The following is a 57,671-nucleotide window of genomic DNA, read 5'->3' on the forward strand; positions in this document are numbered from 1 at the left end:
AGGATCTATATCCTTAAGGAAGAGAATGGCGAGATCGTTGATGATTGCATTGGAGCTGTACTTGGTGGCAGGGATGCATATCTTGAACAACTTAAGAGTTTCAAGGGTGTAGGTACGTTCTTCCTTACTCCTATGTGGGCAGCCAATTGGGGAGATATGCTCGTTGCCGGAGGTTTTGGTAAAGACCCTACTGATGTTAAAACCTCAAAGTGGGTTTTCGATTCTATTGGCTACAAAAAAGTTGCGAAATTGAATACCGGTCTGCATTACGAAAAGGAGTTCGATAATATCGTCAAGGAATTTGCTGATATATTCGAGTTCGATATTCTGAACATTGAAGGTACCCTTGACCTTGTGGAGAGATGTTATCGTGATTTCAGGGATGAAATTCTTGAAGGCCATCATGAAAAGCTCGATTGAGCATTCTTCTTTTGCATACTGTTATTAAGGATATTGTCAATGATTAAAGCAAAATTAAGCTATGTATAACTATGGTGATATTTCTTGACACGAGTACTTGCTACGGGAACTTTTGATCTTCTGCATCCGGGACATGTTTTTTTCTTGACACAGGCACGTAGTTTAGGCGATGAGCTTTATGTCCTTGTTGCAAGGGATTCCATGATAAAGCACAAGGCACGACCTATTGTTCCTGAAGGACAGCGACTTGAGATGATAAGTGCTTTCGGGGTCGTGGACAAAGCACTTCTTGGAAGTGAGAGTGATATCTTTGAGCCTTTAAAAGAGATAGACCCTGATATCATCGTTCTGGGACATGACCAGTTCTTCGATACCGGTGAGCTTCAAAAAAGTCTGGGTGAGAGGGGCTTTAAAGCAAAGGTAGTACGTGTCGATGATGCGATGAAATGTGAACTTTGTAGTAGTGGAAGAATTATTAAAAGAGTACTTGAAAGGTACGGACAGAATGAGGAATGAAAGCTCTCTCAAAAACCGTCTGAAAAAAAGTAGAAAAGAACAAGATGTGAGATTTAGAGGAGTGTTTCCTCTATCCTCTGAAGTGCCTGTTTTATCCTTTCCTGTGATGTTGCGTAGGATATTCTTACGAAATCCTTTCCACTGACTCCGAATGCTGAGCCAGGTGTTACGGCTACGCGTGCTTCCTGAAGCAGTTTTTCAGCTACTGTATCGCCGTTGCCAAATTCACTTACATCGGCAAATGCATAGAAAGCTCCGTCCGGTCTTTTGCATTTGATGCCAATGGAGTTCAGTCCATCGATGAGGATATCACGTCTTGCTTTGAACTCTTTGAGCATGTCATTGACAGGTTCTTGTGGACCTTCAAGGGCAGCAACACCACCGAATTGTGCGAAAGTGGCCGCACTGCTTACGGAGTGTGAGTGTATCTTCCTGAACCCTTTCATGAGCTCAGGTATTGCTGTTAAGTAACCTAGTCTCCAACCTGTCATTGCGTATGCTTTTGAGAATCCGTTGACCGTTATGGTACGTTCATGCATGCCGTCAAGTGAACCCATGCTGATATGCTTTTTGTCGTAGATGATCTTCTCATATATCTCATCCGATAACACCAGAAGATCGTGGTCTATGGCAAGGTCTGCAATGGTCTTGAGCTTTTCCTTGTCAAATACTCCACCTGTGGGGTTGCATGGTGAGTTCACTACGATGAGCTTTGTCTTGTTCGTGATGAGCTCCTCGATTCCGTATGGCATGAAACCGTTCTTGGGGTCAGTTGGTGCCCATACGGGGTTTGCACCTGCGAGTTTGATGCAGGGGCTGTAGGATACCCATGACGGGTCCGAAAGGATAGCTTCATCGTTATCATCGAGAACTGACATCATGATCTCGAAGATAGCCTGTTTTGCACCGGGTGTGACGAGCACGTCATCGGAGGTTACTTCCAGTTTGTTCTCTGTCTGCAACTTGTTTGCGATGGCTTCCCTCAGTTCAGGTATCCCTGTGGAAGGTGCGTAATGAGTTTCACCGCGGTACATGGCATCTGCTGCTGCTTTACATATGTGGTCAGGTGTGTTGAAATCAGGCTCGCCGAGGCTGAAGCTGATGACGTCGATACCTTCGCTTTTCATCTTGTTCGCAGCATTGGCGATTTTAATCGTTGCCGATTCTTCAACACGTTCAAGTCTGGAGGATGGCATTTCAGATCACTCTTTAAAGATTCGTCTTTAACTCAAGTATAGCTCAAATATCACAGACGCTGGACCAGTTTCACCGCAGCTTCAACGGCACGTTTTGCATAATCTACACGCTGATGTGCTTCCATACGTGTCATTCCCGGTCCTGCTATTCCAAGTGTCACCGGCTTGTCGTATTCAAGTGAAAGGTCTATTATCTTCCTTGCTGCTTGCTGTACGACTATCTCATCATGTTTGGTGGCACCTTCGATAACGATCCCAATGGTTATCACAGCATCAATATCATCCTTCAAACAAAGCTTCTTGATAGCAAGAGGCATATCATAAACGCCAGGAACAAGGATAGTTTCTGTAACTTCTGCACCAAGGAACTTTGCATGTTCAATTCCCATAAGTTCCATCTGGTAAGTCAGGTCTCTGTTAAATTCAGCTACTACAAATCCCAATCTAATAGTTTCACTATCACTCAAAGCATTTAACTCCTTTATAATGACTAAATTCTCTCATTTATTAAACATCAATCTTGCATATAAATATACGTATAGGCTATTATAACATCAAAATCTTATTATTTAAGATTATCATACACAACGATAAATAGGAATAATTTTAAGTAACAGTTGATGCTATCAAATGTTGTTATCCTGCTCATAGGTCTGATACTGCTGGTCAAGGGCTCGGATATTTTTGTCAGTTCAGCATCTTCCATTGCAAAAAAGCTCGGAGTTTCAGAGTTCATCATTGGCTTGACACTTGTTGCTATTGGAACTTCTATACCTGAACTTGCTTCTTCTATGGCTGCGTCACTTTCACATTCAAGTGGTATCGTGATAGGCAATGTTGTAGGTTCAAATATTGCAAACATAGCTCTTATAGTTGGATGTGCTGCGATCATCTCGGAGGTGAAGACCCATTCACAGATGATACAAAGGGATGGTTACATCATGCTTTTTGCATTCATTCTCTTCTTAGTTCTTGCATTTGATCTGCAACTATCAAGAACTGAAGCATCCATTCTTATCCTTCTCTATGTAGCTTATATTTTCTTTTTGTTCGAAGAGACATCAAAATACGAAGGTAAATCCTACTTTAAGGAGTTTATAACTTATTTCGTCAAATTCAAATATGTAAAGACCATGAACCAGCGTATACGAACAGGGATCAATAACCACAACTCCGGTGAAGAACAAGAAAATAAAAAGGAACATAGTGATCTCTACAAAGATCTCTTTATCATTGCCTTTAGTGGAATTGCAGTGATGTTGGGTGCGAAATACTTTGTTGAGCAAGCAATATTCTTTGCGCAGCTCTTTCAGGTCCCTGACACTTTCATCGGTATCACACTGGTTGCAGTCGGTACCTCCCTTCCCGAACTAATGGTGACAATATCTGCTTCACGTAAAGGCTATGGGAGCATTGCAATTGGGAATGTCATCGGTTCCAACATAACGAATATCCTTCTGGTACTGGGGATCTCTGCATTCGTGTTCCCTCTTGAAATAACAGGATTAAGCATCATGTTCACGATACCGTTCATGATCATGATCAGTGTTGTTCTGTTATGGTTCATCCACACTCACTGGGAGATCAGGAAAATAGAAGGAATGGCATTGCTCTTGCTGTATTTGATCTTCCTGATATTGTTGTTCAGTTTCGGGCTAGCTATCTGAGCATTCCTCCTCAATTAACTTTTCAATTATTGGTCGATCGGTCAAATTACAGTATATATTGACCTGCTCACCATTTCAGGAAAGTCTTTGCAAGCAATGACCCCTTTCTGATGTAATATTTCCTTATCTCATCCTGCACGAACAGCAATATTGCAAAAGGCATTGCAAGTACAAGATATTCCATTGAGAACGGTGCTGTTCCAAATATCTTGTTCGCAAATGGATGGAACATTATCATGGAAAGTATCACTAATTCGCTCACTACCGCCAGTAGTATCATTTTATTCGTGAACATATTCCTGGATAGTGCAGACTCAATTCTTGTACGGGATACGAGCAAATTTGCTATCTGGCAGACTATGACCGCAGCAAAAAACGCCATAATGGCCTGTCTGTAGAGAAGATCATTGCTTAGCAAGGCCTGTCCCCAGGTCCAGCCCCCATCCAGAAGTACTGCAAAATAACAGGTAAAGCCTGCCAGGGCTTCGATGGGTCCTTTCATTCCATAGGATGTCAAAAGTACCTGTGGTGTCAGGAGCCTTTCATATTTTGAGCGGGGAGGACGCTTCATTATGTCCCCTTCCCCCTTCTCAACAGCCAGTGCCAGTGCCGGAAGTATATCTGTACCAAGGTCGATGGCAAGGATCAACTGCACGTTCATGGGCAGGGGTATCGAAAGGAGGACAAATGCAATGAATGGCAGTATTTCCGGAATGTTGCTTGTAAGGATGTAGGCAATGAACTTCTTGATGTTATCGAAGACTGTCCTTCCTTCTTCCACCGCATTGACGATAGTGGCGAAATTATCATCAAGAAGTATCATGTCAGCAGATTCTCTTGCAACATCCGTACCGCTTCCCATGGCGACACCCATGTCTGCGTTCTTTATTGCAGGAGCATCATTTACACCATCCCCGGTCATGGTCACTATCTCTCCTCTTGACTGAAACGCCTGTACTATCTTCAATTTCTGGACCGGGGATGTTCGTGCGAATATAATATACGGAGCCTTCAGTTTTTTTGAAAGTTCATCAATTGATAATTTGTCCAGCTCAGCACCTGTGATCATCACCGGCTCATGGCCATTGCTACTAAAACCAACGTTCTTTGCAATGGAAAGGGCAGTTACCGGATGATCTCCTGTTATCATCACTACTTTAATTCCCGCCTGATGACATTTGTGAATAGCATCTTTGACCTCAGGTCTGTGAGGATCTACCGCACCGGCAAAACCGATAAATGTAAAACCTGTGTCGTATTCGATCTCCTCATCTGCCCTGCGATATGCAAGAGCAAGCACACGTTCACCTCTTCCAGCGATCTTCAAATGCATATCAAGGAGCTTGTTCCGGTCATCTTCGGTAATAGGTACTTCGTCCCCGTCCATCAGGATATGGTCGCACATTTTAATAACAACTTCAGTTGCGCCTTTCAGGTAGGATTCCTGTTCACCCGGATAAGTATGGTAAATTACCTGCATTCTTTCTTTCAGGGAGTCGAACGAATACTCCTTCAAGCGAGTATTATTTTCCCGCATCAGATCAATATCAGCAAATTTGGATGCGTACATCAACAACGCACCTTCAGTGGGGTCTCCCTTATATCTCGAAGGTCCTTCAACGAGCCTTGAATTATTGCAAAGTACTGCTACTTTCATTAGAATGTCTGGTGGAACTTCCCCGTTGCTCACATCAATTTGCTCAAAGCCCAGGGTCATTGAATGTATGGCCATCTTATTCTGGGTCAGTGTTCCGGTCTTATCCGTACAAATGACCGTGGTCGATCCAAGGGTTTCCACAGATTCGAGCCGTTTGATAAGTGCATTCCGCTTTGCCATTCTTTTTGAAGCCAGACTTAAGGACAGGGTCACAGTCGGAAGCAATCCTTCAGGGACATTGGCAACTATGATACCTATTGCAAAAATGAGATTTAACAGGAACAGATCCTGTGTCACAAAGCCGATTGTAAAGAATGATATTCCGAGAAATATTGCAATTATTGAGATGATCCTGATGAAATTATTGAGCTCTTTGCGAAGGGGTGTTTCAACTGATGTTGTCTGTTCCGTCAGGGTTGCAAGCTTTCCCATCTGTGTATTGTGCCCAGTTCCATAAACAACGGCTTTTCCGTTCCCTGTCAATACAAGCGTTCCTGAGAAGACCATATTCCTGCATTCGAGTATATTTGGATGGGTGCATTCAAGGGAGCGTAACTGTGGCTCAGCCTCCCCCGTCAATGACGAATTGTCCACTTTCAAAGTGTTCTCTTCAATGAGCCGGCCATCGGCAGGGACCTTGTCTCCTTCTTCAATGAATATGACATCCCCGACAACTAGTTCGGGTGCCAATATTTCCTTTATCTCTCCATCTCTCAGGACCTTGGCAACAGGGGGTATAAGTTGGCGAAAACTCGCCATTATCTGTTCTGCCTGATATTCCTGTATAAAGGTGAACGTGGCATTGAGAATGACAACTCCAAAAAGCGCAATGGCGATGTACAAGTTGCCTTTTCCAGGGTCAAGCAGTTCTGCTGCATAGGAAAGCGAAGCCCCTGCAATAAGCAGGACCGAGAAAAAATTGTTGAATTGCTTAAAGTACTTTTTGAGAACTGATTCGCTCCCTATATTCTCAAAAATATTCCTTCCACAGATCTCCAGCCTTTTTAAGGCTCCACGTGTTGTTAATCCCTCGATGCCAGCATCGAACCTTTTGAGAAAATCTTCAAGAGAAATGCTATGCTCATCGCCTTTTGTCTCGCAATCAGGACCTTTATTGTTGAGTATAATGTTACCCCCGTACTCTCAACATATTTGTAGATATAACTGTAATAATAGGATATAGATTGTTCTATCTGAGCAAATTACAGGGTTAAAATATTCGGGGTATTTTTTAGAAAGAGGTAAGCTTCCAGCAGATCAGCTTTTCAATTTAAAACCGTAGTTGTTTTTATCATGAGCAATAAAACGAGTTCGGGCACAGCTCATGAATCATATTTATGGTATAGAAAAAGTGCAAGCCCATGAAACATATTTGAATATTTTCGGGTGGAATTGGTATCAGTTACTTGTGATCATAAATTTGTAAAGTAGAGGCTAATAAAAAGGCGATGAAGTAAAGAAGTTTCCGGTCTTACGGAAGGCTCCTTTACTTAGAAGAGGCTAGCATAAGATGAAAGTCTGAGGAAGGCCATCAGAGCAATTGATACTGTAAGGGTGGCAATGAATGCTCCGTTTCCATCAATTTTAAGTCCTCTATTTGTCCATTCAAGGATACTGTCTTCGTCATCCATTGTAGAACCTGCGTAGTATGTGTCCATTTCTTCTTTTCTCCTGGTTTTATGGGCAATGCGTATCTATCACGGTTAATCATTGCACACATCTATAACGATTAATCATTTATTAATGTTTCGGAGTAGAGCATTATTTGCAAGATTAAATGAGAGCCATTAAGCATATTGGAATGATCAACTACTCTGATCGGCCCACAGTCATTTCTGGTTCCCGGGATACTTAGCTATATAGTTCCTCATTCCCATCTTATAATTGGACCAAATTATTCTAACAACTGGGGGTTCCCTGGTATGAAGGTAAATATTATCTTGTTGCTCTCAAAGACCATTTGAACATGGTTTTTTCAATTGATGGTCTGTCAGAAAAAGAGAAATAACTTTTTGACGGCACAGGAAAAACAATGAAGCATATAAAGGTATTTCCCTGAAAGAGATAGATGAAGAAGAGATCGTTAGGTTGCTTAAAGTAGTAAAGAAATAATGGACCAATATACTACTGATAATATCCCCTGATAAGCCCAATACCAGTATCTGTGATATCAGGCTCCTGCCTGACCTTAGGACAGCATCCTGTTGGCAAGCCAGGGGGATGTCGCTGTTACAATAAAGCACAAGTAACCAGATACGTCCTTCGAAGATATTGTAATCATATAGCAATTTATCCTAGGAGTGGCCTATGACAAAGTGTCCAAAGAGGAATTCAAAGCATATTGTCAGGCACAACCACATCAGTCCAACATAGATGAACTGTACAGATTTCCCCGAAATACCTGAATATTTCAGGAAAATATAGGTAACTGTAAATATGACCGCGCTGAAGATCACCGAACTTATCGGGTGGGCAAGAAGTTCACCAGTATATGGTGCATAAAGCCCTCTTGATATGCCATTTAATATAGCAGGTATTATGAAAAGCAACCAGAGCCCAAAGGAATACAAATAAAGTTTGGGAACCATATTAGTAATTTTGACCTTTACAGATAAAAAATTATTCTTCTATTTAAAATTAATATTGTAAGTTTCAAGCTTTAATTTAGGTTTTTTAGCCAGATCGTGTGTATATTTTGGTTTAGACTCTCCACAGAGCCAATATCTTTACAAAACCTAATATAGTGTTCCTGCTAATTCTATAGACGATTAATAAGTTCGGGGGTTAATGGTTGATCGAACGTAAGTGTATTATTATCGCTGGTGAAGAAGCTGGTCCGAAGTCCAATAAGATGGGCGGTATATGGAATGTTATTGATGCGGAAGTAAAGAATCTTGCTCAAATGCTTGAAGACGGTACCATCGAAGAGGAATCGGTTCCAAGGATCTTCGTTGTGGGTTCTTATTATGGGCATAGTGGTTCGGATTGGAACAAAGGTCTGAATCGTATCACAGACATGACTGAATTTGATGATTTTGTTCCCGATGAAGAACTTTCAATGATCATTGAAGAACTCAAGGTAAAAGGTATTGAACTTGTTGTTGGAGCCATACAGATCAAAGGGATAGAAATTGTTTACTTGATGTTCAAGACCAATGATTTTTGTAGAGTGGTCGTTGAATATAAAGGCGAACATATTTGTCTGGAAAATAAGATCAAGGCTGAAGCTTATGACCTCATTGGTCTCGATTCCCTATCTTTTGAGGATCTGGGGAACAGGACCGAATATACACATTATCTTAATCTTTCATATGCAATATCTGAATTTGTTCATACTCTAGTATCTCTCAGGGAAGAGACTGCCGGTGCCTATAAAGATAAACTGATATCCGAATTTGCCAGTTCTTTGATGCCTACATTGTATGTTTCACTGCACTGCCACGAGTTTGGGGTATTTTATGCAATTGCCAGACTCAAGAAGATAGGTGTTACTATCAATACAGTTGCAACATATCATGCAACTATTCCAGGAAGAGTTGCAGGACATCTTTCTATAAAGAAAATACGTGAAAATGATAGTTCATTGGGTGACGGGGCTCCAAAGAATATGGTAACTCTTGAGTCGTTGTCCTCATATGCAGATGTTGTAACTGCAGTAGGAGATTCTACAAAAAAAGAGATCAAATTGTTCTATGGCATTGATTCCATTGTTGTAAGGAATGGTATCGATCTTGAGATAGAGGACATCGATGAACTATTGGATAAAAAGTTAAAATGCCGTACTAAGATCCAGGAATTAACTGCCAGTAAACTTTATAATACGCATCACAGTGTAGAGCTATTGCCGGAAAAGATAATTCCTATATTCTCTATATCACGGATCGAAATTGAAAATAAAGGTTATCCTGACCTACTGGATTCACTTCTTCTTCTTGACAGGATGGTAAGGATCGAGATCGAAGCTGGTAGGCTTGATAATAACTACAGGGTCGTGTGTTTCATCATAACTGCTCATGGTCCAAAAACAAATCTGCCGGAAAATTTCCCGATCATGCTCAATGAAGATATACTGATCGGTGAAGAATTGCGGATCCAAAATATGATCGAGAACAGGGGACTTGAATGTTCCAAACTTCCAAATGGTGACAGGTATGTTTCTGCTATTCTTTACCCCCAGTGGTTGTCAGACCATGATGGCGGTTTCAACATGAATGTTGATGAATTCATGGCTGGCTGTATTGCCGGCATATTCCCTTCAAGATACGAGCCTTTTCTGTTGACTGGTCTTGAAGCTGGAAAGGAAGGAACTCCCAGCATTGTCAGCAAGGTTTGTGGATTCAGTGATGCGTTAAGCACTGCCAAGCGTCTGGTGATGGGTATGGGTGGGGTACTGGTGGTTGATAATATCGATCTTGCCTATCTTGAAACGATAGCAGATTATGCACTTACCCTGGATTACTTCATAGACACTTACACTGATGACAAAACAAAATACAACTTCCTCTGTCAGGAAGCAAATCTCCTTGCTAAGGAGATGAACTGGAAGGAGCCTACTAAGCAATACTACGAGATGCTTACAGGTACAAAATTAAAATAATATCTGTACATGTTAAAAAAGTATTGTTCTTATGAAAAGAAAATAAATATGTCTGTATTGGGGATGATGGGAAATATGTCAGAGATACGCAAGCACTATTTTCTGGATGAATATTGCATAATAGCACCAGGAAGAAGTAAAAGACCTTCAGTGTTCAAATCAGAAAAGAAAGAAAAGGCCTCCAATAAGTGTGTTTTTTGTGCCGGGGAAGAAGATAAAACACCTCTTGCAACTGCTGTTTATAAAAATGGCAGTATTCTGAAAGATTCCGAAAGTTCAAGAGTAACAGGATGGGATGTGCGTTGTATGCCAAATCTTTATCCTGCACTTGCTCCGGATGCAGGTGAAGTTAATTCTGACCATGAGGTACTTCCAGGTTATGGTTTTCATGAAGTTATAGTTGAAACACCTACGCATGAGAATGTGATCCCTGATCTTTCAGATGAAGAGATGGCATTACTTATGAAGGTCTATCAGGATCGTGTAATACACTACGAAGGCATCGATAATGTTGAATACGTTTCACTGTTTAAGAACTGGGGGGAAAAGGCCGGTGCGTCTCTGGAACATAGCCATTCTCAGCTAATAGCGATGCCCATTAAACCTCCGCTATTAGTGGAAGAGATGAAGGTCATTGGATCCTTTTCAAGATGTCCTTATTGTGACATCGTAGAAAAAGAAAGCAAAAGTGAGAGGCTCTTATATGAAAATGAGCATTTTACGGTTATAGCACCTTATTGCTCAAAGGTCCCGTATGAGCTGTGGATCTTGCCTAAGGAGCATATAAATCATATCTCAGGTTTTGATCAGGACCACTTGGACTCTCTGGGAAAAGCAATACGTTCTGCTCTTTCATGTCTCCGGGACAATATGGGTGAGATTCCTTATAATTACATGTTCTATCAGCTAAGAGATGAACCTGGATATCACTTTAACTTGAAGCTTCAACCGGTTACAACGAAGGCAGCGGGTTTTGAGAAAAATACCGAAGTATACATTAATACAATGCCTCCGGAAACGGCTGTGAAATATCTTCAGGGTAATTTTCAGGATGGCTCTGAATGATACTTTTAAGTACTAATCTAAATATTTAACGAATACTATAAACTAATTGGATTTGAAAGAAAATGGGGAAAAATTTAAAGATCGGTATGTTCTCTTGGGAGAGTTTACATTCGATAAAAGTGGGTGGTATAGCTCCGCATGTTTCCGAACTTGCTGAAGCTCTTGCGAAGACCGGACATTCAGTCCACATATTTACCAGAAATAATGGACTGGATCCATATGGAGAGGTCAATGGAGTTCACTACCATAGAGTAGACCATTCTCTCTCAGGAGGCATTGTTCAGCAAATGGATAGCATGTGTGATTCAATGTACTCGAAGTTCATTGATGTTACGAAGGAATATGGCAAGTTCGATATATTACATGCACATGACTGGCATCCTTTCAATGTGGTCTCAAGGATCAAATATGAATTTGGTATACCATTTATGTTCACATATCACAGTACAGAATGGGGACGTAATGGTAACATACATGGAAACTGGTGGGAAGCCGAGGAAATATCCCATAGGGAATGGAAAGCTGGATATGAGGCTACGAAGGTCATATCTACATCACAGCAACTTACCGATGAGATCAAGTTCCTGTACCAGATACCCGACGAGAAGATCTCGATCATTCCAAACGGTATCTTCCATGGAAAGATAAAAAAGGATGTTGATGCCGGTGAAGTGAAAGAAAGATTAGGTATCCATCCTCTCGCACCGGTTGTTCTGTTCATAGGACGTATGAGCTACCAAAAAGGTCCGGACCTGCTTGTTGAAGCTATACCTGAAGTGCTGGATCATCGCTGGGACACTCAATTCGTTTTCATTGGTGAAGGTGAAATGCGCCCTCCCTGTGAAGCTCTTGCAAATGCTGAAAAAGTTTCAGACAATTGCCATTTCCTGGGGTATGTAGATGATGAAAGAGCCAAGGACTGGTTCAATGCATGTGATATTCTCTGTATTCCAAGCAGGAACGAACCTTTTGGAATTGTTGTCCTTGAAGGGTGGGATGCTGAGAGGACCATCGTTGCAACAGATGCTGTCCAAATAATCGATAATTTCGTAGATGGTATCCTTGTCTACAAAAAACCGGATTCCATTGCATGGGGCATAAAGTACGTACTTGATGACCTCTCCAATGGCAGCATGAGAAAGACCGGTAAAGAGCTTATAGAGACTAAATATAACTGGCTCAAGATCGCAGAAAATACAAGTGAAGCATACCTTGATGCTCTCAAAAACTAAATTATGGCTATCAATAGTGCTGATGCCATCAATAATATAATAAAATAGGAGGCTTGGGAATGCAGTCGGTTTGCATCTGTTCAGAAGTACATCTTCCTTGTGTGCTAAAGTGGTACTGGCCATCGGAGGGCTATCGCTCTCCGGAATTCGAAACATATTTTGATCAGCCCAAAATGTACTCTGCTTTAGAAAAAAATGTCCCGGAGATAATCCGTACGAATGAAGCTTTGCTGGATTCCATAGATAACGGTGCAAAGTATACTTTTGATATATCCGGCATCTTTTTAGATCAATGTAAGTGGAATCCTGCTGTAATAGAATCATTCAAGGAGCTAAAAGACAGGGGTGCCGGGTTTTCAGCATCACCCTATTATCATTCTATATCATCCCTTTTTCCTGATAATAAGGAATTTAAGGAACAGGTCACCATGCATCGGGATAAGATCAAGAAGATCTTCAATGTCAATCCCCGGACCTTCATCAATACTGAACTGATCCTTACAAAGGAGCTCAGTGCGATCCTTAAGGAGATGAAGTTCAAATGCCTTATTTCAGAAGGTTCGGAGAATCTATTGTATGGAAATGATCCTAATCAGGTTTATGATAATCATATACCGACGCTCTTGCGTCACATACCCTTAAGTGAAGATATAGAGATCCGTTTTTCAGATCAGAAATGGATAAGCTACCCCTTGATAGCTGATAAATTTGCTTCATGGATAGCCAACATGGAAGGCGATGTGACCACATTACATTTCAAATACAGTTCTATCCTTTCCCATCAGCAGAACAGGAGCGATATACTTCAATTCCTCATTGATCTTCCGGCAAGTTTTGAGAAATATGGAATTTCCATGATAACACCTGAAGAAGCTTTGAAGAACTTTAAGACAAAGGAACTTCCATCTATCATGAACAAGTCCACTTCTCGCTATGGGATGCATAATTTGATGGGCAATCACCCGCAGCACCTGTACCTGCATGAACTGATCAATATCGGTGAGATCCTCCAGTCCAAAAAAGGTGCTCCTGAATATGATAAACTGAACTGTATCTATCGATACTTGCAGCAAAGCGAAATATTGCTGGAGATGGGGTCTGATAACCAGAATCTCGGTTATGAAAAGGCAGTCAATATTTTCTCCGCACTTTCGGACTTTAAACGCGCAATACTGGAGGTGAAGGTATGAGATCCGTATGCATGTACTTCCAGCTCCATCAGCCGTATCGTTTGAAATGGTTCTGGCCGGATGATTCTAAAGGGTTTGAAAGGTATTTCGATGTTGCAATAAACAGGAGTATCTTCGAGAAGGTTGCCCGTAAGTGCTACCTTCCAGCCACGACCCTCCTGGCAGAACTCGTTGACCAGCATGAAGGCAATTTCAAGTTCAGTGTTTCAATAACCGGAACTCTTCTAAGCCAGTGCGAAAAATGGAATCCTGATGTCCTTGATATTTTCACCCAACTTGCAGACTCAAAACGGGTGGAATTTCTCGATGAGACCAATTATCATTCCCTTGCAGGTCTTTTCGATGACAAGAACGAGTTTAGGGAAGAGGTCCTGGAACATCATGAGCTTACTTCAGACCTGCTTGGTGTAAAACCACAGGTTTTCAGGAATACGGAACTCCTTTACAATAACAGTATTGCGGAAACCGTCTCATCCATGGGTTACAAGGCCATACTTACAGAAGGGGTTGATCAGCTGTTGGATACCCGATCCCCTAATTATGTCTACAAGGCAAAGGATTGTGGTCTACCCGTTCTTCTCAGGAACTATAAGATGAGTGATGACATAGGTTATCGTTTCTCAGCGAGATGGTGGGAAGAGTATCCATTGACTGCTGACAAGTGGGCAAACTGGGCGTCCATGGAACAAGGAGATTGTATGAACATTTTCATGGATTACGAGACCTTTGGTGAGCATCAATGGTCCGACTCAGGTATCTTTGATTTCCTCAGGGCTTTACCGGGTGAGGTCCTTGACAAAGGTCTTGAGTTCAATACTCCTTCTGAGATCGTCGAGAAGTACGAACCGGTAGGAGAGGTAGATGTCGGAGACTTTAACACGATCTCATGGGCAGATCTGGAGAGGGATACGAGTGCATGGCTTGGTAACGACATGCAGCGTAGATGCTTCGAAGAGGCAAAAATGCTTGGACCTTATGTGAAAAGAACGAATGACCCCAAGCTCATCAGCATATGGAGGCACCTTCTTACATCTGATCACTATTACTACATGAGTACAAAATGGTTAGGAGATGGAGATGTACATTCGTATTTCAGTATCCATACATCACCCTATGATGCAGCCATAAATTTCATTGCAGCATTATTGGATTTCAAAACCTGTGTTTTCAGGAAGCTGGCTGAAATGGATAAAGAATGATCCTTGAAAAGGAGATATATATTTGATCAGGCATCCAAATGCTATACTCGGCAATGATAAATTGCTTGTATCAATGGGTGAGAAAGGCAATCTTCTGGGATATTTTTACCCAAGGAGAGATTGGGCTCAACATCTTGTAGAGTCCAAAGCCTGCATTTACACAGGGGGGAATCTACTATGGACGGATTCTCCTGAATGGAAGTCAAAACAGGAATCTGTGGATGATACGAATGTAGTCACAACCCATCTGTCCCATTTTTCCGGTATCGAAGTATCAATTCATGACTTTATGCATCAGAAGATGCCGGTACTTGTAAGAAAGTATGAGATCACATCAAAAGATCATCTCAGTGGCAAATTCTATTATTATTCTAATTTCCAGGCTGGAGAGACCCATCAGAGAAATTCTGCTTTTTGTGATCCTAATGCCGGTCTGCTTGTTCAATACATGCAGAACTTCTACATTGGTCTGGCAAGTGCTCCGGGATTTGAGGAGTGGCAGGTTGGGAAGATACAAGAGAATGGATGGGTGGCAAGTGCCAGAAGCGATATGGAAGATGGTAATCTCCAGCGAAATGTTGAAGAGATCGGTGATCTGGACAGTTCGATCGGGTGGGAGCTTGACCTCCTGCCTGGTGAAAGTACCACGATCACGCTGTTTATCGGTATCTCTTCAGAAAGACAGTTGATATACGACCTGCTGGCTGATGTTCTGGAACAGTCCTCTGCTGACATAATGCATGGATATGAAGATCGCTCAGCTAGATGGTTATCAAAAAAGCAAGCTTTAGAATTATCCGCACTGGTAGATGATCCTCTTTTCAAAAAAGAGGTGAATAGCTTATACGATCGCTCATTGCTATCTCTGAACTTACTGAATGACCCTGATGAGGGATCATTTGTAGCTTCTCCTGAGTTCGACCCTGCTTTTGAGATGTGTGGGGGGTATGGGTTCTGCTGGAACCGGGATACGGTAGAAGTCGTTCTTGCTCTATTAAATGCCGGTTATCCTGAATTTGCGACAAAGTTCTTTGGGTGGTGTAAAAGAACCCAACTTCCTAATGGTTCGTGGTTCCAGAGATACTGGCTTGATGGGAAGGAAGCTCCTTCCTGGGGTAATTTTGATGATTCTACGCAGATCGATGAGACCGGTTCAACGCTTTATGCGTTCGATCAATATTACCTAAAACTGGAAGTGTCTGAAAGAGCTGAATTTCTTAAAACCATGTGGGAAACGGTGTATAGGGGTGCAGAATATCTCATGGGAAGGACCGTTCAAGGTCTTCATGATCCATGCAGGTGCCTGTGGGAATCCGATAAAGGCATATTCAGTTATACGAATGCTGTTATCTATGCCGGTCTGAAAGGTGCTGTTCATCTGGCCAGGGAAAATGGTGAACCGGTGTTTGCAGAAAAATGGTTCGACAGAGCTGAACTGGTCAGAAAGGAAACCATTGATAAACTGTGGCTTGAGGAAGGCTATTTTTCCCGGGGTATTATTGACAATAATATCCACAGGACTGTAGATTCAAGCATGATCGGCACGTTCATTCCTTTTGCTCTCCTTTCACCGAACGATCCTGATGAAAAGGCCATGATATTCTCAATGATAGAGCATATTGAAAGGGCTCTCAGGGTTCCGGTCAATGGATATTTTGGGATCAAACGTTATGAAAATGACAACTATATAGATGGTAATCCGTGGGTTGTGACAACATTATGGCTTTCCCGTGCCTTGCTCACTCTTGCTGTATCAATGGAGGACAAGGATGATGAATATGACCTGCTGGTGAATAAGGCACTTGAATATATAAAATGGACAATTAGAAGTACGACCAGCACCGGGCTCTTGTCCGAGCAAGTGGATAAGAACACCGGGCAAGCTGCATGGGCCAGACCTTTAGGCTGGAGCTGTGCACTATTTATGGAGAATGCTCTGCTTCTGAATGAATTGAAAAAAGCGTGAAAGAGTTCGAATTCGAACTGTATATATTTTAAGGTGTAATTCTTATGTCCCCTTATGCAACATACAATGGTGAATTTGATCCTACATCCACAATTTCCCGGGAATGGCTTATCACGAACGGTATCGGGGGTTATGCATCATCTACTATTATTGGTGAGAATTCCAGAAAATACCATGGTCTCCTGATCGCTTCTGAAAATCCTCCGGTCGATCGTAGGGTGCTGCTTTCTTCTCTTGATGAAGAGATTATTGTTGGAAATGCGGTCCATCGTCTTGCAGCCCACAGGTATCCCGATACAGTGTATCCTTCAGGTTTCAAATACCTCGAGTGTTTTTCTGCTTCTCCGCTACCAACTTTTGAGTACAGTATCGGGAACATTAAGCTGATAAAGAATATCTTCATGATTCATGGGCAGAACACCACAATTGTCAGGTACAAACTAATAAATCCTGATAATGAGGACCTCGTTTTCCGTATATTGCCTCTTGTGACCAACAGGGATTTCCACCAGCTTAAAAGGGCAGATGAGGTCCGTTTTAGTGAAAGGCATGATGCTTCAGGAGTTCAGTTGAGAACTATTGATGGTGTTCTGCAACTGCGGTCCAATATGCAATATGATCAGGAATCGCACTGGTACTATAATCTAGAATATGACAGTGAACGTGAGCGAGGGGAAGCTTATCAGGAAGATCTCTATAATCCTGGTCATTTTGAAAGACAAGTCTTGGATCATGTGAGTGAACTGTATGTTGTAGCTTCGACCTCTATTTCAGAAAATATGGAATTCGATCTTGAACTTGTTAATTCTGAATATGAAAGGGAACTTTCAAGGCAAAGCTCTCTGCAGGACTGCTGCAATTTAACAGATGATCTCGCACAGAAGCTCGTCAATGCTGCAGACTCTTTCATTGTGCATCGCAACTCCACTAGTTCAGAAACTATACTCGCAGGGTATCACTGGTTTGCGGATTGGGGACGGGATGCGATGATCTCGCTTCCGGGGCTTACTCTTGTAACAGGAAGGTTCAATGATGCAAAAGCTATTCTGACCACCTTTTCTGAAAAATGTTCACAAGGCCTCATACCAAACCGTTTTTCAGATGACGGGATTTCTCCTACGGATTACAATACAGTTGATGCTTCACTCTGGTTCATCCATTCCCTTGGGCGATATTATTCCTATACCAGGGATATCGAATTTGTTAAGAATATGTGGGATACGGTTGGATCTATTATCCACAACTACATCGAAGGGACCCTATACGGGATCCGTATGGATGAGGACGGACTCATTGAGCAGGAAGGTCAGCTTACCTGGATGGATGTGAAGATAGATGATAGGGAGATCACACCGAGAGCTGGAAAAGCATGCGAGATAAACGCTTTGTGGTATAATTCCTTATGTATTGCCAACTGGCTGGGGGAACTGATAGGTGCGGACACAAAACAGTATCTTGAAATATCCCAATTGGCAAAAAGCAGCTTCGTTGATACTTTCTGGAATCCGACGGAGAAGTGCCTTTATGACTGCGTTTCTGTAGATGATGATATGGCTGTCAGTAAAGATGCATCCATCAGGCCGAACCAGATAATTGCAGTATCACTACCCTACACGATGCTTGATCCTGACAAGGAGAAACTGATCGTTGAAAGGGTGGGTGAAGAACTATTAACTCCCTATGGACTGAGGACCTTGTCTCCGGCTGATGGTCAGTATATTGGAAGATACAGAGGCGACAGGGACTCCCGGGACCGTGCGTATCATAACGGCACGGTCTGGCCCTGGCTACTCGGACCCTTCGTCACTGCATATACAAAGGTGCACGACAGCTCTACCTCAAGCCGGGAATATTCCAGGCAATTGTTGCTAAATTTTGAAGCTCATCTTGATGAGGCTGGAATAGGAAGTATATCTGAGATATTTGATGGTGATCTCCCACACAGGCCGGGTGGATGCATTTCTCAGGCATGGAGCGTTGCTGAGATATTACGGGCCTATGTCGAAGATGTGAATATTCAAAGTTGATACTGGTTGAAAAAAAGTAACTCGAAAAAATGAGCTTGAAGATAAAAAGGTGATTAAATAAAGGAGTTTCCGGTCTTACGGAAGGCTCCTTTACTTCAGAAGAGGGTAGCATAAGATGAAAGTCTGAGGAAGGCCATCAGAGCAATGGATACTGTAAGGGTGGCAATGAATGCTCCGTTGCCATCGATCTTAAGTCCTCGATTTGTCCATTCAAGGATACTGTCTTCTTCATCCATTGTAGTGCCTGCGTAGTATGTTTCCATTTCTTCTTTCTCCCTATTTTTATGGGCAACGATCCTCTATCACGATTAATCATTGCACATATCTATAATGATTAATCATTTATTAAGGTTTCGGATTACAGATGATGTGTAAGGAAAAATGAGAGATGTGAAACATATTGGAATTATCAACTACTCTGATCGACCTGCAGTATTTTTTTCTATTCCGAAATGGTCAGCTATATAATTCTTTATTCCAATCTTATATCCAGATCAAACAATCCTAACAACTGGGAGTAAGGGAAGTATGGATCCAAAAGTTCAGGTATATATCAAAAAACAAGGGACACCACAAAGAGAGATCGTTGAAGCATTAAGAAGAATGATACTGAAGACTTTTCCTGATATTAAAGAAGAGCTCAAACTGGGTGTTCCATGGTATGAAGGCAAATATTATCTTGTTGCTCTCAAAGACCATGTGAACCTGGGTTTTTCAATGATGGTCTGACAGAAGCGGAGAAGGGACTCTTCGATGGCACAGGAAAAACCATGAAGCATATCAAAGTATTTCCCTGAATGAGATAGATGAAGATATAATCGAAAAGTTGCTTAAAGTGGTAAAGAATGAATGAATGAATGAATTGGTCTTAGCAAATGAATTCAGAAGAATCTATAATCTCATCACATTCCTTGTTTTAAAATTTAACTTCCCTTCTGTTGCTTTTTTCTTCAAATAGGTTAAAGCACGTCTATGCTTAATACCAATATCTCTTGCTTTCTCAGGAGGATTCAAAATAAAATCAAAAACGAACTTCTAATTAAAAAACTCCTGAGCCTTTTTCACATTTAATTCCTGTTCATCATTATTATGATATTCTTTTCAACTGTAATCCGTTTAACTTTATCGTCCTTTGTGTTGATTCAAATTATTGCTGTGATCTGATCCAGAATCTGCTATTTCTCTATACAATTTTGATTTCAAAATTTTTAAAAAATAGAAATGTATGTAATTTATTCTATATATTTATGAGATCCTCTGATCCAATCGAACTTACTTCCTCTCATACTCAAAATAACTACACGCATCCCCAACACACCTTATCACCCTCCCCTTTACCTTGCCCTCAAATATGTCAAGTTCTATGGCGCTGGGTTCAGCAACTCCAGGCACTATCGCACTACCCGGGGAGAGCAGAAGTACCTCATAATCTTCGATGATCGGATGGTGGAAATGTCCGAAGATAAGAACATCCACACCCATCTCTTTTGCCAGATAGCGCAGTCCGTCCGAGTTATCGGATGTCAGTTGTCCTTTGTGAATGACCCCTACCCTGACACCCTCAACCTCAATGACCTGCCTTTCAGGCAAAAGTTCCATCAATTCAGGTACATCAGTATCTCCATGGACTGCCACAAGCTCTCCTAAACCTGCCAGTTCATTGTAACATTCCAGTGTTTCAAAATCCCCTGCATGGATCAATATATCACTGTTCTTGATAATTGTGACCAGATCATCCGGCAACAACTCAAGCAGCGACTGTCCGGGTTTGATATGTGTATCTGATAAAATGATTAGTTTCATGTGCCCCTCCCATTAACTTATTAAAATGTTACATTACTGGCATATAATGATTCCCCATACAAAGACGAAGCACATTGTTGCAATATGGGTAATTGTTCATTGTAACATGACCAAGATCATCTTTCTTCAAATCATACTTCTCGTAGATATCTTGTGATCTCCTGTCAGTTAGAACACCGAGGATCCTGTTGGCAAGTCAGAAGGATGTAGCTGTTACAATTAGCACAAGTAACCAGATGTGTCCTTCGCTGGAATTTTTGTTAAAACGAATTTAATCTCTGTCTAAAATTAGTAACAATTTGTACTGATTTAATTTCTAACAAAAGGATATATGCTTTGAATACAATTTTTAAATATGGATTAAATTCGGTATTTATCTTTTTAATTATTTGGTGGGGGTGCGGAAATGATTAAGCAAAGTATACTGATCTGTATTGGAATGGTTTTAGTATTAATGACCATGGGAACTGCTGCAGCAGATACTCTTTATGTGGGCGATGGTGGATATGCCACGATACAGGAAGCTGTAGATGCTGCAATTGATGGGGATACGATCCTTGTTTACCCGGGAACGTATGTCGAAAATGTGGATGTAAACAAAGAATTGACCATTATCACAGAATCCGGACCTGATGTTACCACTGTCCAGGGTGTTCCGGGGATGGATGATTATGTTTTCCATGCTGGAAATTTAACCGAAAATGTAAATAACGTGACCATCATCGGCTTTAATGTGACAGGTGGTGGAGGGATTGGTTTTTCAGAATCCTTATACAGCGAACTGAGAAATAATATTATATCGGACGGGGGAATTTTTGCTGGTGGTAGCAACATTTACGTGATTAATAACACCGTAATTTCGACAGGAATACGATTTTTCGATAGTGAAGGTATTTTAGAGAATAACGAAGTGTCTTCTTGCCCTGGTACTGGAATAACTATTGAAGGCCAGGCAGACGTCACCTTGGTTAACAACACTATATATGAGAATGGTGTGGGAATTAGGATATGGGACTTTGGCAGCGGCTATATTTTCAACAACATTATATATGGGAATGAAGTTGGAATCAAGATACATGGAAATTCCTACGGAATGATAGATAACAACTATTTCAACAACACGATGAATGCTCAGATCGATGTAGCTTATCTCGGCATATACACCACCTTGAACACCACTAAATCAGCAGGCATAAACATTGTTGGAGGCCCATACTTAGGCGGAAACTTCTGGGCACATCCGAATGGCACAGGTTTCAGCCAGATCGGTGAAGATCTGGATGGGGATGGGATCTGCGATCTGCCATACGTAATTGATGAGAACAATATCGACTATCTGCCATTGTCTTTATTTACCTACAATCCGTACGATGAAAATAAGGACTGTGTGATCGATATTGGTGACGTGAATGCGGCAATCGATGACTACCGTACATAGGGACCAACATCTATTGCAGATATCAATGAGTTGATAGATATTTATCGTTCAGATGAGCCCTATTGCTAAGAATTATTTGAGGGGAGTTATCCCCACCTAATATTGTTTTAAGCATCTTGGGTCTTACACCTCCACAAACTATCGATCTACTATTTTTACTCTTTAATTTACCGATAGATTAACAATTGATAAATTAACCTTCAATTCCTTCAAACCACACTTCTCGTAGCTATCATTGTGATCCCCTGTCTGCTGGAACCCCAAGTATCCTGTTGGCAAGCCAGGGGGATGTAGCTGTCACAACTAACACAAGTAACCAGATGCGCCCTTCAAAGATATTGTAATCATATAACAGGCGCTGCCAGGAGTAACCTATGACAAAATGCCCGAAGAGGAATTCAAAGGATACTGTCAGACGCAGCCAGATCAGCCCAACATAAATGAACTGCCTGGATGTCCCCGAAACACCCGAATATTTCAGGAAAAAATAGGTAACTGCAAATATGACCATGCAGAAGATCACCGAACTTATCTGGTGAGTAAGAAGTTCATCTGTATAAGGTGCATAGATCCCTGTTGATATACCATTTAATATGGCAGGTATGATGAACAGCACCCAGACACCAAGGGAATAAAAATAAAGTTTCGGAATCACATTAGTAATTTTGAGCTTTAGTGATAAAAAGTTATTCATTTATTTAAAAATTAATATTGTAAGTTTGTGGATGTAATTGAGCATTTTTTTTGTTCTGTTTTATTTAAGGCTTGAAATTATTTAATGTATGAACTCAGAAATAATCATTATTAATGGAAAAATATTTCAAAACAGTTATATAGTTGATTATTTATTGTATCATTGGTGATATTTATGGGAGCAATTGTCCCTGCAGTGAAAGAACATTTTCCAACAAATTCAAGATTAGAAAAAGCTTTAAGACTATTTCTCCCAGCTTTTGACGTAACTTATACTTCAATTTCAAGATATCGTAAAAGTGCAACTTACACAGAATATATCTTTTTGAAAGCCGAACAATCATTTAAGGAAGGATTTGGGTTCGAGCGTGAAATTTTATGTATTATTTCTAATAAAAGTGAGTTTCAGGCGAAAGATGCAGAAATTATCGACTTAATATACAACGAAAATAAATCAAGAGTCGACCCCTTTGTTTGTGTATTACTATCAGAATGTAATGAAATTAATGATAAAATCGAAATGTTGGTGCATAAGGATCCTGATAATCTTTGTATTGTTCCATTTTCAATACCTGATCTTCTCAATAATAAACCTCAAATTCCAGAGATAAGGTCAAAATTTCAAAAATATATGTTTTCTCGCGACTTATTCGCTTTTGAATCTCCAATTAAACGTGATATATCTTTTTTTGGACGTGAGGATATACTGCTCAATTTTATTGATAGGTTCAAAACTGGTCAAAACAGTGGGTTATTTGGATTAAGAAAAATAGGTAAAACTTCTGTTTTGTATGCAATAAGTAGGAGAATAAAATCAAAAGATATCGGAACATCTCTCTATTTTGATTGTGCTAACCCCTCTTTCTATAAGGCTAGGTGGTATGACTGTTTACAAATTTTAGTTAAACGTTTGTATGATGACATCGACATCGACAAATCACAAGTAAATGCATTTACTTCCAAATATAACGAAATGAATGCATCTGATTATTTCTACGATGATATAAAATTAGTATTGAAAGATGAGGATGATAGAGTTTTAATGATGTTGGATGAAATAGAGTGGATATCATTCAATACAAGCAGTGATCCTCACTGGGAATCTGATTTTATTCCCTTTTGGCAGACATTCAGATCAGCACATCAAAATTTGAATGGAAAATTTTGTTTTATGATTTCTGGTGTAAATCCAAAGTGCATAGAAGAAGAAGCTGTGTTGGGTTATGATAACCCACTATTTGCTTTAATAGATCCGACTTTTTTGCAACCTTTTGATACAAACACAACTCGAGAAATGGTTAGGAAGCTTGGCAGATACATGGGAATTAAATTCGAAGAAGAGCTCTACCCAAAACTATATGAGTTGTATGGAGGTCATCCATTTTTAGTAAGGCATGCTTGTAGTAAACTGTGTTATTATGAAAAAACCCGACCAATTACATTTAACCTTGAAATATTCAATCAACATGCTGATAAAATAAATTTATCATTGATGCCTTATGTCAAGCAAATATTGAATGTGTTGGCAATTTGGTATCCAAATGAATACCAACAAATCATAGAATTAGCTCAGGGTAACGTTGAAGATATTAAGAAGCATCTCGGGGATAAACCACAGTATATTGAGCATTTGTTAGGCTACGGAATTGTGAACTTTATTGATGGTGACCCGAAATTATCAATATTCGTTATGTCAAAACAATTAAAAGTTTCACCAAAAAATGCTGATAATTTATTATCCAAATATAATTCAAAGGAAGCAAATGAAAATATTGATGACATTCATGCAGAAGTATCCATGAGGAGAAATAAAATTGAACGTAAGTTGAGGAATTTATTAAAGCAAACTTTGAAACTAATGTATGGTAAAAAGTGTATGGACGAATTAATGAAGAGCATCTCTGATCATGGAGGTCTTAACAGATATAGCTATGATGATGTTTGGAAGCACTTGTATTTCAAAGACTTAAGCCAGATAATAGATAAAAACTGGATTTTGTTACAAAACTGGTTTAGCAGAGATAAAAATGAAGTAATGTTTTGGATGAAACATATAAATGAATTTAGAGTTGATGCACATAATAATGAAATATCCAACGACGACTTTCTTTATCTAAAAGTCGCGTTCACAAGATTAGAAGAAGCGCTAGAGACAGTTGACTAATTATCTTTAGTAGTAAACTTCGGACAAATTAAACATGCAACCTTGACATACTGGTCAAGGTTGTGTATTAATATTATATGTGTATGGTATTGTAGCTTAGTAGCTGAATCTTTTTGTCGGTAGCTCATAGTGGTGCTTCAGTTTTATGCTTCAAAGAATGGACTGCAACCCATTGGTTGAGATATTTCATAGAACTATGCAAGAAGAATCCTTTTTGTATCACTGGTCTTCTTACGATTGGATGTTTGAGAAATGTAAAGGACGGCTTCATATTGGTAAAACTCAGTGTATTTGATGCAATAAGATGCTAATTCATTAATTGTAATACAACTATCTTCCAAGATATTTACTATATTAAAAAAAGAATAAAGAAACGACCTTAATGTCTCAAAGTCCCAACATCCTCAAACCCTTGTCTTTGACCGGTACCGGCCTGCTTGACAAGTTTTTCAGGGTGGAATAACATGTTGAAGACATTTAAGGCGTGCTCGCAGGAGCGCATTTCCATGAGGAATGCGAGTTCCTTTTCGTCCTTTCACTGATTTTGTTACAAAAGCCGTTTCTTACAAAAACTAGAAATCCGATGCACACAGATTTCTTTCTATAGGGGTGTTTCAGTGGAGAAAGAAGACAAGCCTTCAATAAAAGTATCAAAAAATGGACCATATATTGTGAAAGATCTTAAAGCACTCAGGAATTCAAAGGGTGTTTTCATCGAGACAAAACCTGTTATAGCACTTTGCAGATGTGGGGGATCGTCAAATATGCCATTTTGTGATGGAACACATTTAGGGAACGATTTTTCCGGGGAAAAGGAAAAAGATCGTGTTCCTGACAGAGTTGATACTTACGTCGGAAAACATATTACCATTCATCGTAACAGAGATGTGTGTTCTCATGTAGGACATTGTATTCGTAATCTACCTTCTGTTTTCAAAAAGGGTAAAGAACCCTGGGCAGATCCGGATGCTGCAGACCCAGAAGAAATAGCAAAACTCATCAGGACCTGTCCTTCTGGCGCATTGAGTTATACTGTTAATGGAAAATTGTATAATGATTATTCACATGGGCCGGAAATTTTTGTTCTGAAGGATGGACCTTACAATGTTACAGGAGTCAGGCTTGATGACTCTGATGGTTCAGTACCCGAAACCCAAGACCATTATGCTCTCTGCAGATGCGGTGCATCTCGAAATAAACCATTCTGTGACGGCCAGCACTCCAATGCTGAATTTAAGGATGGAAAGAATTGAACCATTGAACCATTGATCTATTCCACCTGTTCAAACTGTTACTAAAAATTCGTAAATGTATGATATGAGAACTGCTTTGTGGAGGTACAATGTTGAGTTCCTCACTAATGAATTGAGCTTGTTCCTCTTTACCATCAAGCTCAGTGAGGCTAGGAAACTGACTGAAAAGTTCAATTTGTGGTTTAACAAACGAGTTAAGTATCAAAGTTACTTCAATTGCTAATATTTTCAGAAATAGAGAGTCTCAGATGGCTATTTCTAAGTTTTTTATCAATTGTGGAACTGAATCTGGCTTGTTGATACTGACAAATCGATGTTGGTCATTTTTTTGTACAAATCAAAAATCCAGTACATAATTATGACGCTCAAGTATATATTGATACACAGCGAATTGTCATTGTAATCATTCATGGAATTAGAAGGCATTAAAAACTACGTACAGAAAACAAGCACAGAAGTCACAGGGGCAGTAAGTGGGATACATGAGAATTCTGCTTCCTCATTTATTTTTTAGTGCATGCTTCATACTTAATATGCAAATGTTCCAGGATCAATGAATTCGGAGGAAAAAAATGACTGTTTTAAGCATAGTGGGTTGTAAAATGCTTCAGGATGAACTTGTCTGGATCTTGGACAATGATTCTGAAATTGACAACATTTTGATCGTAGAGAACGAAAACATTTCTGAATTTACTGAAAAACTTGATGAGCAACATATTTCTTATGAAATTCTACCACTTGAAAAGATATCAAATATTCTTGAAGACATTGATAAAAATAAGCTCTCTGTTGTGGTTAACTTCCTGGAACTTCAACTTCATGTAGTACCAAAAAAACTGAAATCTGAAGTCTATCAGAACATAAGAGAAATGACACCTTTTTCCAATGGATTACTCCTTTTTTATGGTCTTTGCGGTAACGTTTTAGGTGACGTAGAAGAAGATTTCGGCCTTGAAAAAGATGGTTGCATCGTGAGAATACTCAGAGATGATGAAAGAATTGTTGATGACTGCATAGGAGCAACTGTCGGAGGGGGTGCAAACTACTTGAAATTGCTGAAAGAAAACAGTAAAGAGCCTGCTTTCTTTTTCACCCCCATGTATGCCAATTCATGGAAAGAATTCAATATTTCAGGTTATACTTATAATTCAAATCCTGAAGAAGCATTGAAGATAGACAAAATGATCAATGACATGTCAGGATACTCAAGAGTTGCAAAAGTCAATACTGGTCTTACGTATACAAAGGATTTTGATGAAAAGATCGAAGAATATGCGGAGTTGTTCGGATACAGTACATTCGAGGTTGATGGCAATCAGGAACTCTTCGAGAAATGCTATCGTTCGATAAAGGATGAAATGACTAATGACCAGTAAAATGCAATATCATTCAAAAAAGATTGTTTATATTCACATATAAAGAAGGATTGATGATATGTTAGAAAAATTAGTGACGGCTTTTGTTCAAGATCCTAAAAGAAACCACATCTCGGAGGGAGAAGCCATAGATGAATCGGTCATAGGACTGAAATTGTTTGATACACCTATTGTTGGCTATGCAGATGCCAATGATGAGTTATTTGAAACTTTTAAAACTGATCATAAGATAACCTATGGACGTTTTATGCCTCCAAAAGAATGGTTAAAGGAAGCAAAGACTGTCATCTCTATTTTTCTACCATATTCCAGTCAGGTCAAAAAAGGTAATAGCAGGGATATGAAGGAACCTTCTAAAGAATGGTTACATGCTCGCCATGAAGGCCAAATTATTATCGATCAACTTTCCGATCACCTTAAAGAAACACTTACGGAAAAGGGCTATCATTGTGTTGCACCAAGTATTGACAAGCGTCTTGAAGTTGTGGTAAGTACCAGACTTAATAAAGAAGCTCTGGATAACAGTGATTATGGTAGCAATTGGTCGGAACGACATGTAGCCTATGCTGCCGGACTGGGTACCTTTGGACTATCAAAGGGTCTTATTACCAGAAAAGGGATGGCAGGCAGGTTCACAAGTATCATAACCGATATGGAACACGAACCTACAGAAAGAGAATATAAGGGAGTTTACGATTACTGCACGATGTGTGGAGCATGTATTAGAAATTGCCCTGTGGGTGCCATCACCATGGAAAACGGAAAGGAACATACACCATGCTCTGAATTCCTGGACAGGATCCTAGAAAAATATAGTCCGCGCTATGCCTGTGGTAAATGTCAGGTAAAAGTGCCATGTGAAAATGGCATACCACAAGGAAGAAGAACAAACTAGAGAGCCTGATCCTTATCGATACAATATCTTTACATGCATTTTCTGAGCACAAACAACCAAGAGAAATGATATAAAGTTGCATAAACAAATTCGGAGGAAAACTCCGATCTGAAGGTCAGCAGCCGTTGATGGTTGCCCTTGACAGGCTACCCTCTCTTATATCAGAGATCGAACGCACGATAATTCCTGAATTTAAATTACTTTTATCGAGGATTCCTTTCTTAAGGAAAATGCATTATAAAACGTTGAAAAAGAACAAGCAACAGATAACCGTTGTGGTAAATCTTCTAACAAAAACATTGCATGCCGATACTGATAAGCTGCATTCTGAAGTATGCCGAAATGTCAGGGAAATGGCTGAATTTTCAGATGGAATTCTTCTTTTTTATGGAAAATGTGGCTATAACTCTGAGAAAATGGAAGCTGAATTAAAGGACTTTGATTGCCCCCTGTATTTCCTGAAGGATGAAAATAGAGAGCTTGCAGATGACTGTATCAGCATAGCTCTTGGGGGAAACGAGATATACACAAAAACTATGCTAATTGGGAACGGCAAGGCTTCCATGTATGCAACTCCAATGTGGATGTCCAGCTTCCGGGAGGAGCTCGATAGACCTACAGTACCTTCTCAAAACCTCAACAAGTATCTAAGCAATCCAAGATATGGGCAAGTTTTTAAGATCAATACTCAAGGTTTTAAATATAACGGATTTCACAAAAGTGTTTCTGAATTTGCGAAGGCTTTTGACATGAATATCATAGAAATTGATGGCAGTATGAAGATTGCAGTTGATTCTTATATGGATGCAAAAGTTGGTGTCTACAAGAATGTAGAATGATATTTTTCATAACGATTTTTGTATTCCATGAGCACAACCATTTTTTGAAAATGACGTTGAATCATTTCATTATTGATGTCACTTACTTCGTTGCTTTTCACTTGTCTTATTTGTCTCCTGAAATTGTCGCTTAGCTTTCCATAGAAAAGTGACAAAAGCGACACCAAAATCCCCATGAAATTAACCATTTACGACAAGTTTTTCCCATTTACCCAAACGTTCTCTTACATGAGCATTAAGCAGAAAAGGCTTCTCGACTTTAGTATTCGGCTTCATGTAGTCCAAATTACTTTTAGCAAACTTCGTTGCAGATACAGTTTTTGATCATCTGTTTTTTGCTCTAACCTACGAGACAATCGTTTCTGCAAATATGAAGAGATTTCTCTCTCTTCTTCAATAGATCAAAAAAAAGAATAAAGAAACTACCTTAATGTCTCAAAGTCCCAACATCCTCAAACCCTTGTCTCTGACCAGTACCGGCCTGCTTGACAAGTTTTTCAGGGTGGAACAGCATGTTGACGACATTTAAGGCGTGCTCGCGGGAGCGCATTTCCATTAGGAATGCGAGTTCCTTTTCGTCCTTTCCCTCGTCCTCATGCACGAACACTTCGATTATGTGGGTGTTCGTCATGAGTTGGGCCTGGATGATGCCGGTGGAGGCTTCGTGGGCACAGATCTTGTCCTGTTCCTTGGCTCCTGGCATTCCCAGAGCTATTACTATGTCGCATCCTTCTTCTTCGATGAGCTTCTTGGATGCTACCGGCAGGTCCTTGACACCGGGAACGGTCATCCGCTTGATCTTAGCGGATACGTTCTGCTGGATCTCATCGACGGCTGCACGTCCCATATTGAAACGTGCAAAGGTCGTATCAACAACGCCTATAGTTTTCATGTATCATACTATGGTTTATAGTGTATCAAATACTTTGGCAGCAGCCTCGGTACCTGCACCGATCTCATTAACGATATTGAGGTTCTTGAACACGAGTTCAAGGTGCTGAATTGTCATCATGAGGTCCTTTGGAGCAACATTGCCCATACTGCCTATCCTGAAGATCTTACCGCTGAGTCTGTTCTGACCGCCTGCGATGATGATGCCCTTGTCCATCATTCCCTTCTTGATATCGTTACTGTCAACACCCTCAGGTGCCTTCATTGCGGAAACTGTGCTGGAATAAGCACTGGTTGCGTTAAGCTGTGGGAACATCTCGATGCCCATTGCATCCATAGCTGCACGGACAGCAGCAGCGCCTGTTGCCTGCCTCTTGATCCTTGCATCCATACCTTCTTCCATAACGATCTTCAAAGCTTCCTGAAGACCGAAGAACAGAGGCACAGCAGGTGTATATGGTGTCTGTGACTTAGCTGCACTCTTCTGGTATGCCTTAAGGTCAAGATAGTATGGCAGATTCTCCTTGTTCATAGCCTCAAAAGCACGTTCGCTTACTGAAAGCATGGAAAGGCCTGGTGGTGCAGCGATGCACTTCTGTGAACCGACAACAGCGATATCAACGCCCCAATCATCCACTTTAACGTCATCTCCACCGATGGAGGTCACGCCGTCCATGATGAACAAAGCATCGTACTTCTTTGCAATCTTACCAACTTCAGGAGCTGGATTGCGTATGCCTGCTGAGGTCTCGTTGTGTACCATGGTAACAGCCTTGGCACCCTCGGAAAGCTTCTCCTCTACAACATCGAGGTCAACGGAGGTTCCCCATTCGCACTCGACAGGAACGACCTGTCCATATCGGGCTGCGATATCTTTGAATCTCTCTCCGAACTTACCATTCTCGATAGTGACGACCTTGTCGTCTTTATCAATGGTGCATCCAAGAGCTGCTTCCATGGAAGCTGTTCCTGAGCCGCTGATGGTGAAAAGATCGTTCTCTGTCTGGAAGATCTCTTTCAGCATGGTGGTACAGTCATCGAACATTGCGGAAAATTCCTTGCCCCTATGGTTTATCATAGGTCTTGACATTGCCCTGAGCACGCGAGGTGCAACAGGAACAGGGCCAGGCATCATAAGTAGTGTGTCTTCAAGGTCCATGTAATATCTCCTGTAAAGTCAATAAATAATTGATCTTATTAGTGTCTATTTCTATGAATAGTCGCTCTCAATAATAAATAATTGAGCTACCTTATGCAAATCTACTATATAAATCGTAACGTAAAATTATAAGGTTCGCCACCCTTTCGTATTATGGCATTTTTAACTTTTTAAGTTCTTTGTTCTACGAAACAAAAATGTTCTCGATCAGGACAACATATCCAACTCGCGTTTCATCCTTTGAACAAAAATACAATGTCTGTTTTAAAGACACAAAAAAATAGAAAGTGTGAAGATCTTATTGATCTTCACCAATTATTGTTTAGTCTTTCCTACGCTGCATGAAGAATGCAAGTCCAATTATTGCAGCTACTGGAAGAGCAATAGTTGGGAACTCTGGAATTTCTTCTTCCTGGCAAGTCAATACAATCACTGGGAATTCGATTTCAGAGAATGTCTGCGCTCCATAGATGTCTGTAGCAGTTACTCTTACTTTCCATTTATCATCGATCTGAGTGTCTGCTGCTGGAACAGTACTGCCAGTATGATCCCCTCTACCAGCAAAGTTATCATCCAAATAACCTGCGCCAACGTCAACAAACCAGCGGTATGTATAGACTACAGCATCTCCGTCAGGGTCAGCTGGATTTGGGCCCATAACTGTTACTAGAAGATCACTATCATCGGCAACACAAGTAGGAACAGATAATTCTGGTACATATGGTGGAACATTTCCTCCATAGCTATAGTTTACAACAAGTTTGCTAGAGTCAAGGGTTGTAGCCCATGTGTCTTCGTTATGATTCATATCAATGTCAATAAAAACAGTCATATTTCCATCTGCAATGAGAGCAGGTGTAACATCAAATTCTGTAATACTCCACTGGCTACTTGCACCTTGAAGATAGACTGGATCAAAATCAATTCCATCTCCAGTAATGTGATCAAATTCACCATTATTAACGTTTGAATCAACATCATATGCTCTAATGATCAACTTTACAGAATTGATTGTTAGGTTTGCATCGGTTGCATTAGGGAATGTGTGCATCCATCCATAATCTTCATCCCACCAACTGTAAATTCCAAAACCATATCCACTAGGGGCTATGTAGTGGGGTGCAGTACTACTACGATCAACTTGCTGTGTAAATGTAAATGTTCCATCTCCATTGTCTACAGACCCTTCAATAGAAGCTGCCATTATTGAAACAGAGCTAATAGTGCTTGGATATGCGAGACTTGGATCTTCATTAAGATCGTTTTCTTCTGATGCTGCAGCGATACCTGTTAAAAAAAGACAGGCTACAGCTAATGCCATTATTATTTGTGTTCTTGTTTTCATCGTACCACCGTCTAGAACTTTGGATTTTAATTGGTTACGCTTATAGTGCATATTATTATGGCTTCTGTTCATAAAAATAGGTTTATGAACGAATAGATTAAGCAGTCATAACATATCACACCACACTTTAATATTCCGTTTATTAATATTTATATCGATTACATTCATAAATATATTATTTCATATTTAAATATATAATTTTTACTTTTAATACAAATAAAAATATGTCTGCAAATCAATTTTAACCATGTAACAGCTTGATGACATCATGTTTTGTAACGAATCCTGTGGTAACTCCTTTCTCAACCACAAGGACCGCCGGATTTCTCTCAAGCATATGTGATATCTCATTAAGTTCAGTAGTAGGCGAAACTGTCGGGAAGGCATCACCCATTATATCCCTTATTCTCATCTGGGAAATATCCGATGCCTTTCTCTCGGTCATGACCTTAATGATAGTGTCTTCGGAAATACTTCCCAATGGAACTCCCTGATCGATAACCGGAACCTGTGAAAATCCATTCTCTTCCATCAGATGCACAGCGGATTCTACCGAATCATCAGAAGAAACAAAAATAACAAGCGTGTGCATGATATCTCTTGCCAGCACTTTCTCCTTCTCTACTTCCTCAAAAGCAGTAAAGATCTTCCTGAGTGTCGATAGCCTCGGATCGACATCACCTGCTTCAATACGTGCTATTAAAGGTTGACTGACACCGGCACGTTTTGCAAGCGCGCTTTGGGTAAGGGTCAGATCGAGCCTTTTCTGTCGTAGCCTCTCAGGTGTTGGAAGTTGCATAATATTACTGATAGTAATTATAGTATTTAAGGAATTTGACCCGTTAACAATATAAAAATATTAAATAATCATTCAATGTCGCTTTTCAAAGGCATTGTGAACGTAAAAGTACTCCCTACATTAACTTCTGATTCCACCCATATTTCTCCGCCATGCATTTCCACAAAACGTTTCACAAGTGTGAGACCAAGCCCAGTTCCCTGCTGTACCTTTGAACTCATTTCTTCGAGTTGCCTGAACGGACTAAAAATAGCTCCAATATCTTCTTTGGCAATTCCCATTCCCGAATCCTTTACACTAACATAGAGCATTTCGTCCTTTACATTCGCAGCCACGACGATGCTTCCATTATCAGGCGTGAACTTTAGTGAATTGCTCAGCAGATTGTATAGTATCTGCTTGAATTTGGTCTTATCAGCTTCAACAACAATGGTGTTATCTGTGAGATCGGTAGATATACCGATCCTCTTTTTTTCGGCTATGGATGCGACCAGTATATTTACTTCCTCTATCGCAGAGGATACGTCGAATTCTTCAGGATGTAGTTCCATCCTTCCAGCTTCAACTTTTGAAAGGTCAAGAATATCGTTGATCACATCCAGCAGGTGTTTTCCGCTTGAATTAATATTGTTCGCATATTTTGTTTGTTTATCATTGAGCGTTCCGAAGGTTCCCAGCAATAACATTTCAGAAAATCCGATGACAGCATTAAGAGGCGTTCTTAATTCATGGCTCATATTCGCAAGGAACTTACTTTTTGAACGGTTTGCAGCCTCTGCCTCGAGTTTTTCCTGCATGGTCATTTCAGCTTTTTTGCGCTCAGTGATGTCCCTCAAAATTGCCATGTCTGCAGGCTTACCTTCGAATTCAATATAAGAGGCACTTATCTCAACAGGGATCTTCTTGCCATCCTTCGATAAAAGATCAATTTCATATCTGTATGGAATAGTCGAATCGTTTTTTATTCTCCTTTCGTATCTATCCAGTACCAATTCCTTGTAATCTTCAGAGATAAGATCCAAAAGTGGGATTCCTATTACTTCCTCTTTTGTGCAGCCAATCATCTCGCCAAACTTTGAATTCGCAAATTTTACTACATAATCTTGAATGAGAATAATACCATCATTTCCTTTTTCAACAAGGGTGGAATATTTCTCATCGCTTCTCTTCTTCTCTTCAATATAGTCTTCAAGAAGCAGGTTTTTTGCCGTAAGCTCATCTGTTTTTCTTTTGACCTTATCCTTAAGCATTAAATTTAGTATGATCAGAAGAGATATCGCCCATACCCCGATGGCCAAATATGGGAGGAACTCTTTAAAAATATCTTTCTTTTGTTTAGGTAATTCCTGTGTAGGTGTTCCTACCAATGCTAAATATGAATTCATATCATTGAGGAGGTCGATATTGGTGCCATTCGCAACTGCAAAATACTGTCCAAAAGGTTCTGTTTCTATTGGGGTTACTTTCACATCATAACCGCTACTGTAATAATTACCAAAAGTATAAGGTATTATTCCTGCATCTGCTTTCCCGCTATCGATATATTCCAGAATTGAGATGGTCTCAGCGACTTCAATATAGTTAGCTTGTACCCTATATTTTTCCATCTGTTCTTTGAAATAATTAAAACTAAAGTCTTCTTCATTTCCTACGATCGTTTTACCTGAAAGATCAAGTATGGAATTTACTTCGAGCTCTGGCACTACATAGACCTGACTCCAGTAGACATGTGCGGGCTCTGTTGTAAAATTGAATACTGAATCTCTTTCTTCAGTATATGCAATATTGGTGACAATATCGACCTCACCGTTCTCAAGGAATTCAAGTGCTTGTGCCCATGTGCACTCTACGTATTCTATCTCCCAGTCATTCTGTTCGGCCATATCATTGATAAGATCAACAGTAATTCCAGCAGCATTACCATTCTCATCAGTGAATATCATTGGTTCATACTGGTATAGTGCAACTTTCACTTCTATTGCATTAACTGGGGCTGTCATTGAAAATAAGAGTATCAGTACAATTGCTATGAATAATATCCATCGGGTATTTGCTTTGCAGTTCATGTTCAAGTATCCGAAGATCGAAGGGAAGTCAAGATATATTAGTGCATTATCGAGATGCTATTATTTTGTGCTTTATAAAATCGATTTGGTAATATAAATGTGTTTTGATAACCGAAATAATCTGAAAGATATGCGGAGGAAATTTTACCACATATGGACCTATCATATGATGTCGTTTATAGGGGTGCTGAATAGTTGCAACAGGTAGGCATTTATACGAGAGTTATTCAAATGTAATAATGGGGATTGAGGTTAGTTCAACCGTTACATAATGGGACTGCGTTCTTTCCTTTGAGTTTCTGCCTTCCGATTATTCTATTTGATTGATATGAATTCGGTGTGCTTTCAGCAAGGTGTCCGGTATGAAAATGGATGATGTACCTCTTAAAGTTAAATTGATCCTGTACATAGGGTTCAGTGTTCTCTTAGTGATGGCTGCTACTACAGCTATCATTATTTCAACCAGTACAGCCCAGCATGAGGATCTTGCATATAAGAAGTCCATAGAAAAAGCAAGCAACTATGCAAACCAGTTCAATTCGGATATGCAATCGAACATGGCCATTGCAAGGACAATTGAAAACACGCTTACCGTTTACAATTCCTCTGACAGGGATGAGGTCAATGATATTCTAAGGGAAGTGCTGATCGCTAATCCCAATCTGATCGGTACCTATACGGGTTTTGAACCCAATGCGTTCGACGGAAAAGATGCTGAATATGCAGGCACTGAAGGGTATGATTCCACAGGTCGGCTTGTACCTTATTGGAACAAGATCGGTGGTACCATGTTCGTGGAACCCCTTATTGACTATGAGTCATCAGATTATTATCAATTGCCAAAACAACTTGAGCAGGAAGTGCTGACAGAGCCATATCTGTATCAGGGTGAACTTATTGTGAGCTATGTATCCCCGATAATAAGGGAAGAGGAGTTCGTTGGTATTGGTGGTGTCGATGTATCGCTCAACTATATTGATGAGATCATTTCCAATGTTACTGCTTTTGAGAAGGGGTATGCTTTCACTGTTAGTAATACAGGCATACTGTTGTCCCATCCTGTGCACAAGGAATGGATCGGGATGAAGACCCTTAATGATTTCAACGATACTGAGATCGCGATCATGGCAGAGGATATCCTTGTTGGGCAGGGGGGTAATATAGAGACCGTTGATACTACCACAGGGGAGGATGTGATCATATTCTATGAACCGGTTCGTACAGGTAATTATTCTTTTATTCTGGTAATCCCGAAAGAGGACATGCTCGCAGATGTCATGGCCCTGCGGAATGAACTTATACTCATCTCATCGCTTGCACTTATTTTCATGGCAGGTGCAGCCTATCTCGTTGCGATATCCATAACCCGTCCGATAAACGAGATCGTTTCCAATTTTGAAGATATTTCTGATTCTGCCTTGAAGGGTGATCTGAACAGGAGGGCTGAGACAGATGTGGGGGTGGATTTCAGGAAGATACCCTCTGGTCTGAATGACATCCTTGGTTCGCTGCAGACTTATTCGGATGATCTGGAAAAGGCCAATAAGGAGCTCAAATCACTGGATCAGATGAAGGATGTCTTCCTGTCAAATGTCAGCCATGAGCTAAGGACACCGCTTACCAGCATTAAAGGCTATACCCAGAATGTGTATGATGAGTCCCTGGGTGATATCAACGGCCCACAAAAATCATCACTTGGAGCCGTGCTTCGCAATGCCGACAGGCTCAGGCGCCTGGTAAATTCTCTGCTATATATAAGTCAGGCACAGGCAGAGATAATTGAATACAAATTCAAAGAGTGTCATATAGCAAAAATAATAAGCAACACCATTATGGATACCATCATGCTCGTTGAAGCGAACGAGCTCCATATTGAAAAGAACATACCTTCAGATCTCCCGACCATCGAAGCCGATGAGGCCCATCTGGTCGATATGCTGAACAACATAGTCGATAATGCCATCAAGTTCACCCCTCCCGGTGGTGTGATCACCCTTGGGGCATCTGATGAAGAAAATGATCTGCACCTCACTGTCAGTGACACCGGTATAGGTATTCCCAAAGAGCTGATCCCGAACCTGTTCAAGAAGTTCTACCAGATCGATTCGTCCATAAGACGAAAATACGGCGGAACCGGTCTGGGTCTCTACATCTGTAAAAAGATCGTTGATGCCCATTCCGGTGAGATCTGGATCGAGAGTGAACCCCATAAGGGGACCACTGTTCATATCAGACTTCCAAAGGTTAGGGATGGTGGGGAAGTTGGTGGAAATGAGGAATGAGCTTTTTTGTAGGTATTTTCGAAAATCTAAAAGAAATCATTTTTATATTAATTGTGAGTATTGAACTGTTGCCAGAATGAGCTAATGTCATCGTGGACAGCTTGATCCCAGGTAAATCTTAGTTAAAAACTTCAATGGGCACAAATATATGAGTGATAATCGGAATCCGGAACAGAAAGCAAGGGATAGTATCGATAAGAAACTCACTGATTCCGGCTGGAAAGTTCTGAAAAAAAATGAGGTTGATTGGAATACTTCCCGTGGCATTGCTGTTAAGGAGTATTCGACCGAAGTGGGACCGGCTGATTATGTACTTTTTGTTAACAAAAGACCTGTTGGTATCATTGAAGCTAAAAAAGATGAGGAAGGTCACCATCTGACCGTTGTTGAAGAGCAGGCAGGTGAATATGCTACGAGCAAACTGAAATACCTGAAAAATGATCCTCTTCCTTTTATTTATGAGAGTACCGGAAAGCTGACCAGATATACTGACCAGCGTGATCCGAAACCACGGTCCAGGCAAGTTTTCTCTTTTCATCGGCCGGAGACATTCGCTCCCTATCTTAAAAAGGAGATGTCATTAAGGGAAAGGTTACTTTCTCTACCTGAGTTAAAGACTGAGGGTCTGCGTGATTGCCAGATAATGGCAATTGAAAATCTGGAGAGGTCCTTCAAGGACAATCGACCAAAGGCTTTGGTACAGATGGCGACAGGTTCCGGGAAAACCTATACTACTGTCACTTTCATTTACCGCTTGCTAAAATATGCGGATGCTAAAAAGATACTGTTCCTTGTTGATACCAGAAATCTGGGGGAGCAGGCAGAGCAGGAATTCATGGCCTATATGCCAAATGACGATAATCGTAAATTCACTGAGCTGTATAATGTGCAGCGTTTACGTTCCAATTATATCTCTTCGGACAGCCAGGTGTGTATTTCCACCATCCAGCGTCTGTATTCCATCCTTAAGGGCGAGGAGCTGGACGATGAGGCCGAAACTCAGAATCCTGCTGAGAAGGACTGGCAGAAAAAGGAACCGCTTCCGGTTGTCTATAATGCGAGTATTCCTATTGAGGAGTTTGATTTTATTGTGGTCGATGAGTGCCACCGTTCCATCTACAACCTGTGGCAGCAGGTGATTGATTATTTCGATTCGTTCCTTATCGGCCTGACTGCGACCCCGGATAAGCGTACCTTTGGTTTTTTCAATGAGAATGTGGTTAGCGAGTACGGTCATGAAGAAGCGGTGGCCGATGGCGTGAATGTCGGCTATGATGTGTACACCATTGAGACTGAGATAACCAAGAACGGCTCTCAGATCAAGGCTAAAGAGTTCGTGGACAAGCGGGAAAAACTTACCCGCAGGAAGCGCTGGGAACAGCTTGATGAGGATTATACGTATGCTGGCAATAAGCTTGACAGGGATGTTGTCAACCCAAGCCAGATACGTAATGTGGTCAGGACCTTCAGGGATAAGCTGCCTGAGATATTCCCGGGAAGAGATGAGGTTCCAAAGACGCTAATATTTGCCAAGACCGACAGCCATGCGGATGATATTATACAGATCGTGCGGGAAGAGTTCGGGGAAGGTAATGCTTTTTGCAAGAAGGTGACCTACAAGGTCGAGGAGGACCCGAAGTCGGTGCTGTCGCAGTTCCGTAATGATTACAATCCAAGAATTGCTGTGACGGTGGATATGATCGCTACCGGCACGGATGTTAAGCCGCTGGAATGTTTACTTTTCATGAGGGATGTGAAGAGCCGGAACTATTTCGAGCAGATGAAGGGCAGAGGAACGCGGACAATGGGTTTCGATGACCTTAAAAAGGTGACACCCTCGACCGTTTCGGCTAAGACGCACTTTGTGATAGTGGATGCTGTGGGCGTTACTAAGAACATCAAGACCGACAGCAGACCGCTGGAGCGCAAAAAAGGGATCTCCCTGAAAGCCCTGCTGGAAGCGGTAACCTTTGGTGCTCAGGATGAGGACCTTTATATTTCACTGGCCAGCCGTTTGTCAAGGCTGAACAAACAGATCACCGATGATGAGAGGGCAACTTTTGCTGAAAAGGCTAACGGAAAGGATATCAGTGCGGCTATAAGGGATCTGTTCAGTGCCTACAATCCTGACATAATCGATGCCAGAGCTGCCGGTATAAAGCAGCAGCAACCCCAGATGCCTGAACAGGAGGTACAGGAGCAGGCACAACAGGAGCTGATCGATGTTGCCAGATCTACTTTTTCAGGGGAGCTTAACGAGTATATCGAGAATGTACGCAGGGTGCATGATCAGATTATCGATACGGTGAATCTCGATACAGTCCTCAGGGCCGAGTGGGACAAGGACGCTGTTGTAAAAGCAGATGAACTTATCAGTGACTTCAAAGCCTATATGGAAGCCAATAAGGATGAGATCACAGCCTTCACCATCTTCTACAACCAGTCCTACCAGCGCAGGGATGTGACCTTCAAAATGATCAAGGAAGTGCTGGAAAAACTAAAGCTGGAAAAACCCCACCTCGCACCCTCAAGGGTCTGGCAGGCCTACGAGCAACTGGAAAAGGTCAACGGCAATTCCCCAAAGAACGAGCTTACAGCCCTCGTATCCCTTATCCGCAGAGTTACCGAGATCGACCCCGTCCTCACAGCCTACGACCTGACCGTGAACAGGAACTTCCAGGACTGGGTATTCAGCAAACAGGCCGGAACCCTCAAGTTCAATGAGGACCAGATGAACTGGCTCCGAATGATAAAGGATTACGTATCCACCAGTTTCCATCTGGAACTCGATGACCTCGATTACACCCCTTTTGATGCTATGGGTGGACGTGGCAGGATGTACCAGCTTTTTGGTAATGAGATGAATGTGGTTATTAGTGAATTGAATGAGGCATTGGCGGTTTGAGGATGGATTTTTCAATTGAAGAAGTAATAGAAGCAGGTGAAGGTTATCATGTGGAGTTTAAGCAATCTCTTGATAAGTCCTTTGTTGAAGAGGTGTGTGCCTTTGCCAATTCCAGCGGTGGGAAGGTCATCCTCGGTGTTTCTGATAAGGGTGTTGTGAAGGGCATATCTACTGATAATAGTTTCAGGTCAAAGGTTCAGGATTCTCTAAGGCAGTTGCAGCCACAGCTTGATGTAAATATTATTGTGGAAAATGATCTTATCGTTGTCGATGTACCAGAAGGCAGTGACAAGCCGTATGGCTGTTCTAAAGGCTTTTTTATTCGTAATGGTGCCAATTCCCAGAAGCTGACACGAAATGAGATAATTGAGTTCTTCCAGAAAGAAGGACGTATTCGTTTTGATGAACTGAAGAACGAGAAGGCAGACTTTGAGAAAGATTTTGATAATAGGGCCTTTGCAGATTTTTTGAATATGGCAGGTATCAGTAGTTCAATTGACAGGATGTCCCTGCTGAGAAATCTGGACTGCATCAACGATGAAGGCAGGCTCACAAATGCAGGCGTTCTGTTCTTTGCAAAGGATATTGATTTTCTCCTCAACCATGCTATTGTTGTCTGTGTTCTATACAAGGGTACCAAGAAGGTGAATATCCTTGATAAGAAGGATTTCAAGTCAAACATTGTCGAGAACATCGATAATGCTATCCTTTTTGTAAAGAGGCATACGAATTTGCAATATAAGATAGAGGACATCCGAAGGGAAGAGATCCCTGATATTCCTGATGTTGCTCTGAGAGAAGCCATTATCAATGCCGTCTGCCACCGCGATTATTTTGACCGTGGTTCGAATGTGCTTATAGAGGTCTTTGACGACAGGGTGGAGATATCAAACCCCGGTGGTCTCCCCAGCGGTCTGAACCCTTCTGATTTCGGTCACAAGAGCGTTGCCCGCAATCCCCTTATTGCCTCCCTCCTTCATCGCATCAATTACATTGAAAAGGTCGGTACCGGCATAAGCCGTATCAAACAAGCCGTGGATGAGAGCCGTAATTCTTCCGTAGATTTCAAGTTCGACACCGGCTTTTCCGTGATCTTCCGAAAAGGACTGGATATCCCTGATGAAAAGTTGGGTGAAAGTTCGGAGAAAACTGTGGGGAAAAGTTCGGAGAAAAGTTCGGAGAAAAGTTCGGAGAAAATACTTCATCTCATTTCACAGGATAATAATATATCAGCTAAAGAACTTGCTGAGCTTGTAGGAATCAGCTCGCGAGCAGTTGAAAAACAAATTGCAAATCTCAAAGAAAAAGGACTTTTGAAGCGCAGTGGACCGGACAAAGGCGGACATTGGGAGATTATAGATGAATCCTGAAATTAAAAACATTGAAGAAGCGTTGGGGTTGTGAAGATGGATGAAAAAGTTGGATGGATAGAAACTGAATTGAGCCAGATGGCTGAAATTATAATGGGGCAATCGCCACCATCTTCAACTTACAATAAAAATGGAATTGGGCTCCCATTTTTTCAAGGAAAAGCAGAGTTTACTGAACTACACCCCGTTGTTTCAAAGTGGTGTTCAAAGCCAAAGAAGCTCGCTGAAACAAATGATATCCTAATTTCAGTTAGAGCCCCAGTTGGAACAACAAATATTGCTAATCAAAATTGTTGTATTGGTAGAGGATTAGCAGCCATTCGTTACTCTTATTGTAATAAGTATTTGTTTTACTTTCTTAGATTAATTGAAAAAGAGTTGGATAAAAAGGGTACTGGCACTACATTTAAGGCGATTTCAGGTGCAGTCTTAAAAAGTGAAATAATTCCACTATCCCCACTCCCCGAACAACGTGCCATAGTTTCCAAGATCGAGCAGCTCTTCAGCGAGCTGGACAATGGCATTGCCAACCTCAAACTAACTCAACAGCAGCTCAAGGTGTACCGGCAGGCGGTGCTGAAGAAGGCTTTTGAGGGGGAGCTTACGAATGAATGGAGGAAGCAGCAGACCGAGCTGCCTTATGCGAAGGATTTGCTGGAGCAGATTCGGGTGGAGCGGGAAGAAAGTTACAGCAAGAAGTCGGATGAGTGGAAAAGGGCGGTTAAAGAGTGGGAAGATGTAGGTAAAAAAGGTAAAAAACCCACAAAGCCAAAAAAATCCAAAGAAACAAAACCAATCACAGAAGTTGAATTGCCAGATTTACCTAAAGGATGGGGATGGATTAGGGTGGGCAATTTGGTTGAAGAACCTAAATATGGAACTTCTAAAAAATGCGACTACAATTTAAATGGTTCAGGAGTACTTCGCATTCCCAATATTGCAGATGGTTTTATTAATGATTCTGATTTGAAATATGCCCAATTTGATTCTAATGAAATCGAAAGTTACAGATTAAAATATGGCGATATTCTTATTATTCGGTCTAATGGGAGTATTGATTTAGTTGGAAAATGTGCATTAGTTAGTGTAAAGGATGAAGATTATCTTTATGCAGGATATCTAATTCGACTCAGAACTATCGGTTCATTAATTAATTCAAAGTACCTGTTAAATTGCCTTTCCTCAATTGATTTGCGGCATCAAATTGAGTCTAAAGCCAAATCAACAAGCGGAGTTAACAACATTAATTCCGGGGAATTACAATCTTTGATAGTTTCCATCTGTTCCCTCTCCGAACAACAAGCCATTATCCAGGAAATCGAAACCCGCCTTTCAGTCTGCGACAAAGTCGAGCAAGACATCGAAGCCAACCTCAAAATAGCCGAGGCACTGCGGCAGAGCATCTTGAAGAAGGCGTTCGAGGGGAAGTTGCTCAATGAGCGGGAGCTGGAAGAGGTGCGAAATGCGCCGGATTGGGAGCCGGCTGAGGCTTTGCTGGAGAAAATTCGAGTGGAAAAAGTGAGCAGTAGTAAGAAGGGGAAAGCATGATCACGGAGCAATTGAAGGGCATCATCAGGGATGGTGAAGGGCTTACTGTGGAATTTAAGGAGTGTAGGAACAAGCTGAACAAGGATGTTTATGACAGCGTTTGTGCTTTCTTGAATCGCAGTGGAGGGCATATTGTTCTGGGAGTTCGGGATGATGGGATTGTTACGGGGATCGATGAGGATGCTTTGCCACAGATCAAAAAGGACCTGGTCACTGCGCTGAACAATCCGCAGAAGATCAACCCGCCTTTGTATATTTTGCCGGAGACCATTGTCATTGATGAGAAGATCGTTCTTTATCTTAATATTCCTGAAAGCTCTCAGGTCCATCACTGTAATGGGAAGATATTCGACAGGAATGAAGATGGAGATATGAATATAACGAATCAGTCTGATGCTGTGGCTCATTTGTATATTCGTAAACAGAGTTCGTTCTCTGAAAATCGCATTTATCCTTATGTTAAAATGGATGATCTCCGAAGTGACCTTTTCCAGAGGGTAAGGAAAATGGTCCGTGCTGAAAATCCAAATCATCCGTGGGGTGTGATGAGTGATGAGGAGATCTTGAGCAGCGCACGTCTATATCAGCGCGATTACCAGAGTGGAAAGGAAGGATATACTCTTGCAGCAGTCCTGTTGTTTGGGAAAGATGAAGTGATCCAGAGCATATTGCCTCAATATCGTACTGATGCCATTCTCCGAAGGGTCAATCTTGATCGCTATGATGACAGGGATGACATCCGCACCAATCTGATCGAAAGTTATGACAGGCTGATGGCTTTTGTTGCAAAACATTTGCCAGACCCGTTCCATCTTGAAAAGGACCAGAGGATCAATCTGCGTGATCATATTTTCAGGGAAGTTGCTGCAAACATACTCATACACAGGGAATATCTGAACAATTTTCCTGCAAAATTCATCATTGAAAAAGATCAGGTCGTAACGGAAAATGGGAACCGTCCGCATGGTCATGGTCTGATAGATCCTTCAAATTTCACACCCTATCCCAAAAATCCGGTAATTGCCCGCGTTTTCAAAGAGATCGGAAGAGCTGAAGAACTGGGTTCAGGAGTTCGCAATCTCCATAAATACACAAGGATATATTCCGGTGGGAACGATACACAATTTATAGAAGGGGATATTTTCAAGATAATTATTCCTGTTACCCCTCAAGCTACCGCGCAAGCTACCGCGCAAGCTACCGCGCAAGCTACCGCGCAAGCTACCGCGCAAGTTGATAAACAGGAATTGATAATCGAATTTTGCAAAGAGCCTAGAACAACCAGCGAAATTATGGAGCATTTGCAATTAACACATAGGGAGTATTTCAGGAAATTCATTTTAAAGCCTCTTCTGGAATCTGGTGTTCTTCATATGACAATTCCATATAAACCAAGCAGCCCAAATCAAAAATACTACTCACATATCAAGGATTAAAAACATGTCTGAAAATACATCATCCATTGTCTCTAAAGTGTGGAGTTTCTGTAATGTCCTGCGTGACGGGGGAGTGAGCTATGGCGATTATCTGGAGCAGTTGACATATCTCATATTCCTGAAGATGGCAGAGGAGTACAGGAAGCCTCCTTATGATCGGGATATCGGGATTCCGGAGGAATATAGGTGGGATGTGTTGAAGCAAAAGCGTGGGGCTGAGCTTGACACTCATTACAAGATGCTTCTGGAAGAGCTGGCGAAAAAGCCGGGGATGCTCGGGCAGATCTTCCTTAAGGCACAGAACAAGGTAAGCGATCCTGCTATGCTTTACAAGGTCATTGACATGATCGATAAGGAAAGCTGGGTGATGATGGGAGTTGACACCAAGGGCGAGATCTACGAGGGGCTTTTGCAGAAGAATGCAGAGGATACTAAAAGCGGGGCCGGGCAGTATTTCACTCCGCGACCGCTCATCAGGACGATGGTTGAATGCCTGCGTCCTGAACCCATGAAAACAATAGGTGACCCCTGCTGTGGTACAGGTGGTTTCTTTTTGGCAGCCTATGACTTCCTTACATTGCATAATCAGATGGACCGGGAACAGAGCAGGTTCCTGAAGAACAAGACCTTTGGTGGCAATGAGATAGTCGCCGGAACCCGAAGGCTGGCACTGATGAACCTGTTCCTGCACAACATCGGGGAGATCGACGGGGAACCTTCTATATCCAATTCTGATGCACTAATAGCTGATTCAGGGGAACGTTATGATTACATTCTTACCAATCCACCATTTGGTAAGAAGAGCAGCATGACCTTCACCAACGATGCAGGAGAGCTTGAAAAAGAAGACCTCACCTACAACCGTCAGGATTTCTGGGTAACCACAGGCAACAAGCAGCTCAACTTTGTGCAGCACATCCACACCATCCTCAAAGCAGGCGGTCAGGCAGCAGTGGTCCTTCCGGATAATGTTCTCTTCGAAGGCGGTGCAGGGGAGGTCTTGCGCAAGAAGCTCCTTGAGACCACCGACCTGCATACGATCCTTCGCCTGCCCACAGGCATCTTCTATGCGAATGGTGTAAAGGCTAACGTGCTTTTCTTTGAAGCAAAACCCGCAGCTAAAGAGCCGTGGACAAAGGAAGTATGGATATACGACTACCGGACCAACGTACATCACACGCTTAAAAAGAACCCTCTGAAATTCTCCGATCTGGAAGACTTTATCCAGTGCTACAATACTGAAGACCGCTTCGATCGTCAGGAAAGCTGGAGCGAAGAAACTCCGGAAGGAAGATTCCGTAAGTTCACTTATGATGAGATCGTGGCAAGGGATAAGACGAATCTGGATATATTCTGGCTCAAGGACGCAAGTCTTGCTGATCTCGATAACCTGCCTGATCCTGATATTCTCGCAAATGAGATCATCGAGAATATCGAAGCATCACTTGAAAGCTTCAAGGAGATCATGGTAGTGATCAATGGAGAGTGAGGTCTGATGTTGTTGTCTGCTTATGCAGGCAGCCCTTTTTCTTTCAGGGATCGATTTTCACTATCATGTCTTATTTTGTAAAAAAGCAAAAAAGTAAAAAGTACGTCCCCTGCATTAATTCTTCAATGCAAAGTACATACTTCCCATTGCTACCAGTGTAACCAGAAGGCCGATGATCCCGCCTACAAATGGTATTTCTGTAAGGATCAGTACTATAAGGAGGCCGACTGCCAGTGTGGTCCACTGGTTATATTTGAAGCCTGCTTTTTTGAACGTTACCTCTCCGAGCCACATTGCAGTGTATATCTTTGCGATCATCAGGACGATGGCCAAGAGCAATAGCAGGAAGAGTGCAATTGGGATGCCGATGATGGTTATTAGCAGGACAATTGCTCCTATGAATGAGCCTATCAGTATCAGCAGTCCTACTGCGATCTTCTTCAAAGGTTCTTCCTGTATTTTCTTTGCGATCTCTTCGGTCTTTTCCGGGAAGACCAGGATGGACATTACTCCCAGAGCGAACAGGAATATGTAATATGAGATCTTGCCAACGATAGCTATCCCTTTGAATATTCCATCAGCATCGGACCTGTCATCGCGCTCTCCTCCCTTGTCAAATTTGATATCTTCCCCTACAACACCGGCAGGTATTGGTATTTCTTCGGGGGTGGTGTATTCCAGGTTACCTTTTACGCTTGAATCAGGCTGGATCGTTATATCGGGTGAATCCAGTTTTGCATCTCCTTCGACATTACCTGAGAGCACCAGTGAACCTGCTGAGACCTCTAGTAAGCCTCCGAAGTTTCCTCCAAGATCGGCATCGCCACTTCTTATGGTCGTATCACCGCCAATGTTTGCATTCTCAGTTGTGGACACTGTGCCGGCAGCTACCAGAAGATCGTCACCTATCTGGCCGCTAAGTTCGAATGATCCACAGGCGACCCTTACATCATCGCCGATAATGCCTGTAATTGTCACATCACCTGCAGTAACAATGAGATCCCCGGAAACGTTCCCGTTGATCTGCACAGTACCTCCGGCAGCCACGACATCCCCAAGGACATCCCCATTCACTATCAGGGTGTCACCTGCAATGTAAACATCATCTTCGACCGTTTCATTGATGACTACCAGGCTACCGCTCTCGAACATACTGGATGCGCTTGCATTAGATGTTAAAGATAACAATAAGAATACAATGACGCATATCATCCATAGACTATCTTTCAATTTCATATGACCCCACCTTTCAATTTTTAATGTAAAGTTTGATATTAATGACTATTAAATGTTTCTGAATTTTGAATAACTCATTTAAAAATTGGTGGAGTGTTGACAGATGCATCTAATCTGGAACCTGTCGGAATACCAATGATAAAAGATGATTTCGAACATTATAAACAATTTGTTCTATTAATTGATGATCGATGAAAAAAATGATCTGGTAAGTTGTTGATGTATCAGCATGCTGAAACTTTGAAGTTCCAGACATGCCAATACGGTTAGCCCCCACGACTTTTCAACCCCGAAAAGTTAAGGCCTTTCGACAATATTGCTTTAGGTCAAGAGAAACGGCATAACTCTTAACCTTTACTTAATATATAAGTTTTTTAGTACTTAAAGTAAATGCCATTAAAAAAGAATGTATTTTTAATAAAATTGCAAAAAAATAATACTATTTATAAGTTATTGCATTTTATTGTCTAAACTTCTAATGCGGTGAATTCTATTTTTTTGTTATTGGCACTTATAATGATACATCCCGCTCAATTAAATTGCTCTTATATATCATGGAAGACTAAATTTATTTGAGTGTGGGAAAACTTCAGCAATTTATAGATATTGTCACGATGGGTACATATAAATAAGAACTGAAGTAAAGTTACAGACTGTTAACACCGTTAACCACACATCAGAGCCGGATAATCTTGCCGGTACATGTACAGAAAGCCGAAAGCGATGGGAATTTGTAGTTTTTAAGCTTCACATATCCCGAACGAACAGGTGGTAACTGAATTGGATGAACAGATGAACAAAAAATATCTCGCCAACAAATTATTTGAAACCCAGTTTGCACTGGAAGATCTCAGGGAGATAGTCAGGCAGTCTCTACCTACGGGTATGAGTAATGATCAGTCTGAACGCTACGATGAGATCGTCTCTGGTCTTGGCGGCCTTCTTGAGGATCTTGGTAAAAAGAATGGTCAAACACAACCCGTAAAGATCGTGGGTGACCTTATGTGCCGGACAAGGGAAGAGGAGTTCATAAATATCCAGCCTATCCAGGCCGGAGGAAGACTGACCCCTGAAGCACGTAAAGCGGTCATAGCCTATGGGGATGGATACTCTACCTGTGACAACTGCCGAAAACCGTTCAGGCTTGATAAGATCGAAAAACCTTCGATATCGACCTTCCACACGGACCTTGCAGAGTTTGTAGGGATGGACCAGGCACGTGTGGTTCCCGGTGCAAGAAGGGGATTCCAGGCTGTTGCTTCATCAATTATTGAAAAAGGTGACACTGTGGTCGTATCGGCATTTGCTCATTATACTGAGTTCCTTGCCGTGGAAGGTGCCGGAGGTATCGTAAGGGAAGCTCCTGTGAACGAACATAACATTCTCACGGCAGAATCAGTTGCTCACAAGATCGATGAAGTGAAGAGAGAGACCGGAAAACTTCCAGCTCTCATAATGATCGATCACTTCGATTACCTGTTCTGTAATGAACACGACATCTATGGTATCGGAAAGGTGGCACAGGAATACGGTATCCCATTTCTCTACAATGGTGCATACACTGTGGGCATAATGCCGGTAAATGGCAAAAAGATAGGTGCGGATTTCGTGGTAGGTTCAGGCCATAAGAGCATGGCATCAGTAGCTCCTTCAGGAGTGCTGGCGACCACTGAAGAATGGGCTGACAAGATATTCAGGACCACACAAATGGTCGGGGATGTTACCGGAAGAAAATTCGGTATAAAAGAGGTCGAGTTCCTTGGATGCACACTGATGGGAGCTCCATTGCTGTCAATGATGGCATCGTTCCCGCATGTGAAGGAAAGGACAAAGCACTGGGACGAGGAAGTCAAAAAGTCCAACTACTTCATTAACGAGTTCCTGAGGATAGAAGGAAATGAAGTGCTTAGCGAGTTCCCGAGAAAGCATGCTCTTTCCAAAGTGGATACCACCGGAAGCTTCGACAAGGTGGCAAAAACACACAAACGTAAGGGATACTTCTTCAGTGACGAACTGAAGAAACATGGAATCGCAGGCGAGTTCCCTGGTGCTACAAGAAGCTGGAAAATGAGCACATACGGACTTTCGTGGGATCAGATACACTATCTCTCCGATTCATTCATCGAGATAGCTGAGAAATACAATATTAACATTAACTGAGGTACAAACAATGACTGACAAAACCTATGGATTAGACACAATAGCATTACACGGGGGGCATGTGCCAGATGCGACAGGATCAAGAGCTGTTCCCATTTATCAGACAGCAGCATACGTTTTCAATGATGCTGAGCATGCAGCGAACCTTTTTGCCCTGAAGGCATTCGGGAACATCTACACACGTCTGATGAACCCTACCACCGATGTTCTTGAAAAGAGGGTAGCTGCCATTGAGGGCGGTACAGGTGCATTGGGTGTAGCTTCAGGCATGTCTGCCATCACTCTTGCAGCCCTTGCGGTAACACAGCTTGGGGATGAGATAGTTTCTGCAAATAATCTCTATGGTGGCACGTACCAGCTCTTCAATCACACTTTCCCCAAACTTGGCAGGAAAGTACATTTCGTTGATTCAACAAAACCGGAAGAATTCGAAAAGGCCATTACTGAGAAGACACGTGCCATCTATGTCGAGATAATCGGAAACCCAAAGCTGGATATCCCTGATCTTGAAAAGATAGCTGAGATCGCTCACAATGCTGGTGTTCCTCTCATTGTGGACAACACCGTAGGTGTGGGCATTGTAAAACCTATCGATCATGGTGCCGATATCGTGGTCCTGTCCGCTACCAAGTTCCTCGGTGGGCATGGTACTTCCATTGGTGGAATAATAGTCGATTCCGGAAATTTCAGCTGGGACAACGGCAAGTTCCCGGAGTTTACCGACCCTGACCCCAGTTACCATGGTCTGAAGTTCTGGGAATCATTCGGCAATATTCCCGGAATGGGAAATCTTGCTTTTATCCTGAGGGTACGCACACAACTTTTACGTGACCTGGGGCCTGCAATGAGCCCATTCAATGCGTTCCAGTTCATACAGGGCGTGGAAACACTATCTTTACGTGTGCAAAGACACGGTGAGAATGCTCTGGCGGTTGCCCGACACCTTAACTCACACCCGCTTGTTGAATGGGTGAACTACCCAGGTCTTGAAGACCATCCATCCCATGAACTTGCACAGAAGTACCTCAAAGGTAGTTATGGTGCTATTCTTGGGTTCGGTGTGAAAGGCGGCCTTGAAGCAGGCAAGAAGTTCATCGAGAACGTTGAGTTGCTTTCACATCTTGCGAACATCGGGGATGCAAAGACACTTGTGATCCATCCTGCATCCACTACACACCAGCAGCTTACAAAGGAAGAGCGTGAACAGACCGGTGTGACAGATGATTTTATAAGGATGTCTGTCGGATTGGAGGATATAGCTGACATTATAGCTGATATAGATCAGGCGTTGGAGAGGTCGCAGTAAGTATGAGTGAAAGGTCTGTAGGAATTGTATCAACGAACTACCATACCATAGAAGGTGAGTTCCAGTTAGAAGGCGGTCATACCCTGAAGAACATCAGGGTGGCCTATGAGACCTATGGTAATCTCAATAAGGAGAAAAGTAATGCGATCCTTGTCTGCCATGCTCTAACAGGCGATGCACACGCAGCAGGCAGGCACAGTGGCGATGACAAAAAACCGGGATGGTGGGATGACATCATCGGTCCCGGAAAGGCCCTTGACACTGACAGGTATTTCGTGATCTGTTCCAATGTTCTGGGCGGCTGTAAGGGTACTACCGGACCGGCTTCCCTCGATACTGACACGGGCCGGCAATATGGTATCACTTTTCCGGTCATAACGATCGGGGATATGGTGAACGTCCAGAAAGAGCTGATATCCTACCTCGGTATTTCCACTCTCTTTTCAGTAGTTGGTGGTTCCATGGGCGGTATGCAGACGCTTCAATGGTGTGTTGCCTATCCTGAGTTTGTAAAGAAAGTTGTGGTCATTGCTTCTACTGCGATTTCATCACCTCAGCAGATAGCTTTCAATGAGGTTGGCAGGAATGCCATTATCTCTGATCCAGACTGGAATGGAGGGGACTATTACGATGGCGAACCCCCTGTAAATGGTCTTTCCACTGCAAGGATGATCGCTCACATCACATATCTTAGCGATGCTTCCATGCATGAGAAGTTTGGACGGAAATTGCAACAGGGTGAAAGCTACAAGTTCGATATGTCCAATGATTTTCAGGTGGAGAGCTATCTGAGATATCAGGGAGACACATTTACCGGCAGGTTCGATGCCAATTCCTATCTTTATGTTACAAAAGCTGTGGATTATTTCGACCTTTCAAAGAACGGTTCTCTGGCAGAAGGCCTGAAAAATGTACAGGCAAAGATGCTGGTAATTTCAATAACTTCCGACTGGCTTTATTCGCCATATCATTCAAGAAAGATAGTCGAAGGTCTTACTGTAAAGGAACATGATGTAAGTTATCGCGAGATAGAATCCAGCTATGGCCACGATGCTTTCCTGCTTGAAAGCGGCCAGATCAATTATGTCATCAACAATTTCCTGACTCACACATCCGTTGCTGATGTAATGACCGAAAAGGTTGCTACCATCAGGGAAGGTGTGAGCATAGAAACAGCTGCAAAGGTCATGTTCGAGGAGGCCCTTACTCATTTGCCTGTCGTTAATGAGAACGGCTGTCTTGTTGGTATCGTCACTTCCTGGGATATCTCAAAAGCGGTCGCATTAAAGTGTGACAAGCTGGAGAATATAATGACCAGGGATGTTCTGACGGCTTCCCCTGATGAACCGATAGTAGCTGCTGCCAAGAGACTGGAACGCCACAGCATCTCGGCTTTGCCTGTAGTGGGCGAGAAGAAAAGACTTATTGGTATCATCGATAGTGAGGACATCAACCGACTGATCGGTTGATCATTTTGTTTTCTATTTTTTAGACTTTTACAGGTATTTGATCTACTACAGTATGAGTTCTGAAAAGAAAAAAGAAGAATGAATAAAAAAGAAATTCATTCCATTTCTTTTTCGGTTTCCAATACCTTCAATGATATCTTCATCACAGAATCCGGGTTGAGCGAGATCGATTCGATACCTTCTCTCACAAGGAACTCTGCAAATTCGGGGAAATCACTGGGTGCCTGACCACAAATTCCACTGTGTTTGCCATTCCTCTTTGCTCCCTGAACTGCCATGGAGACCATTTTCTTGACAGCTTCATCCCTTTCATCAAAGGACGAGGCTAATATCTCAGAATCCCTGTCCACTCCAAGGGTTAGCTGGGTAAGGTCATTGGAGCCAATGGAAAAACCATCGAAGTATTTGCTGAACTCATCTATCAACAGCACATTGCTTGGTATCTCACACATGACATATACCTGCAGGCCGTTCTCCCCTCTTTCCAGACCGTTCTTTTTCATTTCCGCGATAACTTTTTCCGCTTCTTCCACACGCCTGCAGAAAGGTATCATAAGGATCAGATTTGTAAGTCCCATCTCATCCCTTACCTTCTTCATGGCCTTGCACTCAAGCGCGAAGCCTTCCCTGTAGCGCTCATCATAATAGCGGGATGCTCCCCTGAAACCTATCATGGGGTTGCTCTCTTCGAACTCGAAATATTTCCCGCCGATCAGGCTTGCATACTCGTTCGATTTAAAATCGCTCATGCGCACAACCACAGGTTTCGGATAGAATGAAGCCACAATGGTCGCTACACCCTGGGAAAGCTTTTCCACGAAATAGTCTTCCTTGCTCTTGTACCCGGCTGTGAGTTTCTCAATTTCCTCAAGCACACTTTCATCTTCAACCTTTTCAGGATGTATCAGTGCCATTGGGTGGACCTTGATGTAACTCGAGATGATGAACTCAAGTCTTGCGAGTCCGATACCATCGTTCGGTATCATGGAAAGGGAAAAGGCCTCTTCCGGATTGCCGAGGTTCATCATCATCTCGGTCTTTGTCTTTCCCAGACCCTTGAGGTCAACGGTCTCTATGTGGAAAGGCAGTATGCCTTCGTAGACCCTGCCAATATCTCCCTCAGCACAGCTGACTGTGACATCCATCCCGTTCTTTAGTTTTTCAGTAGCATCTTGTGCACCCACTACTGCCGGAACTCCAAGCTCACGGCTGACGATAGCTGCATGGCATGTCCTTCCACCTTTATTGGTGATGATGGCAGCCGCACGTTTCATGATAGGTTCCCAGTCAGGAGTGGTCGTATCAGCCACCAGTATCTCCCCATGTTTGAAAGAAGAAAGTTTGGACACGTCATCGATCACATGCACTGTACCAGTTGCTATCTTGTCACCTACACTTCTGGCAGTGACGAGAACATCCGACCTCTCATCAAGGAAATATGTCTCAAGTACATCCTTTCTTTTCCTTGACTGCACGGTCTCCGGTCTTGCCTGTACAATGAACAGCTCATCTGTGTTACCGTCCTTAGCCCATTCTATATCCATGGGTACGGCCTGACCTTTCTTTTTAGAATAGTGTTTCTCAATGGTTGCAGCATATTTTGCAAGCAGGAGTATCTCATCATCGTTGATGCAGAACTTTCTCTGGTCTGCAAGTGGGACTTCCACATTGCGGGTAAGAATACGGGAATCCCCACGTCCGTATATCATCTTTATCTCTTTACTGCCCATCCTTTTCTTGATTATAGGCATGTAGCCTTCTTTTAAGGTGGGTTTGAAGACGTAGAACTCATCCGGATTGACAAGTCCCTGTACGATGTTCTCCCCAAGGCCGTAAGCGCCGGTTATGAATACAACATCCTCGAATCCGGATTCGGTGTCTATGGTGAATATGACCCCGCTGGATGCAAGGTCTGAGCGTACCATCTTCATGACGCCTATTGACAGGCCGACCTTGAAGTGATCGAACTTATGGTGCACACGGTAGGATATCGCCCTGTCTGTGAAAAGAGAAGCCAGGCACCGGTTACATGCATCTTTCAGGGAGTGGTAGCCGTGTACATTGAGGTAAGTTTCCTGCTGCCCTGCAAATGAAGCATCAGGAAGGTCCTCTGCTGTTGCAGAACTGCGAACTGCCACATCGGTCTCAGTTCCATACTCTTCGCTCAGCTTGTCGTAAGCTTCTTTGATCTCTTCCCAGAGATCATCCGGTATCCCTGCATCGAGTACTATGCTCCTTGCTTTTTTCCCTCTTTCAGCAAGGTCAGTGACATCGTTTGTATCAAGTCCTTCCAGACTATCCTTGAGTTCTTGCAACACACCTGCAGATTCCAGGACGTGCCAGTAAGCATCCGCTGTAACTGCAAAACCGTTTGGTATCTTAATATCCTTCCCTGTCAGTTCCCGGTACATCTCACCGAGTGAGGCATTTTTACCTCCGACAGAAGGTATATCCTCTATACGTATCTCTTCGAACCATCGAATGTATTTACTATCTCCCATTGATTAACCCCCAGTTATTAGAATGAATTATTCTTTTTAACTGTTAATAAGATTAATTTTTAAGAGTATTAGAGTTTTTGGAGAAATGGAGGTAGTTGATAGATTTGATTCCAAAAGAAGATGCATGGAGTAAAAGCTGATCACTTTTAGTATCCATGCAATTGCTATTCTAATTTCACTCTGATAAGACCACGATCTTCAAAGTTCCGCTTTGTGGCGGTAAACTTGCTGTGACCATTGGTCCATAGTAAGCTTCTATCCTCATTCCTTCAGTCAGGTCTTCAATGGTAAGTTCGTTCCCATTGCTGTCTGTGATGGTTGTTTCCTGACCGATACTCAGGTAGATGTCACATGGATATCCTTCGCCTATCTCAACATCGTCCTCATCCAGAAGGATAACTGTGCTGCTGGTCCATTTTTCAGTTCCAAGAATTGTCCCGGTAGTCTTTACAGGCTGTGGAACACCTGGTTGATCGTTCTCATCAAGTACAACAATGCTAACTGCTACACTCTGTGCTGGTAGGCTTCTGGTTGTAGCAGGTCCGTAATATGCTTCTATCCTTGTTTCTTCAGTAAGGTCTTCAATGGTTAGTTCATTCCCATTGCTGTCTTTAATGGTGGTTTCCTGGCTGATCTTCAGATAGATGTCACATGGATAACCTTCACCAATATCGCTCTCATCCTGGTCCAGAAGGAGAACTGTTGTATTATCCCATGTTTCGATTCCGATGATAGTAGCAATGGTATTCAGAGGCTGCATTTTGTCGTTGTTTCCACCATCAACAGCAGGTGAATTTTCGGATTCCAGTCCACCGTTATCTATCAGTATCTTCTCATCAGCGTCAGCATTCATTATCATGGCACCGGCAGATATTACTGCGAGTACCGTGAGTACAAGTAATGGTATGTATGTGTTTTTCATTTTGTCACCTTGGATCATATGATGTCAGTAATTGGCTTCAGGTGATAGAATGAGTACTTCTTATATATCCATTACTTTAACTACAGTTCAATTTGTAGTCTTCTGAATGCGTTTTTTAAAAAAAGAAGGCGATTTGACTCCGCCTTTAATCGCCCTTTTTCGATTCCCTTATCTCCCTTATACGCCTTACTGCAATTTCTCCAAGGAACAGCAATAACGCAGCGATCAGGAAGTAGAGTTTCTGGCTTTCGGACCTTTGTACACTCTTAAGGGAATTTCCTCTTGCATCAGTTAACAGGAGGGCAAGAGCTTCATTTTCGGTGTATGTCTTACCACCATTTGCTTTGATGAATACAGGAAGGTCCTCATTTATACCGACATCACGGTATTCGATGGCATAGTTCACAGCTATCGGATAGCCTGAGACATCGTGGAAACCAATACTGTTCGGGTCGATCGTGGTCTCATAGGTACTCTTGCCGGTGACCGCAAGTTCAAGGGTATTTCCTTTGTATCTCAATACAGGTGTGTTCCCATCGTAATGGGTTATGTAAAGCGTAGCAGGGGTGTCGAACCACGTATCCTCAGCTTCAACAACAGTGCCTTCCTCGACCTGTGGATTGCCGATAGCCCAGTTTATAGTAGATGATATGAGCTTTGAATTGTTACCCGAATACATCTGGGAAGCCCATACGTTCTGCCCACCTCTACCGTTATCTGTAGTTATGGCTGCTACCCTGCCAAGCCCGTATCTCCATGTGGTCACTACAGGTTTGCCGGTGGCTGTAATGATTATTCTGTCTGCACCTGGTTTTGGGGTAACGTCATTATAGCCTGTGATATTACCTGCGATCTCGATGTTACGGGTAATGAAGTGATTTGGATTGTATTCTATAAGTGGGAAGGATGTTATTTGTGGGATATCGTCTGTTTCTTCTTCGGGTATCTCTTGATCCTCGAAGACAAGGTTCGCACGTTCACCCTTCTCAATAAAGAAATAAGTTCCGTCCACACTCTTCATTAATTCTTCGGAATAACGGTTTCCAGATTTGTCATACTGTGAAGGAGCAGCCTGTTCATGAATGTGGATGAAATAGAAATCGATCCCTTCATCGTGTATCTCTTCTACGACTGCAAGACTTTCATCATATGATTGCCCGAAACCACCATCTGATACTATTATAATGTCAAGTTCTCCGGATTCGGTCTCAAGCCATTCCTGTGCTATTAGAAGACCTTGATCAAGAGATGTATCACTTGTAGCACCCGGGACAAGTGAACTGATACTTTCTTCAAGCTTTTCAAGATTTGAATGTGTTCCAAGATATACCAGACCATCGGAAACATCGACACCTTCACTACCGAATGCGATTACTCCAGCATATGCATCTCTGAGGTTCTCGTTCTCAAGTATGAATATGGAATTGCCTAGAATATCAGAAAGCGTTTCATGAGCAGATGTGCTTTGGGAAACATCCAGTACAAGAACAATGCTTCTGCCACCTTTCCAGTCAGTTGGTCTTGAAGCTACAGGAAGTAATTCCTCTAAGGAAGAATCAAGATAGTTCCCACGATCGAACGAAGCCTCGCCACC

At 41.9% G+C, this 57,671-nt stretch carries 43 protein-coding genes and 1 pseudogene (2 of these 44 running past the window's edge); 26 read left to right on the plus strand and 18 right to left on the minus strand.

The features are described 5' to 3' along the window. On the plus strand, positions 1-420 hold the 3' portion of the coding sequence (locus PBV53_RS08920; protein WP_270096833.1) for a DUF1638 domain-containing protein. It extends 390 nt beyond the left edge of the window; 420 of the gene's 810 nt are visible here — the last part of the coding sequence; its start codon lies off the left edge, out of view; it ends in the stop codon at positions 418-420. An 84-nt stretch (positions 421-504) separates the two neighbouring features. Continuing rightward, on the plus strand, positions 505-936 hold the full coding sequence (locus PBV53_RS08925) for an FAD synthase family protein (RefSeq protein WP_270096834.1): 432 nt from the start codon (positions 505-507) through the stop codon (positions 934-936). Between the two features lie 53 nt (positions 937-989). On the opposite strand, the gene PBV53_RS08930 is transcribed toward PBV53_RS08925, so the two are convergent. Both PBV53_RS08930 and ribH read right to left on the minus strand, forming a co-directional pair. Continuing rightward, complete coding sequence (locus PBV53_RS08930; RefSeq protein WP_270096835.1) at positions 990-2,132, minus strand: pyridoxal phosphate-dependent aminotransferase; 1,143 nt, start codon at positions 2,130-2,132, stop codon at positions 990-992. Positions 2,133-2,182: 50 nt separating this feature from the next. Then, entirely contained in the window at positions 2,183-2,599 is a 417-nt protein-coding gene (ribH, locus tag PBV53_RS08935; RefSeq protein WP_270096836.1) for a 6,7-dimethyl-8-ribityllumazine synthase, read from the minus strand. 153 nt (positions 2,600-2,752) lie between these two features. On the opposite strand from ribH, the gene PBV53_RS08940 reads away from it, so the two are divergent. Beyond that, positions 2,753-3,799 (plus strand): calcium/sodium antiporter, encoded by a 1,047-nt coding sequence (locus PBV53_RS08940; RefSeq protein ID WP_270096837.1) that lies wholly within the window; start codon positions 2,753-2,755, stop codon positions 3,797-3,799. Between the two features lie 67 nt (positions 3,800-3,866). Here PBV53_RS08940 and PBV53_RS08945 read toward each other — a convergent pair whose 3' ends face one another. From PBV53_RS08945 to PBV53_RS08955, 3 genes are all read right to left on the minus strand, one after another. Continuing rightward, complete coding sequence (locus PBV53_RS08945) at positions 3,867-6,581, minus strand: cation-translocating P-type ATPase (protein WP_438941553.1); 2,715 nt, start codon at positions 6,579-6,581, stop codon at positions 3,867-3,869. A 365-nt stretch (positions 6,582-6,946) separates the two neighbouring features. Continuing rightward, positions 6,947-7,114 (minus strand): hypothetical protein, encoded by a 168-nt coding sequence (locus PBV53_RS08950; RefSeq protein WP_270096838.1) that lies wholly within the window; start codon positions 7,112-7,114, stop codon positions 6,947-6,949. 636 nt (positions 7,115-7,750) lie between these two features. After that, on the minus strand, positions 7,751-8,044 hold the full coding sequence (locus PBV53_RS08955) for a hypothetical protein (protein ID WP_270096839.1): 294 nt from the start codon (positions 8,042-8,044) through the stop codon (positions 7,751-7,753). A 203-nt stretch (positions 8,045-8,247) separates the two neighbouring features. Here PBV53_RS08955 and PBV53_RS08960 point away from each other — a divergent pair, with 203 nt between their 5' ends. The 7 genes from PBV53_RS08960 (at position 8,248) to PBV53_RS08990 (ending at position 18,732) form a co-directional block, all read left to right on the plus strand. Continuing rightward, complete coding sequence (locus PBV53_RS08960; protein ID WP_270096840.1) at positions 8,248-10,053, plus strand: glycosyltransferase; 1,806 nt, start codon at positions 8,248-8,250, stop codon at positions 10,051-10,053. 75 nt (positions 10,054-10,128) lie between these two features. Next, positions 10,129-11,118, plus strand: a complete 990-nt coding sequence (locus PBV53_RS08965) for a galactose-1-phosphate uridylyltransferase (protein ID WP_270096841.1) — start codon at positions 10,129-10,131, stop codon at positions 11,116-11,118. A gap of 62 nt (positions 11,119-11,180) precedes the next feature. After that, positions 11,181-12,350 carry a glycosyltransferase family 4 protein gene (locus PBV53_RS08970; protein WP_270096842.1) on the plus strand — a complete coding sequence of 390 codons (1,170 nt, stop codon included), beginning with the start codon at positions 11,181-11,183 and terminating at the stop codon, positions 12,348-12,350. Positions 12,351-12,409: 59 nt separating this feature from the next. Continuing rightward, entirely contained in the window at positions 12,410-13,540 is a 1,131-nt protein-coding gene (locus PBV53_RS08975; RefSeq protein WP_270096843.1) for a glycoside hydrolase family 57 protein, read from the plus strand. Continuing rightward, positions 13,537-14,739, plus strand: coding sequence for a glycoside hydrolase family 57 protein (locus PBV53_RS08980; RefSeq protein WP_270096844.1), 1,203 nt, complete (start codon positions 13,537-13,539; stop codon positions 14,737-14,739). The genes PBV53_RS08975 and PBV53_RS08980 overlap by 4 nt, the downstream gene beginning before the upstream one ends. A gap of 22 nt (positions 14,740-14,761) precedes the next feature. Further along, on the plus strand, positions 14,762-16,705 hold the full coding sequence (locus PBV53_RS08985) for a glycoside hydrolase family 15 protein (RefSeq protein WP_270096845.1): 1,944 nt from the start codon (positions 14,762-14,764) through the stop codon (positions 16,703-16,705). A 44-nt stretch (positions 16,706-16,749) separates the two neighbouring features. Then, on the plus strand, positions 16,750-18,732 hold the full coding sequence (locus PBV53_RS08990; protein WP_270096846.1) for an amylo-alpha-1,6-glucosidase: 1,983 nt from the start codon (positions 16,750-16,752) through the stop codon (positions 18,730-18,732). Between the two features lie 95 nt (positions 18,733-18,827). On the opposite strand, the gene PBV53_RS08995 is transcribed toward PBV53_RS08990, so the two are convergent. Then, positions 18,828-18,995, minus strand: coding sequence for a hypothetical protein (locus PBV53_RS08995; RefSeq protein WP_270096847.1), 168 nt, complete (start codon positions 18,993-18,995; stop codon positions 18,828-18,830). 265 nt (positions 18,996-19,260) lie between these two features. On the opposite strand from PBV53_RS08995, the gene PBV53_RS09000 reads away from it, so the two are divergent. Beyond that, entirely contained in the window at positions 19,261-19,461 is a 201-nt protein-coding gene (locus PBV53_RS09000) for a DUF1801 domain-containing protein (RefSeq protein WP_270096848.1), read from the plus strand. Between the two features lie 543 nt (positions 19,462-20,004). Here the strand turns inward: PBV53_RS09000 and PBV53_RS09005 are convergent. Continuing rightward, on the minus strand, positions 20,005-20,535 hold the full coding sequence (locus PBV53_RS09005; protein ID WP_270096849.1) for a metallophosphoesterase family protein: 531 nt from the start codon (positions 20,533-20,535) through the stop codon (positions 20,005-20,007). Positions 20,536-20,941: 406 nt separating this feature from the next. Between PBV53_RS09005 and PBV53_RS09010 the strand changes: the two genes are divergently transcribed. Beyond that, positions 20,942-21,973, plus strand: coding sequence for a right-handed parallel beta-helix repeat-containing protein (locus PBV53_RS09010; RefSeq protein WP_270096850.1), 1,032 nt, complete (start codon positions 20,942-20,944; stop codon positions 21,971-21,973). 232 nt (positions 21,974-22,205) lie between these two features. Here the strand turns inward: PBV53_RS09010 and PBV53_RS09015 are convergent, their stop codons facing one another. Continuing rightward, the gene (locus tag PBV53_RS09015) at positions 22,206-22,628 is read right to left on the minus strand and encodes a hypothetical protein (protein ID WP_270096851.1); all 423 of its coding nucleotides are present in this window, start codon (positions 22,626-22,628) and stop codon (positions 22,206-22,208) included. A 213-nt stretch (positions 22,629-22,841) separates the two neighbouring features. Here PBV53_RS09015 and PBV53_RS09020 point away from each other — a divergent pair, with 213 nt between their 5' ends. Then, positions 22,842-24,830, plus strand: a complete 1,989-nt coding sequence (locus PBV53_RS09020) for an ATP-binding protein (RefSeq protein WP_270096852.1) — start codon at positions 22,842-22,844, stop codon at positions 24,828-24,830. A 379-nt stretch (positions 24,831-25,209) separates the two neighbouring features. On the opposite strand, the pseudogene PBV53_RS09025 reads toward PBV53_RS09020, so the two are convergent. Next, positions 25,210-25,365, minus strand: a pseudogene (locus PBV53_RS09025) (riboflavin synthase); the annotation flags it as partial. An 82-nt stretch (positions 25,366-25,447) separates the two neighbouring features. Here PBV53_RS09025 and PBV53_RS09030 point away from each other — a divergent pair. The 4 genes from PBV53_RS09030 to PBV53_RS09045 all read left to right on the plus strand — a co-directional run bounded on the left by PBV53_RS09030 (position 25,448) and on the right by PBV53_RS09045 (position 29,193). After that, positions 25,448-26,083 (plus strand): CDGSH iron-sulfur domain-containing protein, encoded by a 636-nt coding sequence (locus tag PBV53_RS09030; RefSeq protein ID WP_270096853.1) that lies wholly within the window; start codon positions 25,448-25,450, stop codon positions 26,081-26,083. Positions 26,084-26,655: 572 nt separating this feature from the next. Next, positions 26,656-27,459, plus strand: coding sequence for a DUF1638 domain-containing protein (locus PBV53_RS09035; RefSeq protein WP_270096854.1), 804 nt, complete (start codon positions 26,656-26,658; stop codon positions 27,457-27,459). Positions 27,460-27,517: 58 nt separating this feature from the next. Then, the gene (locus PBV53_RS09040; protein ID WP_270096855.1) at positions 27,518-28,354 is read left to right on the plus strand and encodes a 4Fe-4S binding protein; all 837 of its coding nucleotides are present in this window, start codon (positions 27,518-27,520) and stop codon (positions 28,352-28,354) included. Positions 28,355-28,482: 128 nt separating this feature from the next. Next, complete coding sequence (locus PBV53_RS09045; RefSeq protein WP_270096856.1) at positions 28,483-29,193, plus strand: DUF1638 domain-containing protein; 711 nt, start codon at positions 28,483-28,485, stop codon at positions 29,191-29,193. Positions 29,194-29,620: 427 nt separating this feature from the next. On the opposite strand, the gene ribC is transcribed toward PBV53_RS09045, so the two are convergent. From ribC to PBV53_RS09070, 5 genes are all read right to left on the minus strand, one after another. Next, positions 29,621-30,085, minus strand: coding sequence for a riboflavin synthase (gene ribC, locus PBV53_RS09050; RefSeq protein ID WP_270096857.1), 465 nt, complete (start codon positions 30,083-30,085; stop codon positions 29,621-29,623). A gap of 15 nt (positions 30,086-30,100) precedes the next feature. Continuing rightward, positions 30,101-31,243 carry a pyridoxal-phosphate-dependent aminotransferase family protein gene (locus PBV53_RS09055; protein WP_270096858.1) on the minus strand — a complete coding sequence of 381 codons (1,143 nt, stop codon included), beginning with the start codon at positions 31,241-31,243 and terminating at the stop codon, positions 30,101-30,103. A 322-nt stretch (positions 31,244-31,565) separates the two neighbouring features. Beyond that, positions 31,566-32,588, minus strand: a complete 1,023-nt coding sequence (locus tag PBV53_RS09060; RefSeq protein WP_270096859.1) for a PEF-CTERM sorting domain-containing protein — start codon at positions 32,586-32,588, stop codon at positions 31,566-31,568. A 241-nt stretch (positions 32,589-32,829) separates the two neighbouring features. Continuing rightward, complete coding sequence (locus PBV53_RS09065) at positions 32,830-33,387, minus strand: CBS domain-containing protein (RefSeq protein ID WP_270096860.1); 558 nt, start codon at positions 33,385-33,387, stop codon at positions 32,830-32,832. Between the two features lie 68 nt (positions 33,388-33,455). Next, the gene (locus PBV53_RS09070; RefSeq protein WP_270096861.1) at positions 33,456-35,387 is read right to left on the minus strand and encodes an ATP-binding protein; all 1,932 of its coding nucleotides are present in this window, start codon (positions 35,385-35,387) and stop codon (positions 33,456-33,458) included. Between the two features lie 428 nt (positions 35,388-35,815). Here PBV53_RS09070 and PBV53_RS09075 point away from each other — a divergent pair, with 428 nt between their 5' ends. The 6 genes from PBV53_RS09075 (at position 35,816) to PBV53_RS09100 (ending at position 46,483) form a co-directional block, all read left to right on the plus strand. Next, a complete protein-coding gene (locus PBV53_RS09075) occupies positions 35,816-37,735 on the plus strand; it encodes a sensor histidine kinase (protein WP_270096862.1) in 1,920 nt (639 codons plus the stop codon). A 148-nt stretch (positions 37,736-37,883) separates the two neighbouring features. Next, positions 37,884-40,640: a type I restriction endonuclease subunit R gene (locus PBV53_RS09080; protein WP_270096863.1), complete on the plus strand. Its 2,757-nt coding sequence runs from the start codon at positions 37,884-37,886 to the stop codon at positions 40,638-40,640. A 2-nt stretch (positions 40,641-40,642) separates the two neighbouring features. Continuing rightward, positions 40,643-42,010 (plus strand): ATP-binding protein, encoded by a 1,368-nt coding sequence (locus PBV53_RS09085; protein WP_270096864.1) that lies wholly within the window; start codon positions 40,643-40,645, stop codon positions 42,008-42,010. A gap of 36 nt (positions 42,011-42,046) precedes the next feature. Continuing rightward, complete coding sequence (locus PBV53_RS09090) at positions 42,047-43,558, plus strand: restriction endonuclease subunit S (protein ID WP_270096865.1); 1,512 nt, start codon at positions 42,047-42,049, stop codon at positions 43,556-43,558. After that, the gene (locus PBV53_RS09095; protein WP_270096866.1) at positions 43,555-44,994 is read left to right on the plus strand and encodes an RNA/DNA-binding domain-containing protein; all 1,440 of its coding nucleotides are present in this window, start codon (positions 43,555-43,557) and stop codon (positions 44,992-44,994) included. The genes PBV53_RS09090 and PBV53_RS09095 overlap by 4 nt, the downstream gene beginning before the upstream one ends. 4 nt (positions 44,995-44,998) lie before the next feature. Then, a complete protein-coding gene (locus PBV53_RS09100; protein ID WP_270096867.1) occupies positions 44,999-46,483 on the plus strand; it encodes a type I restriction-modification system subunit M in 1,485 nt (494 codons plus the stop codon). A gap of 114 nt (positions 46,484-46,597) precedes the next feature. Here the strand turns inward: PBV53_RS09100 and PBV53_RS09105 are convergent, their stop codons facing one another. Further along, positions 46,598-47,719 (minus strand): DUF8173 domain-containing protein, encoded by a 1,122-nt coding sequence (locus PBV53_RS09105; RefSeq protein WP_270096868.1) that lies wholly within the window; start codon positions 47,717-47,719, stop codon positions 46,598-46,600. 780 nt (positions 47,720-48,499) lie between these two features. On the opposite strand from PBV53_RS09105, the gene pscS reads away from it, so the two are divergent. Genes pscS through metX form a run of 3 tightly spaced genes read left to right on the plus strand, consistent with a single transcriptional unit; the run spans position 48,500 to position 52,654 of the window. Continuing rightward, the gene (pscS, locus tag PBV53_RS09110) at positions 48,500-49,879 is read left to right on the plus strand and encodes an O-phospho-L-seryl-tRNA:Cys-tRNA synthase (RefSeq protein WP_270096869.1); all 1,380 of its coding nucleotides are present in this window, start codon (positions 48,500-48,502) and stop codon (positions 49,877-49,879) included. A 10-nt stretch (positions 49,880-49,889) separates the two neighbouring features. Further along, positions 49,890-51,185 carry an O-acetylhomoserine aminocarboxypropyltransferase/cysteine synthase family protein gene (locus PBV53_RS09115; RefSeq protein ID WP_270096870.1) on the plus strand — a complete coding sequence of 432 codons (1,296 nt, stop codon included), beginning with the start codon at positions 49,890-49,892 and terminating at the stop codon, positions 51,183-51,185. Positions 51,186-51,187: 2 nt separating this feature from the next. After that, positions 51,188-52,654 (plus strand): homoserine O-acetyltransferase MetX, encoded by a 1,467-nt coding sequence (gene metX / locus PBV53_RS09120; protein WP_270096871.1) that lies wholly within the window; start codon positions 51,188-51,190, stop codon positions 52,652-52,654. Positions 52,655-52,749: 95 nt separating this feature from the next. Here metX and ppsA read toward each other — a convergent pair whose 3' ends face one another. From ppsA to PBV53_RS09135, 3 genes are all read right to left on the minus strand, one after another. Next, entirely contained in the window at positions 52,750-55,155 is a 2,406-nt protein-coding gene (gene ppsA / locus PBV53_RS09125) for a phosphoenolpyruvate synthase (RefSeq protein ID WP_270096872.1), read from the minus strand. 175 nt (positions 55,156-55,330) lie between these two features. Continuing rightward, on the minus strand, positions 55,331-56,077 hold the full coding sequence (locus tag PBV53_RS09130) for a hypothetical protein (protein ID WP_270096873.1): 747 nt from the start codon (positions 56,075-56,077) through the stop codon (positions 55,331-55,333). A 145-nt stretch (positions 56,078-56,222) separates the two neighbouring features. Continuing rightward, a protein-coding gene (locus PBV53_RS09135; protein ID WP_270096874.1) for a VWA domain-containing protein crosses the window boundary here: on the minus strand, positions 56,223-57,671 show its 3' portion. The gene runs 993 nt beyond the window's last position; only the last 1,449 of its 2,442 coding nucleotides appear in the window; the start codon falls outside the window, past its right edge — the gene reads right to left on this strand; it ends in the stop codon at positions 56,223-56,225.

Source organism: Methanococcoides alaskense (genome assembly GCF_027594145.1).
GTDB classification, from domain to species: Archaea; Halobacteriota; Methanosarcinia; order Methanosarcinales; family Methanosarcinaceae; genus Methanococcoides; species Methanococcoides alaskense.

Coding starts and splice junctions, on each gene's coding strand:
- ribC (WP_270096857.1), bottom strand. CDS start 30,085: ATGAAAACTATAGGCGTTGTTGATACGACCTTTGCACGTTTCAATATG.
- PBV53_RS09095 (WP_270096866.1), top strand. CDS start 43,555: ATGATCACGGAGCAATTGAAGGGCATCATCAGGGATGGTGAAGGGCTT.
- PBV53_RS08970 (WP_270096842.1), top strand. CDS start 11,181: ATGGGGAAAAATTTAAAGATCGGTATGTTCTCTTGGGAGAGTTTACAT.
- PBV53_RS09065 (WP_270096860.1), bottom strand. CDS start 33,387: ATGCAACTTCCAACACCTGAGAGGCTACGACAGAAAAGGCTCGATCTG.
- PBV53_RS08930 (WP_270096835.1), bottom strand. CDS start 2,132: ATGCCATCCTCCAGACTTGAACGTGTTGAAGAATCGGCAACGATTAAA.
- PBV53_RS09070 (WP_270096861.1), bottom strand. CDS start 35,387: ATGACAGCCCCAGTTAATGCAATAGAAGTGAAAGTTGCACTATACCAG.
- ppsA (WP_270096872.1), bottom strand. CDS start 55,155: ATGGGAGATAGTAAATACATTCGATGGTTCGAAGAGATACGTATAGAG.
- PBV53_RS08980 (WP_270096844.1), top strand. CDS start 13,537: ATGAGATCCGTATGCATGTACTTCCAGCTCCATCAGCCGTATCGTTTG.
- PBV53_RS08995 (WP_270096847.1), bottom strand. CDS start 18,995: ATGGAAACATACTACGCAGGCACTACAATGGATGAAGAAGACAGTATC.
- PBV53_RS09045 (WP_270096856.1), top strand. CDS start 28,483: ATGGTTGCCCTTGACAGGCTACCCTCTCTTATATCAGAGATCGAACGC.
- PBV53_RS09035 (WP_270096854.1), top strand. CDS start 26,656: ATGACTGTTTTAAGCATAGTGGGTTGTAAAATGCTTCAGGATGAACTT.
- PBV53_RS09080 (WP_270096863.1), top strand. CDS start 37,884: ATGAGTGATAATCGGAATCCGGAACAGAAAGCAAGGGATAGTATCGAT.
- PBV53_RS08965 (WP_270096841.1), top strand. CDS start 10,129: ATGTCAGAGATACGCAAGCACTATTTTCTGGATGAATATTGCATAATA.
- PBV53_RS09075 (WP_270096862.1), top strand. CDS start 35,816: ATGAAAATGGATGATGTACCTCTTAAAGTTAAATTGATCCTGTACATA.
- metX (WP_270096871.1), top strand. CDS start 51,188: ATGAGTGAAAGGTCTGTAGGAATTGTATCAACGAACTACCATACCATA.
- PBV53_RS09100 (WP_270096867.1), top strand. CDS start 44,999: ATGTCTGAAAATACATCATCCATTGTCTCTAAAGTGTGGAGTTTCTGT.
- PBV53_RS08940 (WP_270096837.1), top strand. CDS start 2,753: ATGCTATCAAATGTTGTTATCCTGCTCATAGGTCTGATACTGCTGGTC.
- PBV53_RS08955 (WP_270096839.1), bottom strand. CDS start 8,044: ATGGTTCCCAAACTTTATTTGTATTCCTTTGGGCTCTGGTTGCTTTTC.
- PBV53_RS09105 (WP_270096868.1), bottom strand. CDS start 47,719: ATGAAATTGAAAGATAGTCTATGGATGATATGCGTCATTGTATTCTTA.
- PBV53_RS09130 (WP_270096873.1), bottom strand. CDS start 56,077: ATGAAAAACACATACATACCATTACTTGTACTCACGGTACTCGCAGTA.
- PBV53_RS09010 (WP_270096850.1), top strand. CDS start 20,942: ATGATTAAGCAAAGTATACTGATCTGTATTGGAATGGTTTTAGTATTA.
- PBV53_RS09000 (WP_270096848.1), top strand. CDS start 19,261: ATGGATCCAAAAGTTCAGGTATATATCAAAAAACAAGGGACACCACAA.
- PBV53_RS09020 (WP_270096852.1), top strand. CDS start 22,842: ATGGGAGCAATTGTCCCTGCAGTGAAAGAACATTTTCCAACAAATTCA.
- PBV53_RS09005 (WP_270096849.1), bottom strand. CDS start 20,535: ATGAAACTAATCATTTTATCAGATACACATATCAAACCCGGACAGTCG.
- PBV53_RS09115 (WP_270096870.1), top strand. CDS start 49,890: ATGACTGACAAAACCTATGGATTAGACACAATAGCATTACACGGGGGG.
- PBV53_RS09055 (WP_270096858.1), bottom strand. CDS start 31,243: ATGGACCTTGAAGACACACTACTTATGATGCCTGGCCCTGTTCCTGTT.
- PBV53_RS09090 (WP_270096865.1), top strand. CDS start 42,047: ATGGATGAAAAAGTTGGATGGATAGAAACTGAATTGAGCCAGATGGCT.
- PBV53_RS08990 (WP_270096846.1), top strand. CDS start 16,750: ATGTCCCCTTATGCAACATACAATGGTGAATTTGATCCTACATCCACA.
- PBV53_RS09040 (WP_270096855.1), top strand. CDS start 27,518: ATGTTAGAAAAATTAGTGACGGCTTTTGTTCAAGATCCTAAAAGAAAC.
- PBV53_RS08950 (WP_270096838.1), bottom strand. CDS start 7,114: ATGGACACATACTACGCAGGTTCTACAATGGATGACGAAGACAGTATC.
- PBV53_RS08975 (WP_270096843.1), top strand. CDS start 12,410: ATGCAGTCGGTTTGCATCTGTTCAGAAGTACATCTTCCTTGTGTGCTA.
- PBV53_RS09085 (WP_270096864.1), top strand. CDS start 40,643: ATGGATTTTTCAATTGAAGAAGTAATAGAAGCAGGTGAAGGTTATCAT.
- PBV53_RS09060 (WP_270096859.1), bottom strand. CDS start 32,588: ATGAAAACAAGAACACAAATAATAATGGCATTAGCTGTAGCCTGTCTT.